Here is a 57,671-nt window from a genome sequence, read left to right as displayed (position 1 = left end):
AGGGGGCGGAACATCTTCGCCATGTCGGGCGGAGAAAAGCAGCTGCTGGCCTTTGCCTCGGTCTATGCCATGGGGCCGAAGCTCTACATTCTGGATGAGCCTACGGCCAATTTGGATCGGGAAACCATCGAAAGACTCCATGATCAAATCGCATACCTGAAAAGTCGGGGACACACCATTCTCATTGCGGAGCATCGGTTGTACTTTCTGGCGGATCTCATAGATCGGGCTGTCTATCTGCGGGACGGGATCGTGGAGCGGATCTGGAGCGGAGCAGAATTCCGGCGGCTGGCTGAGACAGAACGGATCGCTCTGGGCCTTCGCACACTCACGCCTACTCAGGTGACTCTGCCGCCCTCCCGCGCCGCGGGGGAACAGGATGGACTGTCTGTGGAGGGACTGTGCTGCCGGTACAAGCGGGAGCCGCCGGTATTTCAAAACCTTTCCTTCTCCGCCCGCCCGGGAGAGGTGCTGGCCGTCACGGGTGACAATGGCGTGGGAAAAAGCACCCTTTCCCGCTGCTTGTGCGGCCTGATGCGGGAGAGTGCCGGAACGATCCGCCTCAACGGCCGCATCCTTGGTGCGAAGCAGCGGCAGCGGATTGCCTACTGCGTCATGCAGGATGTGAACCATCAGCTCTTTTCCGACAGCGTATGGGGAGAGTGTCAGTTGGCTATGGAAGGACTCTCTGACCAGCGCATCCAGGAGGTGTTGGAGCGGCTCCATTTGCTTGCGTTCCGGGAAAAGCACCCTATGTCTCTCTCCGGCGGCCAGAAACAGCGTTTGGCGGTGGCTACCGCCATGCTGTCCCAAAAGCCGCTGCTGGTATTCGACGAGCCCACCAGTGGTCTGGACTATGCAAGAATGCAGGAAGTGGCCCGCTGCGCACGGGAACTGGCGGACGAGGGCCGGGTGGTTCTGGTGGTGACACATGACCGCGAATTTCTCCAGTGCGCCTGTGATCGAGTCCTGGAACTTTGAGAAAGGAGCTGAGCTGCAGTGGCATTTTTACAGGACAGCCAACCGGATCTGTGCCTCTTGGCCAAGAGTGGTGGGTGCAGCGTTTATCAGCTGCGAAATGAGAGCGGCGAGGGAACCATGACCGTCTATGAGGTGTTCCCCGGCGCTACCATCCTGTATAACGATTTCCACATGGCCTATTGCGACTCCTCTTTTGAAACCCGACAGGATCTCCTCTGCATCGACTATTGCCGGGAGGGCCGGATGGAATACGCTGTGGGTAACGATGCGTTCTCCTATGTGGAGGCAGGTGACCTGAAAGTGGATCGCCGTCTGAAGCACAAAGGATATTTTTCCCTCCCGTTGTCCCACTATCATGGCATCTCCATGTGCTTTGACCTGTCCATGGCACCCGTGGAACTGGCTCGTCTGGCGGGAGACTGTCCTTTGAATCTGGCCGCCATTCAGCGGAAATTCTGCCCGGATGCCCGGCCGCAGGTCATTCACGGAGCACCCTCGGTGGATCACATTTTTCAGGAGCTTTGTGCCGTACCGGAGCGGATCAAAATGCCCTACTTCCGGGTAAAGATTCTGGAGCTGCTGCTGTATCTCGACGCCCTGGAATTGGGAAGCGGAACGGAAAAACCGTATTTTTACCGTTCCCAGGTGGAAACGGTAAAGGCCATCCGCTCCTATCTGGTGGAGCATCTGGAGCAGCATATCACATTGGAGGCTCTGTCCAGACAGTACCAGATACCTTTGACCACCATGAAGGCTTGTTTCAAAAGTGTATATGGCAGTCCGGTGAACACCTATATGCGGGCACTGCGGATGGATCGGGCGGCTCTGCTGCTTCGGAAAGAACCGGAGGCCAGCGTTACAGAGATCGCCGGAGCGGTGGGCTATGACAGCTCCAGCAAATTTGCCGCGGCTTTTCGGGCGGTGAAGGGACAAACTCCGCTGGAATACCGGCGAGGCGGCGGGAATCCCGTTCTCTCTTTTCCTGACGAAACGGAGTGATGCCGGCCGGGCGGAGCGGCAAGCATGGGCAAGAACCGATACAATAGGGCATGGTGAGAGACATCTCACCATGCCAATTTTTTTTGAGAGGAGTGGTTTTGTGAAACAACGCAGCTGGCTGGCCATCCTGCTCTCCTTTGCCGGTCCCTGCCGGGGAAAGCTGGTCTTGTCTGTTATATGCGCAATTATCAGCGTGGTGGGGGGCTTTGTGCCGTATCTGGGGGTCTATGAGATCCTTCGCCTGTTTATCCATCAGTCGGCCTCCGGAACGGAGCTTCTCCGATGGGCTGGAGTGTGTCTGGCGGGATATACGGTCAAGGTGGCTTTTTACGCCTTTTCTACTATGCTGGCTCATGTGTCTGCCTACACCATTTTGGAGGGCCTGCGCCGTCAAGTGGCCCATAAGCTGATGCACGCCCCCTTGGGGAGTGTGCTGTCGAAGCCCGTCGGTTCCCTCAAAAGCACCATCGTGGATCGGATCGAGGACATTGAGCCGCCGCTGGCCCACATGATCCCAGAACTGAGCTCCAATGTGCTGCTGCCCATCGTGGTGGTGATTGCCCTCTTTGCCATGGACTGGCGAATGGGCCTTGCCTCCCTTGCCACGATTCCGGCCGCGCTGATCCCCATGGCGGCGGGCCTGCGGACCTACAACGAAAAGTATGCCGCCTACATGGCGGCCAATGCCCAGGTCAACAGCATCATCGTGGAGTATGTGGAGGGCATAGAGGTGGTAAAGGCTTTTAACCAAAGCGGCGCCTCCTATGAGAAATTCGTCCGGGCGGTGACCAGCTTCCGTGACTTCACGCTGGATTGGTTCCGCTGCACCTGGAAGTCCATGAACCTGTGCCTGTCCATCCTGCCTACCACGCTACTGGCCACTCTGCCGGTTGGGATCGCCTTGTATCAGACCGGCGTCTTGAACCCGGCCCGGCTGGCTCTGTGCTTGATGCTGGTGCTGGGTATCGTGTCCCCGCTGGTGCAGGCTGCAGCCTTTCTCAATTCCATGAAGAGCATGGAATTTGCCGTCCGGGACACTCGGCATCTGCTGGATCTGGAGGAACTGCCAGAGGCGTCCGAGCCCGCCCGCCTCTCCGGCAGCGGTATCACTTTGCGGGATGTGTCCTTCTCGTATAGCGGGAAAGAAGAGGACACTGTGCTGCGTCACATTGATCTGGAACTTCCCGCTGGAACCTTCACCGCTCTGGTGGGTCCCTCAGGTGGAGGCAAATCTACGGCAGCCCGGCTTATCGCTCGGTTCTGGGATGTGACGGATGGCTGCATTGCCATAGGCGGTGTGGATATTCGGAATCTCACACTGAAGCAGCTGGCGGATCAGGTCAGTTTCGTGACACAGGACAATTTCCTCTTTGACTGCTCTCTGAAAGAAAACATTCGATTGGGAAAGCCGGACGCCACGGAGGAGGAAGTTTGGGCGGCTGCCCGGGCCGCTCAGTGTGAGGAGTTTTTAGGACGGCTGGAGCATGGATGGGATACCCCAGCGGGTGAAGCGGGCAAGCAGCTCTCCGGTGGGGAGCGGCAGCGGATCGCCATCGCCCGCGCGATTCTGAAGGATGCCCCCATTGTAATTTTGGACGAGGCCACCGCCTTTACCGATCCAGAGAATGAGGACAAGATCCAGCGTTCCCTGATGGCGCTCTCCCGGGGGAAAACGCTGCTGGTTATTGCCCACCGGCTGAGCACGATTCAGAACGCCGACCAGATCGTGGTGCTGGAGAAGGGCCGTATTGTGGACAAAGGCACACAGCCGGAGCTGCTCAGCCGATGCCCGCTATATCAAAAGCTATGGCAGGCCCATGTGGGTGCCCAGAACTGGGCGGTTGGAAAGGAGGCTTGACGATGTTTCGGAGTATGAATCGGATTTTGCGTTGGACAAAGGGGTACCACAGACGGCTGTATCTCGGAAGCCTCTGTTCGTTTCTTGCCACCTGGGCCGCCGCCGGGCCGGTGATGCTGGCGGCCTGGGCCCTTGGGCTGGTCATCGAGAGTGCCCAGGAGGGGACGGCGCTGGACGCCAAGCTCCCCTGGCTGTGCCTGGGCGGGATCATCCTGCTGATCGTTCTGCGCTTCGTGTGTGCTTACTGGAAAAACCGGCTCCAGGAGAGTATCGGAACAGAGCGAGCGGCGCAGCAGCGACTGGAACTGGGTGACCTGCTCAAACGGGTTTCCTTGGGGTATTTCTCCAAGAATAACCTGGGCGACATTCTGGCTGCTCTGACTACGGAACTGAGTACCCTGGAGCTGCAAAGCATGAAGATGGTAGATGCGGTCATCAACGGCTATCTGCAGGTACTGGTCATCGTTTTGTGCATGGCGTTCTTCTGCTCGGAGGCGGCGCTGGTGGCAGTGGTGGGCGTGCTGCTGTCCGCCTTTGCCCTCCGCGGCATCGGGCGGCAGAGTGCCCGCACCGCTCCGGTGGGACATCGGGCCCAAGAGGCATTGTCCGGGGCGGCCATTGAGTACATCCATGGCCTTTCGGTGGTCAAATCCTTTGGCCAGGAGGGGGTTTCCTCCCAGCGTTTTTTTGAGGCATGCCGGGCCAATAAGGACATCCGTATCAAAAACGAGTTTGGCTTTGTGCCCTGGAACTGCCTGCACCTGTTTTCTCTGAAGGCCGCAGCTGTTGGCCTGGTGCTTACCGCCGGCTGGCAGACTATGAACGGAACCTTGGAGCTGCCGGTGCTCCTGATGGCTGCCATGTTCTCCTTCACGATCTTCGGCAGTGTGGAGTCCATCAACGACGCTGCCCATATCCTTTCTGTCACCGACTCGGTGCTGGACCGTCTGGAAGAGCTGGAGAGAACGGAGCTGCCGGATCAGGATGGGAAAGACATCTCTCTGGAGCGTTACGACATCTGCTTCGACCATGTCTCCTTCGGTTACGAGACACGGGAGGTGATCCACGATGTTTCCTTCCAACTGCCGCAAAACAGCGCCACCGCCATTGTAGGGCCGTCCGGCAGCGGGAAGAGCACCCTCTGCGCACTGCTGGCCCGGTTTTATGATGCGGATCAGGGACGCATCACCGTAGGAGGCCATGACATCCGGAAGATGACCTGCGACAGCCTTTTGCGCAACATTGCTATGGTATTTCAGAATGTGTATCTGTTCCACGACACCATCCGCAATAACATCCGTTTTGGCCGTCCGGATGCTGCCGAGGAGGATGTGATCGCCGCAGCTAAAGCGGCCCGTTGCCATGACTTTATCATGGCGCTGCCCCAAGGGTATGACACCATAGTGGGAGAGGGCGGTTCCAACCTTTCCGGCGGAGAAAAGCAGCGGATTTCCATTGCCCGGTGCCTGCTGAAGGATGCCCCCATCATCATTCTCGATGAGGCCACCGCCAGCGTGGACCCGGAGAATGAGCATGAGATCCAGGAGGCGCTCTCTGCTCTGGTGCGGGGAAAGACTATCATCACCATCGCCCACCGTCTGGCTACGATCCAGAATGCTGATCGGATTTTAGTGGTGGAGGATGGGCGCATTGCTCAGCAGGGTACCCATCAGGAGCTGATGAGCCAGGAGGGAACTTACCGGAACTTTATCGAGATCCGACAGCGGGCTGAGGGCTGGCGGATATAAAATAAGTACGAGGGGAGGTATATCTGCCTCCCCTCGTACTGTTTTGGAATGATTCTTTGGATTTTGGCTTTGTATCACTTTCGCTTTGCCATTTTCCTGTACTCCAGCGGGAGCAGGCCGGTGCTTCTTCGAAACAGTTCCGCAAACCGGCTGGATGTAGAATATCCTATCGTCTGAGCAATCTGACCAATTTGCAGATCGGTATGAGCCAGCAGATATTCCGCCTGACTCATGCGGCGCTGCTGCATATACTCTGTGATCGTGCAGCCATAGACTTTCTTGAAACTGCTTTTGAGCTTTGTCGTACCCATGCAGGCAATTTGTGCCAGGCGTTCTATGGGCACTTCACCAGCGTAATGATCACTCAGATAGGCCGCTACGGTTTGAATCCGTTCCAAATCCTGAGAAACCAGTTTGTGATCTGAAACTGAACGCTTTTTTTGATATTCAACCACCAGAGAGAGCGCCTCGGCTACCTTGCTCTCATAATAGAGTTTAGCTGCAATTCCGGTTCCACGGTAGCTCTGTAGTTCTGATAGAAGCCGGTACATTTCCGGGAAATCTGTTGTTTGGTCGATTTTCCGAAAAGCCTCGATGGGATTCCGATATTCTTCCGGATACTGTTTTTTCAAATAATCCTCATAATATGCGGGGGTGATCTCGATGCCTATGGATCGAACCGGTATATTTTTGTGGACGATTACTTGATATGGCTTGTATCCGCCCACATAGGTCTTGATACATCCGGCTGACAACCGGCGATACGGAGACAACTCTTCACCGGAGATGGAATCGTAACGGGTAATACTGAGACATTCCGGGAGATCAAATTCCAGCATAAAATCCTTATTGAAAGAGAAGTTGTGTATCTTGATGTCGAATAGATCCCTTTGTCCGTAGGTCCAATAGGAACCTTCGCCAACTTCCGGAGATAGCTTCCAGCAAAGCCCCAGAGAACCATATTGATTATTATCTGGTGCCGGCACAAAACCGTGCTTTTTCAGTAATGGCGCATAGTATTGCTCGATGATACCGGTCATTACAATAGATACGCCTCCCTTGTTTTGCAATGATTAGACGAATTTTTGAAATGATAAGACGAACCTCACTCCAAATGATTGAAAGCAGATTGTGCATGGTGTAATTATATATAACGGTTAGCCAACTCTAACCAAAGGATAGCATACCTATCCCATAAAGTCAACGCATTGCAAAATAGGAGGATCAACATGAGCAACCAAATCAATCCCGCAAAAAAGAGTCTCACTATCAAAGATCTTGTGACAACCGGCATTTTCAGCGCAATTTTCTTGGTGTTTACCCTAATCGGCGGTATTTTCTTTGCACCAAACCCAGTTTTGACGTTCTATATGCCAATGGGTGCAGCATTGCTGTGCGGCCCTGTATATCTTCTGATGATCGCCAAGGTTCAGAAGCGGTGGAGTGTCACCATTCTTGGCATCATTATGGGGATCATCTGGTTCGTTACCGGAATGCACTGGGCTTTTTCTTTAGGCTATATTGGAATGGGAATTATTGCCGATCTGGTAGCTGGTGCGGGACATTACCGCAACAAGGTGGTCAATCTGCTGTCCTATATGCTGATGTCGTTGGGCGGCGTTTACACCTATGTGGTGTTTTTTATTGATCCGCAAGGCTGGGCCAGTACAATGCTGGAAAACGGCACGGAACAGTCCTATATTGACACAATGAGCGCATCTGCGCCTTCCTGGCTGTTGGCTGTCATCATTATCGGAACGCTGGCGATTGCTGCGTTTAGTGGTTGGATTGGTGGAAAGCTGCTGAAAAAGCAGTTTGAAAAGGCTGGGATCACCGCATGATTGGCGGAGCGTTATTCAGGCGCAGACTGTGGCTGGACCCCAGAACGAAGATATTACTGCTCGTGCTGTGTATCCTTTCTGCCATGATGGCTCCATCCTTATTCTACGAACTGGGTCTTGTGGTGCTGATTGGACTGCTCGGCATTTGTTTTGGAAAGTGGAGGTATGCCTGGAAGGGAGTGCTGTTCTATGCGCTGATCGTTCTGCTCACCTTCTGGATTATGGATACCATGACCGGAACTTGGCGCACCATGTTTATCGCTTTTTTAGGGTTGTTCCATAAGGTCTACCCCTGCGGGATGCTGTCCGGCATTGTTATCTCCACTACAAAGGTCAGCGAATTCCTCTCGGCGATGAATCGCATCCATGCACCCCAAAAGCTGGTAATCCCCTTGGCGGTCATGCTGCGTTATATCCCTACCATTCAGGAGGATTGGCGGTTTATCAAGGATGCGATGCGGATGCGGGACGTCTCACCTTCGCTTAAGGGGCTCCTGACACATCCCGGAATAACGGTGGAGTGTATCTATGTTCCATTGATGATGGCGGCATCCAAAGCGGCGGATGAACTGTCCATCGCTTCCATCACCCGCGGCATTGAAAACCCAAAGCCTCGAACTTGTCTGGTGCAGATCCATATTGGGTTGATGGACATTGCGGCAGTCTTTTGCTTTGCAGGCGCGTTGGTTGTCGGGCTTTATGGAAAGGGGGTGCTGGGATGATTGAGTTAAAGCATGTGTCATTTACTTATCAAGGACAAAAAGGAGACGGGCTGCAAGACATCAACCTGACCATAGAGGACGGAGAATGTGTGCTGTTCTGTGGCCGGAGCGGCTGCGGGAAGACCACCATCACGAGGCTTGTAAACGGTTTGATCCCGCAATTCTACGCAGGAGAACTGGCGGGCAGCGTACTGGTGGATGGTCAGGAAGTCAGTGATCTTCCCATGCACCAGATTGCCGCAAAGGTTGGATCGGTGTTTCAAAACCCAAGGACACAGTTTTTCAATGTGGATACAGACAGCGAGATCGCTTTTGGTATTGAGAATCAAGCACTTCCAGTTTGCCAGCTGAGAGAACGCGTGGATCGTACATCGGCAGAACTGCACATTGAAAACCTCCGTAATCGCAACATCTTCGAGTTATCCGGTGGAGAAAAGCAAAAGATAGCGTTTGCTTCGGTCTATGCGATGAATCCTCAAATATATCTTTTGGATGAACCGTCCTCCAATTTGGATATGCGTTCCATTCAAGAATTGGGAGAACATCTCAGGCTGATCAAATCGCAGGGGAAAACCATATTGATTGCAGAACATAGGTTGTACTATTTGATGGATCTGGTGGACCGGATTGTGTATTTGGAACATGGGAAAATCACACAGGTCTTTACGCCGGAAGCATTTCGGCAGCTGTCGGAGGATACCCGAGAACAAATGGGCCTTCGAGCGATTGATTTGCATCGTGTTCTCCCACCGCGGGATCATTCCCTTGCGCCTGTTTCAGATCCTATCTTGGAACTTAACAATGTAGCCCTTCACTATAAGAAGAGAACCATTTTGCACGACATCAGCCTTACAGCAGTAAAGGGAGAGGTAATTGGCGTCGTTGGCCACAATGGGGCCGGAAAAACGACCTTTTCCCGTGCTTTGTGCGGGCTTCATAAGGCCTGTGATGGTCAATTCTTTTGGAACGGTCTGTCCATGGCTCACAAAGATCGCCTGCGGCATTCCTATATGGTCATGCAGGATGTGAACTACGAGCTTTTTGCGGATAGTGTGGAGTCAGAATGTACATTCGGTATCCGCAATCCGAAACAGACGCTCGTTGACGCAACACTGGAAGAGTTGGCCCTGGCCCCATTCAGAGACCGCCACCCCAATACCCTGTCCGGAGGTCAAAAGCAGCGGGTGGCGGTAGCGGTCAGCATGATTTGTGGGAAAGACCTGCTGGTGTTTGACGAACCGACCAGCGGGCTGGATTTTGACAGCATGACACAGGTTGCGGGTCTGATCCGGCGGCTGTCTGATATGGGAAAAGTCATCTTTATTGTCACACATGATTTTGAATTTGTCAGTCGTACCTGTTCCCGCATCCTCCACTTTGATGAAGGAGAAATGCCTGACGATGTGCCTGTTACCATGGACACTCTCCCTACATTGAGAGAATTGTTCTCCATTTCAGAAAGCAGGCCGGGACGGACAGAACACAGGAAAAGCCGATTCTGTTCTGCCGATTGCTGACGATTGAAAAAGCCGCATGGTGGAATGTTCCCCATGCGGCCTCTTGGGTTCTATTATTGAAGTCCCCTGGCGAGGTATTCCTCCAATACCTTGGAATACTGCTCTCCCAGAACGGCGGGATATTGGCAGTGAACATAGCCTTCCCGGACTGTAAAGGAAGCAGACGGATAGTGCTTTGAGACAACCCTGCGCGCGGTCTTGGCGCTGATGTCCTCACTGCCATACTCAAAAAACAGGTGAGCTTCCAACTCCTTTGGATAGTTGGGAAAGGTGCAGTCCGAACAGGCGGCAGCGATGGCTTGCAAAGTTTCCGGACGAATTTGTTCAAAGGTGTGCCCCATGATAAGGCCGAGCGTCTCCCCATAGATTTTTGTCATCCGCTGTGCAGACAAACCGGGATGTTGCTGTGCTTTCCGATGTTTTGACAGAAACATACGGGTCGCCATCATCCGTAGAAAAGCAGCATTGGAATGGAGGGGGCATCCCTCTAAGACTGCGGTGTGAACTTTGAATGTGGGCATGGCAATCAACTGCATCGCCACCACGGCACCGATGGATGCACCAAACACTAACTTCAGATCAATCCATCCCTGCGTTGTCAGCCAGCCGGCCAGCGTTGCTGCCTCTTGTTGGGCGCTTTGAAAGATCCCAGTATCTGTTCCATGGCCTGTCAGATCCGGCGCGATCACACAATGACTGTTCCGCAGTTCGCCCAGCAGAGGCAGCATACTTTTCCCGTCCAGAAGCATGGGGTGCAGAACAACGATTTTGGGATTAGATGGATCTCCAAAATACTGTATTTTCATAAAGAATCTTTCCTTTCCATATCGTTTACCTCCGTGAAGGAACTCCAGCATGCTCTGCGGTATTCCGCCGGGGAGCGTCCGGTGTTTCGCCGGAAGATCTCCGCGAAACGGCTGGGATTCTGATACCCAACAATGGCCGCCACCTGGCTCACCGGCAGGTCGGTTTCCCGCAGCAGCCGCCCAGCCTGCTCCGTGCGCTGCCCCTGAATGTACTGGGTAATCGTGCAGCCATACCGGACATGGAAGGCATCCTTCAGCTTGGAAATACTCATGCAGCCAATACGGCTGAGACGTTCCAGCGGCAGTTCATCCGCACAGTGGGCCGTGATGAAGGCTGCCACATCGGCCAGCCGTACCGCGTCCTCCCCGCTGACAGAACGGCGGTTCTTGCGCTTCAGGTGCCGCTCCACCACCAGCGCCACTGCTTCCGCCACCTTTCCATCGTAGAACAGACGGGCAGGAAGACCCTCACCTCGGTAGTCACGCACCTGTTTCAAGAGCTGCACCATTTCCGGGAAGTGCTCTGTCTGATCCAGCGTTTGAAAGGACTCCAGCAGGCTTTGATACTCCTCGGGAAACTGGCGGCGCAGATAATCCCGATAGTAAGCCGGGGTGATCTCCACGCCAATGGAAACGATGGGGATATGCCTGTGGATGAGCGCCCGGTATGGTTCCCGACCGCCGATAAAACTTTTGACACAGCCTGGAACAAGACGGCGACAGGGGGAGAACTCCTCCCCGGAAATGGATTCATACCAGGTGACACTGAGACTCTCCGGCCAATGGAACTCCAGCAGCTGATCCTCATGGAAAAAGAAATCATGGATCTTGATGGTATAGAGATTCTGCTGCCCGTAGGTCCAGAAAAAACCGCCGCCCTGCTGGGAGGTGTGCCGCCAGCACAGCCCCATGGAGCCGTAACGCCGGTTCTCCGGATCTGGAAGAAACCCGTGTTCCTCCATCGCCTGGCCATATTGTTGCTCCAAGTCTTTATTTGCCGCCATAATCTGTCACCACCTCGATCAGCCACATCTCCACCCCAATCAGCCGGAACCGCGCCCAAAGCCTTGCGATACCGCTGTTTTGCCGGTAGGATGGATGTTGGTTAGTATCTGCTAACTAAAATATCACTTCCCGGCGCTCTCGTCAAGCCGGGGGAAGGAGGAACAGACGATGAAAGAAAAACGGCCATCACCGGTGATGCGGCTGCTGCAGTGGGCCGGGCCGGAACGGAAATGGCTGATCCTGTCCGTTTTGTGTGCCTTTGGCAGCGGTATTCTGGTCATCACATCGTATATCGGCATTTACCGGCTGATGGATGCGGTGCTCTCCGGCGCCTGTACCAAAGCAGTTATCGCCGACTGCGCTTTGCTGGTCACGGCGGGCACCGTGGGGAGGCTGGTGCTGCTGGGTACTTCGGGTGTGCTGTCTCACAAGGGAGCCTATGGGGCGCTGTTTCGAGTGCGGTGCATGGTAACGGAGCATCTTGCCAAAGTGTCTCTTGGAGCCTTGGACGAGCGGAGCACAGGAGCGGTCAAGACCGTTCTCAATGAGGACATCGAGAAGTTGGAACTGTTTCTGGCCCACAACCTGCCGGAATTTGTGGCCTATCTCACAGGACCGGTTGTGATTTTCCTGTATCTGCTCTCCGTCAATGCCCCTCTGGCCCTGGTCTCCCTGATCCCGCTGCCCCTGGCCGGCATTGTGATGGCGGTCATCTTCCAAAGAATGAAGGGGGTCTTGTCCGATGTCAACCGCTCCCTGGTAGGCTTTAATTCCGTGATGATTGAGTACATCTCTGGTATGCGGCTGATCAAAGCGTATAACATGGGTAGCCGCTCCTTCCAGAAGTTTTCCCATGCCATTGAGGAGGAGAACCGGATCTGGAACTTGGTCACACACAAGACGGCTCCGCCCTATGCCGCCTTTCTGCTGCTGGTGGAGTGCGGAATGGTGCTGATGGTTCCAGTAGGCGGCCTGCTTTTCCTCCGGGGAAGCGTTACCGGCAGCGTATTTCTGCTTTTTGCCTATGTAGGCGGGATGTATCTCACCGAGATCCTGCCCCTGCAAAAACTGGCCACCACCTTTGCTCAGGCGCTTTCCGGCGTGAAAAAGGTGGAGGAGATCCTGGATCTTCCCACCTTTTCCGGCGGTGCGGCCTTTCCGGAGACCTGTGGCATTACTTTGGATCATGTCTCCTTTTCCTACGATGGAAAGACCGATGTGCTCAGGGATTGCTCCCTCACTGTGGCGCAGGGGGAAAAGGTTGCGCTGGTGGGGGTGTCCGGTGCAGGCAAAAGCACCGTGATCCAGCTGATGGCCCGCTCTTACGATGCGACCTAGGGAACGGTCCGCATCGGCGGCAGAGATGTGCGGGAGTTGGACTACGAAGACCTGCTGGACCATATCTCCCTGGTGTTCCAAAAGACCTTTCTGACCCGGGGCAGCGTGCTGGAAAACATCCGCATGAACTCGGGAGCAACACTGGAGCAGGTGCGCGAGGCTGCCAGGCTGGCGCAGATCGATGATTTCATCCAATCGCTGCCCCAGGGCTATGAAACCAAGGTGGGTACTTTCGGCTCCCGTTTCTCCGGTGGGGAGCGGCAGCGGATTGCCATCGCCCGGGCCATTTTGAAAAACGCCCCCATTCTGATCCTGGATGAAGCCACCTCAGCGGCTGATCCGGAAAACCAGGTGGAGATCGACCGGGCCATTGAAAACCTGTGCCGGGGCAAGACAGTTGTGATCGTGGCCCACCGGCTGGGTGCCATCAAGCTGTGCGACAAGGTGGCAGTAGTGGAGAACAACACCATTACCTGCTGTGGTACCCATGAAGAGGTGCTGGAGAAAAATGAATACTACCGCAGGGCTTGGGCGGATTACCGGGCTGCCCGTGCCATTGCCTATTCCGTGGAAGGGGGTGTGCAGCATGCGTGAGGCAAATGTGTTCCGTAAAAATCGGGCCTTCTATTCCGGTGTGATCCTCACGGTAGTGGAAGGGCTGCTGTCCGGGTGCAGCTACTTGTCCATTTATATGGTTCTGTCCGGGTTGTCTGAGGGCAGCCTGAGCGCACAGCGGCTCGGGCTGCTGACTGCGTTTCTTGCGGGCATCTTCCTGATTCGACTGGTCATTTACGCCGCCGGTTACACGCAGGTTCAGCTGGGCGGAGCTGCTGTTTCCAAAGGTCTGCGGCTTCGGCTGGGTGACAAACTCAAACAGATCCCTCTTTCCCGCTTCACCCAGGGACAGGTGGGAGAGTATGTGAATACCATGACCAGCGATGTGGGTAGCTACGAGAAGATCCTGACCCACTCCAGCGGCAACATCACCAAAAACGCTGTGCTGGCCGCCATGCTGGTAGGCTTTGTATGCAAGGTGTATCTGCCCGCGGGGCTGATTCTTTTCTTGGTGGTAGCGGGGCTGATCCCCAATCTGTGGCTGTCCTTCCGTGTTGTTGCCAAATACGGCGTGGCCAAGCATGAGGTCAGTGCCGAGACGGTCAGCAGCATCGTGGAGTACATCGACGGCATCCAGACCTTCCGTGCCTATCATATGGGTGGAGTCCAGAATCAGGCCACTACCGAGGCGATGCGGAGGTTCAGCCGGGTGTGTTATCTGTACGAGGCAAAGGGCATCCCTATTGGCTTCGGGTATAATATTCTCAGCTGGTGCAGTGTGCCGGCCATCATGGCGCTGGCAGCCGGTCCCTGGGCAGCCGGTACGCTGAACAATGTGGATTATCTCATGGTCTCCATGCTGCCCATTCTGCTGACCAAGCTTACCACTGCCATTTCCATCGATCTCTTTGAATGGAAGCACCTGATGGTCTCCAAGAACAACATCCTCCAGGTGATGGCGGAACCGGAGGAGAGAGGTTCCATGGCGCCCTTCCATCCTGCTGAGCAGAACATCACCTTCCGCTCGGTCTCCTTCTCCTATGTGCCGGGAGAGCCGGTGCTGAAGGAGCTGTCCTTTACGGCGCCGGCAGGAAAGCTCACCGCCATTGTAGGAGACTCCGGTTCCGGCAAATCCACCATTCTCAATCTGATCGCCAAATACTACGAACCGCAGAGCGGCGAGATCTCCATCGGAGGGCAGTCCATTGAGACCGTGGCGGCAGAACGGGTGCTGGAGCAGATCTCCATGGTGGATCAGCAGGTGTTCCTCTTTGACGATACAGTTCGGGAGAATATCCGCCATGCCCGCCCCTCGGCCACAGACCGTGAGGTGGAGGCCGCCTGCCGTGCGGCTGGATGTGACGGCTTTATACAGAAGCTGGAGCATGGCTATGACACCCCTATTGGGGAAAACGGAAACTTTCTCTCCGGCGGGGAGCGTCAGCGTCTGTCCATCGCCCGGGCTATTTTGAAAAACAGCCCCATCTTGCTGCTGGATGAGGCAACTGCCTCACTGGACATTGAAAACGAGCTGGCGGTCAAGCGGGCAATCCTGGGGCTTTTGTCAGAGCGGAAGACAGTAATCATGATCGCGCATACCCTGTCTATCGTCCGAAATGCGGATCAGATTATGGTGGTAGCAGACGGGAACATTGCAGAGTCCGGCACTCATGAGGAGCTCCTGGCCAGAGGCGGAAAATATGCCGCTATGTGGGCAGCTGAGCAAAGACTGTCCAATTAAGTGGAGATGCTTCCCCGGCACTGCCAACGATTCTTTCTCCTTCTATCCCAATAAAGAAATCAACCGGAGTGCAAATTGCTACCCAGTTGATTTCCTTGCCAGAATGTTCATGGCTGCAGACAGAGAAGCGGCCGCTGACAGAATATCCTTGTCAACGACCGCTTTTTGTCATAATTCAGAATTCTGGAATCACGCCATTATAGCGATCCGCCTTTTCCAGAAGCGGCCCTCTGGCGCCCATGGTGAAGGCAATGTCGCTGCTGCGGATGGATAAGAGCCGCATCCCTGGGGTAATGCGAAGAAAATCCATCATTGGCTTCGTCAGACGGATCAGCCCGTCTGCTGTCACAGAGAGCCAGCAGTAGGAGCGGCCCTTATAAGGAAGAAATGCACCTTCTTCGGCGGTATAGTCCCGCAGCTCGGGCAGAGCGGCCAGAATATGGCCCAGCTTGGATGGCAGGAGCAGCCCTTTTCTGGTCACGCAGAATCCACCGGTCACCTTGCTTCCGGTAAAGAGATAGACCTTGCCTTCGGCGGTGATCTGGTATTCCGCCATAGCCTGGATGGGAAACTGAACTTTGCCGGATTCTTGAATGTTGGATTTCCCAAAAACAAACTTTCCGCCTTTGTTCATCTGCGGCATCGGAACCACTCCTTTCTTATTGTGCACCTCTGGCACAGAGCAGTGCCAGAGGAAGATACATAAACAGCAGGGTCAGCCGCTGCCACAGCCCCTCCCATGCGATCACGGTGTGGGCAAACCGGGGCTTGTCTGCCATAACGAACAGCACAAAGAAAACCAACGCCAGGATAAAGCACGTCAGCGCACACAGAGCAAGGCTGGTCTGCCTGCCCTTGAAATAAAACAGTGCAACGACCAGCGGAGCGAAGGTCAGCGCCAGAAAACCCAACACCGACCCGAAACCGTGAATCTTTGCGGACAAAGTCTCCATCGCCTTGGTTTCTGACACAGGAAACAATCCTGACAAAATGCAGCCGCCCAGAGCGTAGATGATCAAGATTGCCGCCAGAGCCAGACTGAGACCGCCGGACCGGCCCCAAAGGAGGGGGCACAGCTGGGCGCAGGTCAGCAGAATGGCTGTCCCCAGGAAGAGCAGCCATAGAGTATAGACTGTGTGGAAGGGGGCGCTTCGGTTTCCCAGCACACTCATGACCTGCCGGGTGTGGCGGTAGCCCGGATAGGTGGGGGCCAGCAGAAAAGGAATAACCAGATCCAGCAGTAAAAACAGGGGCAGAAGGGAGTAAAAGGTATGTTTCATAGGCAGTTTTCCTAATTCCTCATTGCGCCTTGATGAAATGGAAGTCACAGCAGTCCGCTCCGCTGCCCAGCGTTCCGCTGCGCAGGAAGTTTATTTTGGGAGCCAGTCCGGAGAAGGAGATGTCATCACTTTCACAGAATACACAGCACAGCTCCGGGCACCCAAATTGTTTCGTAACATCCCAGTAGAGGCAGCGGTGCAAATTGAAATGGATCTCTTGGCAGTCACAGCGCACCCACTCTGTTTGCCATCCCTCTGGAGGAAAGTGGTTTTTCATGTGTCGTTTGACGCCCACCCGGAAAATGAGATAAGCAAAAGGAAGTGAACCTAATTTTTGCACTTCGGCTTTTTTATCTATGGCAGCTTTGTGTGCTGTTTCTCGTACCAACAACAATGCCTGATCTTCTTGAATACCATGTTTCAAAAGCGCTTTGTAATATGACATCAAAGGAAACAGCCTGCTCTGGATATGCTCCTCGATCACATGATTGCCCCGGTCATTCCCGTGCTGGCACAAATCCTGGTAAAGTTCCTCTGCCTGTTGGAGTAAGGTACAGCCTGTTTCCTGACCAAAGGCACGGATGCAATCGTCTTCCAAAAAGAAAAGAGCTGTGTTACTGGTCTGCATCCGTCTGTCCCTCCGAGATTTTTTTGAATACATCATAAGCGTGCTTCTCCAGCACATCTGCCTTTGTGACGGCAATGCCCCATTTCTCGTCGCCCAACACAATCAAAGTGTCTCCGGCTTTAATATCAAAGACCTGTCGAGCCTCCTTGGGGATAATGATCTGCCCACGCTCCCCAACCTTCACCGTTCCGAAAATATAGTGTCCCTTTGTGGTTTCCATGCGTATACCTCCCATGATACATACAAATATGAAATGCATACTTGTATGTATTTTAGCGTTATCAAGGAAAAATGTCAAGGGGCGGAAGTGTGCGGTGACTGGATTTTGGGAACAGGAACTCAAGCCTTCCGTTTTCAAAATAAGAGATACTCGCAGTTCCTTATGTTTTAGAACTGTGGGTATCTCAGAAAGGGCAAAGTATATGGATGTTAATTGTCATCAGCAATCGAAAGGTGTGCCCTGCGGCGATACTCCAGCGGCGGGCAGCCGAAGTGCCGAACAAAAACTGCGGCAAATTTGCTCTGATTTTCGTAGCCTACCTGTGCTGCGATCTCCGCCACTCGTAATTCACTGCTCTGCAGCAATTCTGCTGCCCGGCGCATCCTCACCTCCCGCAAAAATGTGGAGAGGTTTTCTCCAAACACACCGCGGAAGTAATTCTTGAGACTGGTTTCGGCCACCTGGAACCGCTCCGCCAGTTCCCGCGCTGTATAGTTCTGGCTCAGGTCTGCGCACAGAATGTTCCGTGTCTCCCTGGCGATGGCCACTTGGGAGCTGGTAAAATAGCGGACTGTGGGACTGGTTTCAAGAGGCTGGCGTTCTACCTTCCAAAGCAGCTGGGCGGAGAGAAGTTTCAGCAGTCCCACTTCCTCCGAATCTCGAAGCTGCCACAGGTCATCCAGCAATGTCTGTACACAGGCAGGCGTGGGTCCCAAATAGAGTCGGCGGGAGGTATGCAGGTGCTCCATGATCCCCTCTGGGCTTACTTCCCCCTCCTGAAACAGTGGATAAGGACGATGGGCCAACATATCCAGATCCAAAAACAACTCGACACCCTCATAGAGACCGCTGGGGTAGCGATACTCCTCCTGAGCCTGCTGGGTTCCTACGGCCATGTGTCCTTGAGAGAGGAAGGCAAACTGTCCATCCTCCAGCGCCACTTCACAGCGCCCCTTCCGGCAGAAGTTCAGCAGCAGGATGTTGGCTGCCTCGTTCTGCGCCAGAGGCCAGACCTGGGTATAGATCCGGTTGAAAGAAAGAACCGCACCATCCCATAGGGAGAACAGTCGCAGGCTTCCGTTCTCTGAACCACAGCGGGTCATCACCGTAGCCTTGCCGTTGGCTCGAACCTTCACATCGCTTGGGAAACGGCTGGCATCAAAAAGTTGCGACATATTGGACATGGGCAGTGCCTCCGTTACTTGATCTGGCTTTGATTGTACCGGACCGGCAACGAGCCGTCAATGATTGCTCAGAAACTAAGTGCTGTTTGGAGCCAAAACACCTGTATGGAGTTGGTAGCAGACAAGCAGTTATGCTATCCTGTCTTGTGGTTAGCGATACCTAACGATTACCGACAGGAGGAAATGAAATATGTCTCAATCATTGGAACAGGGAAAACGCAAACTGACTGCCAAAGACGCCATCACCGCCGGCGCACTGGGGGCGGTGTGCATTGCCATCCGCTTTCTTTTTATGCTGGTGGGCGGCGTCAGCCCCTATGTATGGTTTGCTACCCACTTTATTGATGCCATTCTGATCGGGCCGGTGTTCATGCTGATGGTGGCCAAGGTGCGGAAAAACGGCCCCTTCCTGCTCACCAGCCTGATTACCGGCTTGGTGCTGGTGGCCGCCACCTGGATGTTCCCCATCACGGGACTGGTGGGAGGAATTCTGTGTGAGCTGTGCCTGCGAGCTGGACAGTTCCGGAAGAAAGGCTGGCTGATGCTGGGCTTCTTCTGCTTCAATCTGGGCTTTATCGGGGACTTTCTGCCCCTCTGGTTTACCAAAGAAAGTTATTTGGAGTATGCCGCCCAGATGATGGACGCTGGCTATATGGCCACCATGGAGGGCCTGCTGACCTGGCCGGTGTTCGGGGTCATTGTACTGAGCATTCTGGTAGGTTCTGTTCTGGGCTCCTTGCTGGGTATGAAGCTCATGCGTAAGCATTTTGTCAAGGCCGGGCTGGCCCAATGAGGAAGAATATTCGCCCTTCTTTTCTTGATCCTCGAACCAAGATCCTGATCTGGCTGTTGGCCAATGTGGTGGTATTCACCTGGAGCCCTGCGGTTTTCCAGCTCAGTGTCATGGTAGCCTATTTGATTCTCTTTCTGGTAGAACGGAAAGGAACCATGCTGGCAGGGCTGCTGGCGACATATCTGGCTATCCTGGCGATACAGTACTGGCTGTTACCGCTGCTGCCCGGCTCTTTGGCTACGGTCTTTGCAACGGTAACCTACTTCATTCTGGTGTTCCCCTGCATTGCCGGCGGTGCCTATCTGATTGCCACCACCAGCGTCAGCCAGTTCATGGCTGCTTTGGAGAGGATGGGTGCTCCCCGGAGTTTTTCTATTACCCTTGCGGTGACTTTGCGCTTTCTGCCTGCACTTCGGCAGGATTTGCGTCATATCTGGGATGCAATGAATCTTCGAAATATCCGTGGCTTTGAGGAGAAACTGGAGTGCATTTATGTACCAATGCTTATGGGGGCAGCCCAGACAGCAGAAGAACTCAGCGAGTCCGCCACCGCTCGGGGCATCGAATTCCCAGGAAAGATGTCCTCCTGGCGGCCCATCGGATTTCACATCCAGGATGTGGTGGTCACACTACTGTTTTTGGCTCTCTGCGTGGGCGGAATCTGCTGCAAGGGGGTGCTGCCATGATTATCTTTGACCATGTGACCTATGCTTATGAGGGCAAGGAGACGCCAAGCCTTCGGGACTGCACCTTTTCTGTGAAACCGGGGGAACTTATCCTGCTCACCGGAGAGAGCGGCTGCGGCAAGACCACAATCATCAAGCTTGTCAATGGCCTGCTCCAGCATACTGGAGGTGGGACACTGGCGGGAACTGTTATGGTCGGCGGCCAGGATGTGGCACAGACCCCGCTGTGGGAACTGGCGCGGACGGTGGGTTCGGTGTTTCAGAACCCCAAGTCCCAGTTCTTCAATCTGGACACCACCAGCGAGGTGCTTTTTGGGCTGGAGAGTCGTGGAGCGTCCCATGATGAAATGGCACAGGCGCTGGAATCCGCTGTCCAAGTCTGCGGAGTGGGACCGCTGCTGGAGCGGAGCATTTTTGCTCTGTCCGGTGGAGAAAAACAGCGCATTGCCTGCGCCAGCGCCTGGGCCATGGGGCCGGAGCTGTTTGTACTGGACGAGCCTTCCTCCAATCTGGATGGGGAGGGTATCCGCCAGCTCCGGGAGATCCTGAAACAGTTGAAAAAGGGCGGAAAGACCGTGTTGATGGCAGAGCACCGCCTTTGGTACGCTGCGGATCTTGCTGATCGGGTGTTCTATCTGCGGAGCGGGCAGCTGGAACGGGAATATAACGGGAAAGATTTCCTCGCTCTGCCCGAGGAGGAACGCCGCTCCATGGGACTGCGGAGCATTGCGGAGGTACCGGTGTCCTCGCCTGAGCCAAGCCCAGCGGCTGGAGCAGACGGCTTGATGGTTCGGGAGTTGCGGGCGACCTATAACGGTGCGGCTGTATGGGAGGGCGTATCTTTCCATGCGCCCAGGGGACAAATTACCGCCATTACCGGCCAAAACGGGGCAGGCAAGACCACCCTGGCCCGGTGTCTGTGCGGTTTGATGAAGGAACAAAGCGGTACAATTTTTTGGGATGGAAAGCCTCTGAGCCGAACGGAAAGAAGGCGGAAGGCGTTCCTGATCATGCAGGATGTGAACCTCCAGCTTTTTGGAGACAGCGTGCTGGCAGAGATCCGGCTGGGAAATACGGCCACAGAGCAGGAGGCTTTGACAACCTTGGGCCGAATGGATCTGGCTCAGTATGCGGATACTCACCCCATGGCTCTATCCGGCGGGCAGAAGCAGAGGCTGGCCGTTGCAGATGGCTGTCTCAGCGGAAAGGAGCTGCTGATCTTTGATGAGCCTACCAGCGGACTTGACTATGGCCACATGCTGGAGGTGAGCCGACGCCTCCGGGAGTTGGCGGAGCAGGGACTATGTGTGGTGGTTATCACCCATGACGGAGAATTCCTGCGGGAGAGTGGGGCTTGGACGGCGGATTGGCTGCCAAATGACAAGCAGCGATGAAGTGTCCAGGAAATAGCCGCCTATATAACAGAAGGGGGACTGACTATGCCTTTGCACAAATCGGGTGAAGATTATCTGGAGGCCATCCTTGTTCTCCAAAAGAAAAAGGGCATGGTGAGGTCTGCGGATGTGGCTCGGCACATGGATGTGTCCAAGCCCAGCGTGTGCCATGCGGTGGCTACACTAAAAAGGGCGGCTTCCTACTCATGGATGGAGATCACTTCCTGCACCTGACTGATCTCGGCCGTGAGGTTGCCGAGGATACCTACGAAAAGCATCTCTTTTTTACAGAGATACTTGTGGCAGCTGGTGTCGATCCTGTTACTGCCGAACGGGATGCCTGCCGGATTGAGCATGTAGTCAGCAAGGAAACCTTTGAGCGACTGAAAGCAACTCGTAAACTGAGTGGGAAAGCGGTGATATCATCGGACGAGCCATGATTCTGGAGCTGCACGAAAGAGATACGGAAGTTTTGGAGCAGATCCTGTCTATCCTCAAAAACCACCCTGAGATAGAAAAATTCGAGATTGATGAGGAACCGATGGTGTCGCTCCCTGGTCTTGAGATCTTTCCAAGCAGACGAAAGGTCTTTCGGGATCGCCAGGAGATTCAGCTTACCGCAAAAGAATATCGGATTCTCCTGCTGCTGGCCACCAACAAAGGCCGTGTGCTGACCTACGCACAGATTTACGAACAGGTCTGGGGCGATTTCACTACAGGAAATGAAAACAATACGATAGGTTCTCATATCTGCAACCTGCGCGAGAAGCTGTATCGGGCTAATCCAGATGCCCCGTTCTACATTCGCTCCGTGCGGGAAGTCGGATACTGCCTGGATGTCGATGAACCGTAATTCTACCGCCATTTTCTTTCACATGGATGTCTTTTCTCTGTCATAAATCTCTGATAGAGTGGGACCTTCTGGGTGGTTCACAATGAACCGCCCCTGAGTCCAGCGAATGGGCGCAATTCCCCCTTGGCGGAAGATCTTGAAATTATTATTGATACAGCGAGTGGTTTGTACTGCATTGTGGTACAAACCACTCGCTCTTTTATTTCACGGTATAAAGATTGGAGGTGCTGCTCCCGTTTGCTCTTTGGCGGGAAGCCTTTTTCAGATATCCGTGCCGCTCCAGATCGTGCAGCGCCCGCTTGACCGTGGAGCGGGACAGCTTCATGTCCGAGGCAATGGTCTTAATGCCCAGCCAGCACTTTCCCTCGGCATCCGAGCGATCCCGCAGGTACATATAGACCGCCTTCGCTCTGGAGGGAAGCTCAGTGTCGGCGTAAATCGTTCCGAAGTAACTCATCGTTCCTCCTCTCCGAATGTCTTCATTTGCTTTCCTCTTTTTACAGCCCTCTCCTGAGCCGGAGCATGGGCGATGCCGCCCCGGCTGGATACCGCATAGCCGCGGCTTTCGTCCATCTCCTCCGGCTCACTGAGCTGCGGGAGATTCCGCTCCAGATCCACCCGGTTGGCATAGGCCACCGCTCGGCTGGCTCTCTCCGGCACCACATACGGCTCCCCGAAGGTAATGCCCCAGTTTAAGAAGAGTTGGAGCCGGGTCCGCATGGGATGAGTGCCGGTTTTCATGACGATAAAGCTACCCTTGGGAATGGATTTTAGCTCGTCGGGCGTCAGCAGGGCGCGCTCCATCATCTGCAGGCTCTGGCTGGGATCGTTCTTGCCACGGCTCACCGAGCCGGAGAGGACGGTGCGGCTGCCCAGGGCTTTGGACAGCACTTCGGCGGTCTGGCTGTTGGGTGCAAAGCCGCCGAAGATGGTGTCCTGGCAGTTGTCCTGAATGATCTCGCAGCCCTCTTTCCCGTAGTTTTTTTCGAGCTGCGCTAAGGACTGGATGATCGGCACGAGCGTTAACCGGCGAGAGCGTCCAGCGGAGAAAAGGGGCAGTATATCAAACGGGGCATGGTGCCGAATTCGTCACAGAAAAGCACCACCCGGTTTTTCAGCTTGCCGCCGTTCTCATCGGCCACAGCGAACAGCTCCCGGCTCAGGTTCTGGATCATGAGACCGGCCATGAAGTTCTTGGTTGTGTCTTCTTCCGGCAGGATCAGGAAGATGGCAGACTTCTCCGAAGCAAACTTCTCAGCGTCAATGGCGCTGTCGAAGCACAGGATCTGCTCCAGCTCGCTGTCCAGAAAGGCATTCAAGCGGGACAGCACGGTGGACATGACGGAGGCCATTGCCTGCTCGGCGCTGTTGAGGGCGGCACCGGCAAACCACCTCGTCTTGTGATCCGGCGGCAGTTTTGCCATCAGGAGCTGGAAGTGGCTCTTGCCCTTGACACGGCTGGGCTCCAGCAGATCCTGCACCAGCTTGAACACGGAGACGATATGGCGGCGCTCCTGGGGGTGGTCTTTATCGGGCGGCAGGAACTCGGCCAGCATCAGGATGACCGAGGTGAGAAGCCCTTCCGCCGCATCGTAGAAGAAAGCGTTCTGGCCGCGGTTGCTGTCATCGCCGTCCGGATTGACGATGGTCTTGGACAGGATTTTGGCGTATTTCTCGGCCTTGGCCCGGGCCGCGAGATTGTTCGGGTCATTCCGGGCAATGTCCATATACCGGTTGACCAGAGTCAGCAGATTGTTTCCGTCCGAGCGGGTGGGATTTCGCAGGTCGATCACGGCCACATTCTGATACCCATAGCAGTTCTTGGCAATGGCGCCGTAATTGCGGGCGAGGTCGCCCTTGCTGTCCAGCGCCAGCCAGCTCATGCCGCTGGCGCAGGCGTACTCCAGATTGGGATAGAGAAAATATGCGGTCTTGCCGATGCCGGAAGCGCCGATCATCAGGCAGTGGATGTCATCGCTGTCCACGAGGGCGGTTAGTTCGCCTTTCTTTCCCTTGCAGCCCAGCACCAGCCCCTGCTCCGTGGGCAGGTTCTGGCCGCTGCGCCATTTCTTCACCTCGAAGGGGACATGGGCATAGGTCTGCCGGATCTCTTTGGCTGTGGCCCATCTTGCGGTGCCGTGCTGGCCGTCGCCGACCGTTTTGGATTTGATCCCGCTCAGGGTGTAGTAGTGGGACAAGGCGGCCAGACAGCCGATGACCAGAAACATCAGCCCGCCGGCGGCTAACAAAATCAGGACTTGGTGTGGCATGGTTAACCCCTTTCAGGGCACACCACTTCCTGCTCAGTTCCATACTTCTGAATGCGCACATCACTCTTGTTACGGCCTACTTCGGGTGAACAGGAAGTGGTGTGCGTTGTTGTTATTTACTGCATGACTTGTGCGAAGGACGGTTCCTCAGCGGTCAGATCATCATTCCAATCCTTGTGTGCGGGAATGAGCCTTTCCACCGTGTACCTCTCTGCCAGCTGTTCCTTCATGCGCCGGCTGGCCAGGTGGCCAGCCTCGTCATTGTCGAGGCAGAGCAGAACCGTATTGATTTGCGGCTGCCGCTCCAGCAGCTTCAGCACCGGCTGAATAGAGGTGCCGCAGCAGGCCACATAGCTGTGGCTTTGCCAGTTCTCCGGATGGAGCGTGATGTAGGAAAGCATATCGATGGGAGCTTCGAACACATAGAGGCTCCTATCTGTGCCGATATGGTGGAAGCTGTGGCGGGGATCGCAGCCCTCCACATTGAGCCGGAAGGCTTTGCCGAAGCTGTTGGCGCTGCGCTTGTGGGCATGGCGGGGAATGCCATCTTCATCCGTACCCACGAAGACTGCGTTGTGGTAATCGGCATCTTCATACAGCAGCTTCTCTCTGGCAAAGTGCGCCACAACGCTCCGGTCGATATTCCGTTGCTTGACCAGATAGGCATAGACCCGGCGCATATTGGAATTGGCCGGCGGAAGGACAAAGGGTTTGGGCGGCTCCTCAACCCGTTCTTGGGCAGAGGGATAGACCGTTCCCATCTCACCCCCCAGAAGCATGGTCACCGCCTCTGGATAGCTGAGGTGATAAAACCGCTGCACGAAGCTGACAGCGTGACCACCCCGCTCCTCGGCATGATCGTACCACTCGTTGCCGCGGATGGTGACGCTATGGTCTCGGGCCAGCCGTTTCTCTCTGCCGGAGGTAAGGAGCTTTTCGCCGCGGCAGCGAAGAAACTCCTCCAGATCAACGGAGGCGGCTCGCTGCTTTTGTTCATCTGTGAAATGAATATAGGTCGACATAGGTTCCTCCTGTTACATGGTCTGCTGATAGGATACCTGCTCCTCATGATCATCCGCCTTGTGGCCTATGGCCATCCGCTTTTCCGTCAGCCGCTTGCGCCGTTTGGAATCGATGCGAATCCCTGCCGGGTTATGGGGCGGTGCAGAATTATCCCGGAAGATCCGGCTCATGTGGTGGAGCAGTTTGGTTGCCGCCAGCATCACGGACGGATCACGGAACTGGTCGAAGCGGTCGAGGAAGAATTGGGCGTACTCATTGCCCTGGGCGGCGGAGCGTGTGAACCGCTCTCTGGCCTGCTCCCGATCCTGCTCCACATCCCGGCCCAGGAGATACAGCTTTCCCAAGGTGTATTGGGCAAAGGGATTTCCCTGTCCGGCAGCAGTGGTCAGGTACTCCAGAGCCTTTGCCACATTCTTTGTCACAGACTCACCGGTGAGATAGAGTTTCCCCAGACAGTATTGGGCAAACTGGTTTCCATGCCCGGCGGCCCTGTCCAGCCAGCGCATGGCCTCCGCTGTGCGCTTCTGGGAAAGGAGCAGTTTTCCGAGAGCGTATTCTGAAAAGTCATTTCCGGCCTCTGCAGATAAGCGAAACCACTGCTCCGCTTTTTCGTGGTCCCGCATGGTGGAGAGATCATCCCGATAAAACTTGCCGATCTGATGCGCCGCCACCGTGTATCCTTCCGCCCAGAGCTGTTCCAGCACTCGGACGGCTTCGGCGTGTTCCTCGTCCAACGCATAGACATCCCGCAGGATCGCTTTGGCGGCACGATAGCGTCGAGCCTGTTCATATACGCTGTTGGATCGCTGCTCCTCATGTGCCGTCTCCGGCTCATCTTGCATCTTCTCATCTTCAAAAGTCAGGAGGCCGAGACGAATATTCTCGGCCTCCCGGATGATATCGTTTTTGATCCGGCGGAACTCTTTTTGCTGAGAGAGCGGGAGATGCTCCCGCGGTGTACGGCTGCCATAGCACTCGTTCAACTCATCCCGGATCTGATTCCAGGTCTCATAGCACTTCGCCACTTCCGGCTGCCGGGCCAGCTCATCTACGATGGCGTCCACCAACGCCTTCAGCGGCTTCTTCAGATAGCCATACTGCTTTTTCCCGGTGGTGGTTTCCAGGGCCTGCACCAGCTGGCGCATCTGCTTCTCGATGACGGGGTTGTCGCAGAGCTGAGGTCTCCTTTTGAAATTACCAACCAAACGATTGACTATGTGGCGGAACTTGCCGAGCTGGTGGGGAAACGATCGGTAGTATCTTTTCGGCCAATCCGACACTGTGACGAAGCAATCGGATTGGAACAATCCATGGAACGATTACTTTAGTTACATACGAAGCCCGGAATGCCTGTCTGCATCAGGCCTTCCGGGCTTCGTTTACATTAGCGGCGTCGATATCTCTCCGGGGTATAGATGCGGGCATCCATATAAATGACATGGTGCCGGTCACGATGCATTTTTGTTTTTCAAAGCGTATCCTTCAGCAGGCAGAGGGATAGGGGACTGCAGCGGCAAAGTGCTTCCTCCTGTGCGGAGCGGCCAGAGGGGATGCCGCCGTCCGGATTGGTTGCCGATGCAACTTTAATCCGGCAACCGCTCTGCCGGATTTTCCGACTGCCTGCAGAGTCAGATCCCGGGATGCAATTCGGGTGGATTGCTCAAACCACTCCGGTAGTTCAGCGTCAGGGGAAACCGGACTGAAACCGCAGAATGCAGAGTCAGGTCTGCTAAAGTAGGATTTACATAAGAGGACATTGCCTGAAACTCCCGCCCAAGGGATTCCGGCACACGCCCTCATCTGGAATTTCACGCAGCCTTGCCGTCACAGAGCCCTGCAAATCCGAAAGATAAAATCGGTATGCGCAAACGAAAATCAAATTCTGTAAAACGGGTATAAAAAGGTATGCACAAAATCCGCTGAATTTTTCGGATTGGGGATAAAACACGGGCAAAAATTCCGTTTTTTGTGCGAGAGCAATCCGAAAAAGCATCACGAAACCATGCGCTTTTGCAGAACGGATTACCCGGGCTGTACCAAATCGGACCGGTAGCGTTCCAACAGTGCCTCCTGGTATCCCGCCTGTTTCCGATGCAGGATTGCCTGTGCCACCGGCTGCAGGAAGGGGCACTGAACCTTTTCCAGCTGGCTGAGCCGGGAAGAGGATGAGACGGGCTTTGTGGACAGGGCGGTCTGGTAGTCCTGCAAGGTCATGTGCCAGAGGTGGAACCGGTCGCCATAGGTTTGCCACAACCGGTCGGCAATGGCCAGCCCCTCCGGATCAAAATCCCCTGCGTAGTAAAGGGAACACCCGGATGCAGCCAGCAGATCCAGCAGCTGCCAGGAAGCTTCCCGCAGCTGACCGGAGGTGCAGATCATGGGATGCAGGATCCCCGGCTGCCGGCACAGCGTGGAAAACACCATCTGGTTTTCCAGAAGATAAACGCGGCCGGTAGGGCTGAATGCCGCTCCGAGTGCAGAGATCTGGGAAGAGGTCAGCAAACAGAACTGTTCCTGCTGACGCAGCTGGGCACAGGCGGGATGCTCCCGGCCATCCGGCAGAGCCAGAATCAGACCGCGCTGGACCGTAAAGCAGGAGATGTCATCCAGCATCAGGCCACATTCCCGGTACAGCGCCAGCCTGTCACGAGAAAGCGAGGGAACAGGCCGGCCTTTCCAGTAAGCCAGCGCATGCAGCAGCAGATGTCCGGCGGGGTTCTGTCCATCCAGCGCATGGGGATCGGTGGAAACCGCATAGCTGCACAACGCCAGCTCCTCCGGTTCAGAGGCCGTTGCCAGTCGATCCAGTGCGCAGCAGACCCAGTGCAGCCAGCGCGCCGCGTCCTTATCAGTTTCAATGTGGGGTGCAAGCAGCTGAAAGCCATTGCTCTTGTCCTGTGCCATGGCACAAAGCCAGTTTCGGGTAACCGGCTGGTGAGGCTGGGCGTCCTCGGCGGCAAAAAATGCCTGTACGGCATCCTGCCGGACCGCTTTCTGGAGCGGATTGGAAAGCAGCGGCCGGCCGTCCAGCCGCAGCCAGAAGTCGGCCATATCTGTAACGGCGAATCGACTGGCACGCAGGGCTTTTTCAAAATCAGAAAGCTTGTAGCGCAGGCGCGGCGGAACAAACCGGCGGCCCAGAAGACCTTCGGCGGCCTGACATTCCGCGTCGGATGCATCCTTCAGCTGAATCACGCCGTCGGAATATCCCGCAAGGGATTTTTTGCGCAGCTGTTTCAGCTGACGTTCCCAGGCAGGGGAATTGGTGAAATATCGGCAAAGTGCTTCGTCCTTCATAGCTCCTCCATCCGGCGTGTATGGCCGTCCCAGTGATAGCGTACCACCGTGACCACGTCCGCGTCCTGCGGCCGCCAAAGCTCGGCAATGTTCAGGCTGGGAACCGACGCATAGCAGCCCCACAGCGCCTGCGAGTTCATGATATAGTTCAGCCCCAGCTGATGAACCAGAGCGAACATGCTCTCAATGTTGGTTTCGTCCACGCCGGCAAAGGCTTCATCCAGAGCCATGAGCTGGGGGGCATCCTCGCTGGCCGCAGCATATTGGGCGGACAATGCGGCGAACAGCGGCACATACATGGCCATGGCTTTTTCGCCGCCGCTGAAGCTGTTAAAAGCGGAATCCGTCAGTTCCCGTTTCGTGGGTGCCGGGTTGGCGGAATTGCCCTTCTGATAATAGAGCTGGAACTCGAACCAGTTGCGGAAATCCAGTGCCTGCCGCATCAGTTCGGAATAGGTGGCAGGCGCAGCACTCTGGCGGGACAGCTCCCGGGCCTTGGCGATTTTGGCGCGGAAATGACTGGTGATCTTATCCCGGTCTGCATCGCCCATCACAGCGGGATCTTTGCGCAGAAGATCGATGAGCTCGCGGGTGGCCAGCTCTTCCTGCTGATCGGCGGGTTTTCCCTTCCAGTTCAGGCTGAACCGCAGACCCATGGAAGTATTCAGCTGTTCCATAATTCCGCTCATGCGGCGGGTCCAGTCCTGACTGTTGTTGATGCGATGACTCAGCTTGGTGGTGATGGTCTGGTTCAGGATGGTCTCAAACAGACGCCGGTCCTCCATGGAAAGAATCTGCTGATCATCTTCAATGTGGCGTTCGATGTACTGGATGAAATCCAGAAGATCCATCCGCTGTCCGTTGGGATACAGGTCGATGCAGGCGCGGGTGCGCAGCAGGTTGTCTTCATTCTCGAACAGGGGGTTCAGGGTAATGCGATAGGAGTTCAACACGCTGGCATCACGAACATTCTTTTCAAGGGAGGTGCGCAGCCGGTCCAGTCCCAGATTCCGGTCGTTCTGCCGGATGGCATTCTTTGCGGTTTCCGCCTGCTTCCAGAGTTCGTTGTCATTGCGTCCCGGCTGACCCGGCCCATGGCAGAGCTCTTCCTCAAAAATCTGGCGCTTGCGTTCCTCGTCCAGCATGTCCCGCTGCAGCCGCTCCTTGCGCTGAGACAGATCCGGCAGATCGTGCTGCAGATCGTTCTGGCTCAGTGCAAGTTCCATTTTCGCACCCTCCAGGCGCTCGTGCACCTGTGCCAGCTCCTGGCGCAGTGACTCCAGCTTTTCGGCCAGAGCCCGGGTTTCCGGCTGGTTCAGGTACTCCTCCAATGCGTCAATCGAGACTTGTGTTTTGCGCAGATTCGCCTCGTGAAAACGGATTCGGTCGGTGCATTCCAAAAGTTCGTCATTCAGTTCATCCAGCTGCTGTTCCAGATCGTTCAAGCGGCCTTCGGTGAGTTCCAGCTTCCGTTTGTCGGCGGAAATATCCTGAAACAGGCTTCGGTACTCGTCACAGCAGCCTGCCATGGCTTCATAGGTATCGGCATTTCGTTCATACGGCAGGTCCTTGGTCAGCGGAAGCAGCTGGGCCCGGAGCGCGTTTGCCTGTTCCTGCTGATGCAAAAAACGCTGCCGTCGATCCTCATGGATGCGTTCCTTTTGCTCCATTTCAGCCCGCTGGGTGGATGCAAGCTGCAGACAGGCCGCCAGATCGGCGGTGGTGGGGCGCTGCTCGTATCCGTTTTGCAAAAGAGACAGATCCGTTTCCGCCCGATGAATCTGTTCCAGTGTGGCATGAATCTGCTGTTGCTGTTCCTCGACCTGCAAAGAAAGGGCGGCAATCTGGCGGCGGCGATTTTCCCGGCGGGTGGATGCACCGATATAACCGGCGGGCTGCAGTGCCACGCTGCGACCCTGAATAGCGCCCTGCCGGTAGCGTCCGTCGGAGGAAAAATAGACGGTGCCCTCGGGCAGAGAAGAGATCCGACTCAGAAGGTCGGCCACATTGGCCCAGGCAGGCGCTTCGGATGCAGGGTGCAGCGCAACGGGAGCGGTGGCCTTTGGGGCGTTTTCCAGATTCAGAAAATGGTCGGGGTGTTCCGCCAGAATCACGGCAGCATCCTCTTTGGCGGATTCCGGCAGCACCAGCGCATCCAGAAGGCCGGTTTCCATCAGCTGGGTTTCCAAAAGTGCCTGTTGCTCCGGTGAGAGCTGGTCATCAAAATCCACCAGTTCGTAAAAAGCGGCGTGAGGAATGCCGCGCTCCTTCAGCAGATCGCGGGTCTGCTGAACTGCTTTGGAGCGGGGAGGAGGAAGTTCTTCCTGCTGTTCCAGCTCTCTGCGTTTGGCCGCAAGGTCATTGAGTGCCGCCTGCTGTTGAGAAGAGAGCTGCTTGAGTCGATAAAATTCGCCCTGAAGGGGACGGGCGAGGGCTTCACGGGCTGTGCGCAGCAGTTCCTGGATGGCCTGTTCCTGACAAAGACCTTCATATCCGTTCACCAGCCGGAACAGCTCCCGCACCTCATCCCGGTTCAGCCGGAAGGGGAGAGCGGGAGTTTCCAGCTGGGCAAAGGCTGCACACAGGCTGTCGCGTTCCCGCACCACAAGCTGTTCTGCTGCTTCCATCTGACTGCGGGCATGCTGCAGCTCCAGATTGGCTGCATCCAGATCCCGCTCGTAGCCGTCCAGCAGCTCCAGAGCGGATTTGTGTTGCTGCAAAAGATTTGCGGCACTGCGCAGCCGCTTTGCATACTGTGCCAGCAAGGGTAACTGAACATTGAAATCAAAGGCCGACAGGGAAGAGGGGTGATGCGCCCAGCGCAGCTCCCCGTTCAGCAAATTCAGCTGCTGGAACTGCTGCTCTAAATTGTCCTGATGATCCTGAACCTCCTTCCGGGCCTGGCGCTGCTGAAGCTCCTTGCCGGAAAGCGTGGCCTGCTTTTGGCGTTCCTTCGCTTGTTCCTGCTCGATCTGAGTTTGATGCTGGCGCTTTTCCTCTTGCAGCTGTTCCAGTCGCTGAACACTGCTCTCCAGACGGCTGTCTGCCTGCAGAGTATTCAGTTGTCCGGTGAGTTCGCTCTCCCGCTGGGAAAAGTTTTTGACATCGGTCTGCGCCTGTTGAAGACGGCGTTGTGTCCGTAAGATGAAATCCTCCTTTTCCTGAACTTCCAGCTGCTGTTTTTGGACAAGATGGCGGGCAGTGAGATAGGCTTCTGCTTTTTTGCCCAGCACAAACTGATTGTAGCGGATGTATTCCTTGCGCAGCTGGCGGGCCGCCTGCAAGCTGCGCTGCAGCTCGTCCAGCTGAACCTGAATATTGTCCATCCGCTCCATGGAGTTGACCATCGGGGCAATATCGTCTTCACTGAGGGGCTGCAACGAGGAATTCAAAATTTCCCGCACCAGACGGGGCGAGAAATCCTTGCTCAGTTTTGGTTTTCGGATCTGGATCAGCAGCCGAAGAAGCCGCTCATACTGTTCCAGCTCGGCGCATCCAAACAACATGCGGTTGACCATCTCTTTGTAGTCGCTGCTTCGTTCTGCCCAGTTTTCGTTTGGCCCCAGCCGGTTGTGGACTTCCTGACGGCTCAGTGAGATATGCTGCGAACCTTTGGTTTCAAAAAGGGGGAAATCTTTCTCGCCGGTTCCGATCCGCCGTCCGTCGCTCAGGCAGAACCCCCAGAACTCCACGGGCTTATCCCGCCGGGCGCGCAGTCCCACCACAAGGGTGCGATAGAGCTGGGATTGCGGCTTCACAAATTCCAGATAGAGATACCCGGTGCTTTCCTCTTTCTCGTCGCCCAAAAGATAGTATTTCATATTGCGGTCCTTACTGCCGAAGGCATCCAGTCGATACGGACGAAGATCGCCATCCAGCATAAAGGGAATAAAGCTTTGGGTGGTGACGGATTTGCCCGCACCGTTTTCGCCACGAAGCAAAAGCCGCCCATCGCTGAAGGGAAATTCCTCCCAGTCATACAGCCAAAAATTGACAAACCCCAATTTGTTCATCTGCCAGCGTTCCTGCATACGAATATAAACCCTCCTATCACTGCTTTTTCGGATAAATTCCCTGCCAGAGACTGAACCCTGGATTGAATGCAATGATGTCCTGATCGACGAATGCAAACCCCCAGTAAGACAATTCCTCCAGCACATCCTGTGCCAGTGCGGAAAGCTCTTTTTCCGCAGCGGTTTTTCCCCACTGAGCCTGATGTTCCCTGCGAAGTGCGTCCAACTCATCAAAGAAAGCCTGATAGGTCAGATGAATCCGGTCGTCCGCAGTTCGGTCAAAAGTGCCGCAGGCGGTTTTTTCACTCAAACGCTCAAAAAGCAACAGAATGATGTCGCTGAGCATCTGATCCCGTGGAAAGCAGTCGCCGCAGGGGACTCCTTCTTCCGGAAGGAAAAAGGCTCCGTTGTGATAGACCTGCAGCGTTCCGCCGATGGTTTCGTCCAGATTGTGTTCCACCATACCGCGCTGATTTTTGATGTAGGCATATACCGGGTCTGCCGGGTCTGTCCAGTACACAGCGGGCGCCAGCGCCAGCTGGCGATATGCCCGATAGGTACGGAAAGTACCCCGGTCGGAATCCGGCCCGTCCACAGGAGGATTTTCAAAATCCGAAAGCGAAGTATAGCCGGAAATATCCCGGTGAAAATTCACACTGAAATAGCGGCAAAGGCCGGTATTCTCGTACAGCACTTCCTGCTCCTGGTGGGATGCAAAGGCGTTGCTTTCCCCCTCGCAGCTGTGCAGCAGACCAATTCGTTCCGAATATTGCAGTACGCGAACCAGAGAGGCGCGGCACTGATAACGCTCCCAGCTCAGTTCATGCCAATAAGGCTTTACATAAGCGCTCAGTGCCTGTGTGAGCTCAGACAGCAAAAAGCGCTGACCATCGTCCTTGTCCTCCAGCATCAGCAAAACACCGCACAAAAGGCAGTAGTCGCTGATTTCGGTCAAGTCGGAAATTCCGAATGCCGCATCAGCCTTGCCCGGTTCCTTGACCAGTCGGATCAATGTTTCGGTGCTGACAATTTCCCATCCGAACTGATCGCGCAGGGTGCGCCGCAGATCGGGGAGTTTGCGCCGAATCCGATAAAACAGTTCCCGGTCATCCTCTCTGCGAATCCAGAGCTGATTCAAAAGGGTGCGAAATTCATCCATGGGAGTGCACCTCCTCGAAAACAAGACAGTATGCGGGCATGGTCAGATTTCCGTCGGTGCAGGGAAGGACGCAGGTCTTTCCTTGTGGACAGGTTATGGTGTAAATCTGACCATATTCCGTTCGAGCACGTTTGCTGGCGTTGGCGTTTGCCTTCACGACCCAGGACAAAAGTGTTTGTCGGACCTGAGGAGAAATGGGCTCCTCGACGGATGCGAAATCCAGCCGGCCGTTCCGGATGAGACGCTGCAGCTGATTGTGCAGTTCTTGTTTCTGCTGCAGATAGGCCTGCCGCTGAGCGGTCTTTTCCAGTCCCTTGTCGGAGAAAAAGCTCTTTTCCCGGGGTGGGCGGCCTGGTCGCCGCCGGTTGCGCAGAGGGTAGAGAAAGGGCTGTGCATCCAGACAGGGGTCGGTTTCATAGATAGTTTCCGCGTTGATTCCCGTCAGGTGAACTGCCTGCTGTGCACCAAACACCATGCCGGAAAGGCGATGGGCATCCGCCAGTGTGGGACAGGCGGAAAAAAGCTCCAGAAATTTTTTGTATTCGTTTTTTCGGTTGGCGCCGCCGCTGTGAGCCTGCAGAATCAGCTCGGCATTCATCAGGATCCGCTGGATAATATCGTTGGCCAGATCCAGTACATGCTGGCTGTCGCTCTGGCTGCTTTCCGTCGGAACAAACCAGTGGTAAAAGCTGTTCCAGAACCCGTAAACCTGATCACGCAGCTGCTGGTCATAGTTGTCATCCCGCTGGATCAGACGTCCTTCGCCTTCGCGCTTCTGGGCTGCATACACCTGTTCCAGAATTTGTGCGATCCGTTCATCGGGAAGACACAGAAGAATCCGACGGATTTTCTCCGCATGGCGCTGCAGCTCCAGCACGAACTCCTGCAGATAGCGAATGACCTTGTCCTTATAGGGTAAAAATTCCGAGGTTTGCAGAATATGTTCCGCCTGCGAGGAATAGAAATCCCGCAGATAATCCTGATATCGATTGGTAAGTTGGCGGAAATCCTGCTGCAGCAGATCCCATGACTGACTGATCGCATCGCTGTTCTGGATGGAAAGCGCAGACATCCGATCCACGGTATCAAGAATTCGCTCAAACAGCTGAGAGGACAGCACAGCGGTGCGCAGGTTCAGGCTTTCCAGCGAAAGGGTCATCCGCTCGATTTCCGTGGCGGCTTGAGACATGGAATAGCTGAACTGTTTGTTTTTGTATTCAGCGATACTGCCGGGGCGATGAGGATCCTGGATGGGAACCAGATTCCGCCATTGGCACAAGGCACTGAGATCCTGTTCCAGCTCTTCTGCAGTGTATTGGGCGAAGTGGGAATCGGAGCGAAGTAAAGCCAGCAGCTGCTGCTTGTTCAAACGGATGTTTGCTTTCTGGGATTCCAGATAGAAGATCCGCATAATCGCGCGATATCTGGACGCGTTCGCCGCGGTGAGGTAGCTTGCTTCCGGAATATCGCTCAGTGTAATTGCTCGGAATTGCATGGTGTTCACCGTCCGTTCTGCAAAAATCAGGGCTGATTCTTTTTGATAACGGAGTAAAGGGCCCTATCAATAGTGTAATGGATGATATGTCCGATAAAAAGGAATTTCAAGCAATCGGAAGATTTTTGTCGGAAAGATAAAACGAGCGGCGAATGAATTGTGGAATACTTCCAAAAGCATCCAAGACATCCAAATCATGGGGCCGCGAAAAGAAAATACACTCGATTGCAATTTGGGAGAAGCGGCATGGAAAAACAGGCCGCAAAAGAGATTACAGGCGCATACCGGTTTTGCGGAAAAATCAGTTCGCGGAAAGGCCTGTTTTTGGAATGGGTTTCTGTGTTCTGTTTTTTGCCCAAACGGCATACCGGTTTTGGAGCCGTTTCGTTTGAAAGCGCATACGGATTATAAACGGCCACCCGGATACAAACCCGCTTGTTACAAGGGTTTGGAGAGAAAAATTTATACCGGAAAACAGCGAGAAGTGTATACCACAAACAGGGTGAAGAGAACGTGGGGTAATTCGGGCTGTTTGGAGCGGTGCGTCGGGAGGTAAAATTTATACCAGAAATGCCCGACGGCGAACCGTTTTGAAAGCAGTTGCAGCTGGGCGTTTTGGCGGTGGGCTTCTATCTGGAAAAGATCGATGGAACGGAAGAAATCATTCTGACCGGGTGATTCCTTTAAGACAAGAGTTCAGAGGGGTTCTATCAAACTCTCAAAAATAGCCTGTTGATTTGGGTGGCTGTGTGCTAGAATAGTATCCATAAAACAAGGCAGGGCAGTTTGAGAATTTACTGCCCGCAGGAAAAATCCGAAAAGAACACGGTGGTTCTTTTCAGGGAGGAGAAGCAAGATGAATAACGAAACAACTGCCGTTACCAGCCCCACGGAAATGAACAATGCACAAAGGCATAACGTGCCTTCCATCGAGCAGTGGCTGAAGGAGGCAAAGCAGCAGACCGATGCGGACCAGTGCGGGATGTACCTGTTTCACAATGGTGTGGTGCGGGGCACTGCCAAAGCACAGGTGCGCCATGGCGAGAACTCGCCGCGGGTGACGGGAATGCAGTTTTCCTTTGATCAGAAGAAGGTGGATGCAGCAGTGCAGCGCGTCAAAAAAATGCCGGGCATCTTCCATGTGCGGGCATGGCTGAACAGCGGAACGTTGCAGGTGGGCGACGACCTGATGCTGCTTCTGGTGGGCGGCGATATCCGTCCTCATGTGGTGGATGCACTGCAGGCCCTTCTGGATGAACTGAAATCCATCTGCGTGAAGGAACAGGAGCATTACGAATAAGAAGTTCTCTCCAAATCAAAGAAACGCGGCAGCAAGGCCTTTTTCGGAAGGCTTTGCTGCCGCGTTCTTTTACAGGGCTAACATTTGGTTTAAGAATGAAAAGTGAAGGCCCAGTTACCCCACCAGCTGAAGCAGCCAGTAGGTGATGGGAATGGTCACGATGGAACAGACTGTCGTAACGAAGATGCCGCCCATGGCGTAATCGCCTTCAGTGCCGGAGGCCTTTGCCATCATGACCAGAGAGGACATGGCAGGCATGGCTGCCAGCAGGGAAACCGTCAGGTGGATGCTCTCGTCAATGGGAAGCAGACTGGTCGCCAGATAGAAAAGAACCGAAAACGCGACCATCTTTACCAGCACGATCCCATAGAATTCCTTTACCCGCAGATAGCTCCGGATGTCCATGCAGGCAAATACGCCGCCCAGATAGATCATGGCCATGGGGGTGGCGGTGGCGCCGATCTTGCTCAGCGCGGTATTCAGAAGCTGCGGCAGGGGGATACCGGTTACCACCAGCAGCACTGAAGCGACAATGGCCACGGTGCAGGGGTTGATCATCTTTTTCAGCTGGAACGAGCTCTTTTCGCCGGACCCGGTCAGCTGAACACCCAGGGTCCAGAGAACCAGCTGATCCACGATGGTGAACACCGAGATGTATAGCATACCCTGCTCCGGGAAGATGCTGGAAACAATGGGGATGCCCATAAAACCCACATTGCCGAACATGCTCAGCGCCCGGTATACCTGAGCCCGGCTGCCCTGCAGATGAAACAGACGAGCCAAACCCTTGCCCAGGAAGAAGGTGCAGAAATAGAACACCACTGCCAGCCCCAGCACCGGCAGCGAGCGGATCAGAGCAGCCCGATCCACACCGCTTACCGTATTGATAAAGATCATGACCGGCAGACCCATCTTCAATACGAAGCGAGAAAGAGTTTCCAGCGTGGTGGCATTGAATACCTTTGTTTTGACCAGCAAAACGCCCACAATGATATAAATGACGAACAGACCAATCTGTTCAAGAATGATTGTAAGAATGTCCATGAATATGCTTCTCTGCCTTTGCGATTGAATTATTTCAAGCCCTTGTGCGGGCAGCAGTATTCCCACTGTTCCTCGCCGGTATTGCGAACACTCAGATCGCACACCACGTTCTGCGAGGGATCCGGATGCCCCTCCCACAGCTGGTAGAGTTGGGGCAGAAATTTGGGCCATCGGCTGGCCTCGTATTCCGCATGATCTGTGGTGCTGGGCGGCTGCAGTCTGGCGTGAGGATCTTTGGCAAGAATCTCTTTCACAAAATGAGGCGGTTCAGACACCGTGGTGCTTGCCACTGCGGCCGTGATATGGTTGCAGCCTCCCTCGCAATCCTGCCACATGTGCACGGTCATGTCCACAAATTCGTTTTTGTCATTGAACACGCCCTCCACGAGGACATGGCTCAGCGCATAGGTAAAGGGAAAATAATCCAGCCCCAGACGGTGGATCTCCACGCCTTCGCCGCCGAATACCGGGCTTCCTTTGCCCACCGATTCGGAAATCATGTGCACGGAGTTGCCGAACCCATACTCCCAGGGGGCTTTTACCCAGTTGAACCGTTTGTGGGAACCGGGGGCCCAGAGGTAATACCCCTTCTCCATGTTGGCCCAGAACCAGTCCAGCATCTTAGCGCTCACGCCGGGAAGAAAATGCTGCGTCTGGGACTGCAGCACCCACTCCTTCTCCTGCGCCATAGCGTTCAGCTCCAGCGGGGGATATTCCGGCTGGGGGCGGCTCAGCCTCTCATAGGGTAAAATGTCGATTTCGGTGTTTTCCCGGGCGGGCATATAGGTCTGCCCGGCGGTTGCCTGATAATCTGTCATAGTGCTTCCTTTCTTGTTACAGGTGATACCCGATATTGTCCAGCATACGATCGGTAAACCGGATCAGTTCCGCCTTTTCCTCCGCTGAAAGTCCGGCGCAGATGGTCTCGGTGATTGCTTCGTCTGCCTGTGCCAGTTCCAGATACAAATTCCGGGAACGCTCGGTGCAGCTGATCTTTTTATACCGGCGGTCGATGGTACTGGTGGTACAGGTCACAAAGCCTTTTTTCTCCAGCCGTTTGATCATCTCGGTCATGGTCGGATGGGTTACCTGCTCGGCTTGTTCAAGATCCCTCTGATTTACTTCCGATACACCGAACGCCTCCATGCGGCTCAGCTCGCCAAGGACCCGCAGCTGTACAGCCGTGAGCCCCAGCTGGTCCGCTTTTTTGTTGAGATGCTGCTTGAATGCCCGGTCAATGATGGCAAAGCGTCTGCCCAATGGGATGTATTCCGCCATATGCTCTCCTCCTAATAGGTAGTACACTACTTATTTTATCCCTGTTTTAGAAATTGTCAATGGGTGCGGCTGACGGGAAAATGAGGCAAAATACCGCATAGCATCAATGGCGTACGGGGTGCGGTTTCCGCAGAAAAAGGGCTATTGCTTCACGAAAGTGAAGCAATAGCCCTTGGCATATAAAATGGATGTGTATCGGAAGTTTCGCGATCAATATTTCGCTGCCTTTTATTGCGGCGCTTTGCCGGAGGAATGACGTACCATCAGGCGGGCATGCAGCAGCAGCGTGCTGATGGGTACATCTGCCAGCAGACTGGACAGCGCATAGAAGGCGCTTTTGCCCAGTTGGGTCCGGTCCTGGCGGATGGTGGTCATGGTGGGCTGGGTGTAAGCGCACAGAGGCAGGTCGTCGAAGCCGATGATGCTCAGATCTTCGGGAATCCGCAGGCCCATCTCCTGACAGTGGATCATCACCGTGTGGGCCAGCAGGTCGTGGCTGCATACAATGGCGGTCACCTTCTGCTCCAGCAGGGCAGGCAGGTGCTTTTGCAGGCACTCGGAAAAATAATAGTCGCTGCCCGCCAGGCTGTGGTCGTCCGGCAGGTTGTGCTTGCGCAGTGCATGGAAAAAGGCGCTGTAGCGCTGCTGGTTCACATAGGAACCCAGCCCACCGCTCAGATAACCGATCCGCCGGTGCCCCTGCTCCTTCAGATGAGCCACAGCCAGGTCCATGCCTTCGCTGTTGTCCACGCCCACATAGCAGGTGGAAGGGTTGGCCCGTATATAGTTATCCAGCAATACGGCAGGAGTATGGCTGGTTTGCAGCTGATGCAGCCAGGGATCCGCCAGCGAAAGACCAAGGAAAAAGGCTGCCACATAGTTATTCTGCAGCATGTATTCGTCGTAGGAAATGTTTTTCTGGATCTGCTCGTCCAGCGGTACCACGCATACCACAAAGCCTGCGGGTTCCGCCACCTTGCGAAAGCCGGTCACGATGTCATAGCCGAAGTCCGAAGGTTCCTCGCAGGTCATGTTTTCGATGAAAAGGCACAGCTGCTTTGCACCCCGTTTGCGCATGGAGCGGGAATAGCCCAGCTCCACTGCGGTTTCCAGAACGGCTTTTCGCAATGTTTCGCTCACGTCCGGTGCGCCGTTCAACGCCTTGGAAACCGTCCCTTTGGAAATGTTCAGTTTGTTGGCAATATCTTCGATTCTGGCCATGAAGCTCCTCGTTTTTTCAAAAAGAAGAAAAGATTCGTTTGTGTTGTATCCATTATAACGGTTTTTGGGCGGAAAATCAATGTGAAGGGCGATTTGTACAAGGAACAAGCCGACGAAAAAAGAAGTTTCGTAAAGTTTTGAAGCGCCGCTGTAGAAAGTGACGAAAGTAACGGGGGATCCTTGTGCATTAGGCAGAAAATGGCGGAATAACCCCAGAAACCTTGACGGCGAAGGGGGAAGGGGAGTATAGTGATTACGGCGAAACTTTACGAAACAAATTGAAGGAGGAACAAACAAATGCAGGGAAAATTAGCGCGGGCGGCAGCGGCGCTGTGTGCGGGGGCATTGCTTCTGACCGGCTGCGGCGGCACCGAAAACGCGCAGCAGACGAAAGAAAAGGTTCGGCTGATGGTGTGGTCCCCCTCAGAGGATCAGTCTCAGTCCAGCGGGCAGTGGCTGCAAACCTGCTGTGAGCGGTTTGCCGAGCTGCATCCGGAATGGGATATCACCTTTGTATACGGTGTGGCGGACGAAGCTTCGGCAGCCACCGCGGTGGCGCAGGATCCGGAAGCGAGCGCAGACGTGTTCCTGTACGCCAATGATACCCTGACCACTATGACCGATGCGAAGGCGCTGGCAAAGTTCGGCGGCAAGTACGCTGATGAGCTGAAGGCGACCAACAGCGAAACTCTGCTGGATTCCCTTACACTGGACGGCTACGTCTACGGGGTACCCTTCACTACCAACACCTGGTACATGTATTACGACAAACGGGTGTTCAGTGAGGAGGATGTGAAAAGCCTGGACACCATGCTGGAAAAGGGGGTTGTATCCTTCCCCTTCGTGAACTCCTGGTATCTGCCTGCCTTCTACTTCGGCAACGGCTGCACCCTCTTCGGTGACGGTACTCAGGAAGAGCTGGGCGCGGACTTCGGCGGAGAAAACGCCGTGGAAGTAACCGAATATCTGGTGGATCTGGCGGCAAATCCCAACTTCAAGATTGATCAGGACGGCAGCGGTCTTGCCGGCCTGCGGGACGGCAGCATCCACGCTATTTTCTCCGGTTCCTGGGATGCTGCCGCCGTGCGGGAGATTCTGGGCGAGAACATGGGTGTGGCGGCCCTGCCCACCTATACGCTGAATGGAGAGGAAAAGCAGGTGTATTCCTACGCCGGTTCCAAGGCCATCGGCGTGAACACCTCCACCGATTACATGGTGCAGGCGGTGGAGCTGGCCATGTATCTGGGCTCCGCCGAAGCGCAGCAGCTCCATTACGAGCTGCGCGGTGTGATTCCCTGCAACACCGAGCTGAATGAGGATCCGGCCATTGCGGCGGATGAAGTGGTCCGGGCCCAGAACGACACCTTCGACCGTACCTCCAAGCTGCAGCCCTTCGTGGCCCAGATGAACAACTGCTGGACGCCGGTGGAAAATATGGGCAAGGCGATCCGAAACGGTACGGTGACCAAGGAAAACGCCGCTGAACAGACCAAAGCGATGAATGATGCCATGAACAGCGACGGAATCTGAGAAAGGTGTGAGGTGTGACGATGAAACGGTTCAATTCCAAGCAGGTAGAAGGGTGCTCTCCCTACACCTGCGTCCAGGCCCTTCAGCAGGGCAGCACGGTGACCCGCCTGTCCGCGCTGGTGCTGGGCCTTGGCAACATGCTGAACGGGCAGCTCATCAAAGGCCTGCTGTTCCTGGCCGGGGAGCTGGCGTACTTATTCTTTATGATCCGCTATGGCTTCCACAATCTTGTGATGCTGGTGACTCTGGGCTCGGTGGAGCAGCAGGAGATCTGGGACGAAGCCAATCAGGTGTTTTTGTATACCAAAGGGGATCAGTCGGTGCTGCTGTTGTTGTATGGCGTGGCCACCATTCTGCTCACGGTAATTGCCTTCTGGGGCTGGCGCGGCGCGCTGCGCAGTGCCTACAAGGCGGAATGCCTGAAAAAGCAGGGCCGGCATGTGAACAGCTTCCGGGAGGATCTGGCCAGTCTGCTGGACGAAAACCTTTACCGGCTGCTGATGACCCCGCCCATGTTCTTCATCACGGCGCTCACCATCCTGCCGCTGGTCTTTATGATCTGCATGGCCTTTACCAACTACAGCCGCATCGACAACCATCTGGTGCTTTTTGATTGGGTGGGTCTGGAAAACTTTGCGGCCCTGTTCGACTCCAGCAGCGTGCTGGGCAGCACCTTCTGGTCGGTGCTGGTCTGGACGCTGGTCTGGGCAGTGTTTGCCACCTTCACCAACTATATTTTCGGCATGCTGCTGGCGCTGCTCATCAACCGGAAGGATACCCGGGCCAAGGGCTTCTGGCGGTTCTGCTTCGTGCTTTCCAGCGCGGTGCCCATGTTCGTATCGCTGCTGATCATGCGCACCATGCTCCAGCCCAACGGTGCAGTGAACGTGCTGCTGCGGAATCTGGGCATGATCGCCCCGGACGCCAGCCTGCCTTTCTTCACCGACCCTACCTGGGCCAGAGTGACTGTGATCGTGATCAACATCTGGGTGGGCGTGCCCTATACCCTGATGCAGCTCACCGGAATTCTGCAGAACATTCCCGGCGATTTGTACGAGGCCGCCAAGGTGGACGGCGCGGGCCCGGTGCATACCTTCTTCAGCATCACGCTGCCCTACATGCTGTATGTGACCACTCCCTACCTGATCGCAACCTTTACCGGCAACGTGAACAACTTCAACGTGATTTACCTCTTGTCCGGCGGCGACCCCATCACCAATCTGTCCTCCACGGCGGGCAGCACCGACCTGCTGGTGACCTGGCTGTACAAGCTGACCATCGACAAGCAGTATTACAACGTGGGTGCGGTCGTGGGCATTCTGACCTTTATCATCCTGTCGGTGGGCGCACTGCTTACCTACCGGCGCAGCAAGTCCTACAAAGAGGAAGGTGGATTTTAAGCGATGAAACGGTATAAAAGCGCAAAGGCCGCCCGGCGGCGCACCAATATCCTGGTCCATACATTGCTGGCCGCGCTGGCCGCCATCTGGGTATTCCCGGTGCTGTGGGTCATCATGACCAGCTTCCGGGGCGAGAAGGGGTCCTATGTGTCCACCTTCTTCCCCCAGACCCTGACGCTGGACAACTACACCCGTCTGTTCACCGACACGGCAGTGCTGAACTTCCCCCAGATGTTCATGAATACCCTGATCATTGCGGTATGCTCCTGCCTGCTGTCCAGCTTCTATGTGCTGTCGGTCTCCTATTGCCTGTCCCGTATGCGGTTCAAGATGCGCAAGCCCTACATGAATATGTCCATGGTGTTGGGGCTGTTCCCGGGCTTCATGTCCATGGTGGCGGTGTACTTTATTTTGAAGGCGGTGGGCCTGACCGAAGGCTCCCTGATCCGCCTGGCGCTGATTCTGTGCTACTCCGGCGGCGCGGCGCTGGCCTTCCAGATTGCCAAGGGCTTTTTCGACACCACCCCTTACGCGGTGGATGAGGCAGCTCTCATCGACGGCTGCACCCGCTGGCAGATCTTCACAAAGATCACCCTGCCCCTGAGCAAGCCGGTGATCGTGTACACGCTGCTCACCTCCTTCATCAGCCCCTGGGTGGATTTCATCTTTGCCAAGGTGATCTGCCGGGCCAACTCCGACCAGTACACCGTGGCCATCGGCCTGTGGAAGATGCTGGAGAAGGAATACATCGACAGCTGGTACACCAGCTTTGCAGCGGGCGCAGTGCTCATTTCGATTCCCATTGCGCTGCTGTTCCTGAAGCTACAGAAATATTATGTGGACGGTATGGCCGGTGCAGTCAAGGGCTGACGGCAGTTCGTGACCGGAAAGGAATGCAGAGGAATGGATTTTAACAGCAAAGCGTTTGCGCGCAGGTTCCACTACGAGGGCAATGATCTGGGCGCCCGGCTTACCGAAGCGGGCACCGAGTTCCGCCTTTGGGCTCCCACCGCCGAAACGGTGCAGCTGCGGCTGTTCCGGTCCGGCCATGAGAGAGAAGCCTTTGAGACGCTGGCCCTGGACCGGGGCGAAAAGGGCATGTGGTTTGCCTGCATCGACCGGCAGCTGCACGGCGTATATTACGATTATCTGGTTACGATGGAGGGAAACACCCGCCGTACCGCCGATCCCTATGCGCGGGCCTGCGGTCTGAACGGCCGGCGCAGCATGGTGGTGGATCTTGCTGCCACCGACCCGGAGGGCTGGCAGGAGGACAAAGCCCCTGCCCGCCAGCTGGAGGACATTGTCTATGAAGTGCATGTGCGGGAATTTTCCTGGGCGCAAAGCGGCGGTTTCCCGGAGCACTGGCGGGGCAAATACAAAGCCTTCTGCTGCGCGGACACCACCCTGTTCGACCGGGGCATCCAGCCCACCGGCCTTGCATATCTGCGGCAGCTGGGTGTGACCCATGTACAGCTGATGCCGGTGTACGATTACGGCTCGGTGGATGAAGCCCACCCGGACGACAGCTTCAACTGGGGCTATGATCCGGTAAACTACAACGTGCCGGAGGGTTCCTATTCCACCGACCCGACCCGGGGCGAGGTGCGCATCCGGGAATTGAAAGAGCTGGTGCAGTCGCTGCACCGGCAGGGCTTCCGGGTGATCATGGATGTGGTGTACAACCACACCTACCACCAGGACTCCTGGCTGGAACGCACGGTGCCCGGTTACTACTACCGCACCTGGACGGACGGCAGTTGGAGCAACGGCTCCGGATGCGGCAACGATGTGGCCAGCGAACGCTCCATGTGCGCAAAATACATTCTGGACTCGGTGCTCTACTGGGCCGAAGAATACCATATGGACGGCTTCCGCTTTGACCTGATGGGCCTTCTGGATACCGACCTGATGGAACGTATCCGCGCCGCGCTGGACGAGCGCTTCGGCCGGGGCGAAAAGCTGGTGTTCGGCGAGCCCTGGGCCGCCGGTCCCACCGCCCGGAAACGGGGCGTTCGGCTGGCAGACAAAAAGGCCCTTGCCGGGCTGGACCCGGAGATTGGCGCCTTCTGCGACGGCGTGCGCGACGCGGTGAAGGGCCCGGTGATGTATCGGGAGAAACCGGGCTTTGTGAATGGCGGTAGTGGTTTTGAGAAGAGAATCCTGCACAGCATCACCGCCTGGTGTGGGCAGGCGCGGAACTTCCGTGCGGCAGCGCCCTCCCAGGTCATCACCTATCTTTCCTCCCACGACGACATGACCCTGTGGGATAAGCTGGTGGTCACCATGGACCCGCAGCAGAACTTCGACGCTCCGGCCCCGCAGGTGATGCGGGCCAGCCAGTTGGCGGCGGCCATCTACATGACCTGTCAGGGGCGGCTGTTCCTGCTTTCCGGCGAGGAATTCGGCCGCACCAAGCAGGGGGAGGATAATACCCACAAAGCGCCCATCGAACTCAACCGGCTGGACTGGGAGCGGGCCTGGCAAAACCGGGAGCTGGTGGAATACTATCAGGGACTGATCGCCCTGCGCAAGCAGCTGCCCGCCTTGTGCGACAAGACCGAACAGGCCGGTAAGCGGCTGCTGCATTCCCAGGTGCCAGCAGCCCGCTGTGTGACGGCTCTGCTGGGAAACGGCGGACGCTGGAGCAAGCTTCTGCTGGCCTACAATGCTTCTTCCCGTCCGGTGGAGCTGGAACTGGAAGAGGGCGAGTGGGAGCTGCTGGCGGACGAGCGCAGCAGCTTCTGGTGGCAGGAGCACCCCGCCGTAACCGGCGCACAGGTGCAGCCCATGGCCGCGATGATCCTGGGCAAACGATAACAACAATTATTAGAGGGGAAACCAATGCGGTTTATATATGGAAAACAGGATTTTCGCAGTCAGGAACGCGGGCAGGAAAGCTGCTGGCTGGTGACCAACGGTCTGGGCGGATTTTCCTCCCAGACCATCACCGGCGCAGCCGCCCGCAATGACCATGCGGTGTTCATGGCCTGCACTCAGGCCCCCAATCATCGCTGGAATCTGATCCACCGGCTGGAGGAGGTTCTGGAAACCGAGGGCGGGGCGGAGCATCTGTCCAGCCAGCAGTTCCGGGGCCTGCCGGCGGAGAATGGCTGGAAGCATCTGTGCAGCATGGAGGTGGACGGCCTGCCCCACTGGTGGTATCAGCTGAACGGCGTGCAGATGGAAAAGGAGCTGGCGCTGGACTGGGAACGCAACACCCTTGCAGTGCACTACCGCATCGGCAACGAATCCGGCGCGGACTGCACGCTCACCGTCACCCCCTGGATGCAGTTTGTGCCCAAGGGCAAGGACCTGAGCGCCCGCCAGCGGTTTGTCTTCCAGGAGGGCACGGTGGAATCCGCCGGGCTGCGGCTGCACATCAAAACCAATGGACAGCTACAGGAAACACCCCTGCGCCGCCAGACACTCTGGTACGCCTACGACGCCTGCGACGGTCGCCGGGCCACCGGGCACACCGCATCAAATGTACAGATTTCCATTGCCGTCCCGGCGGGAGTGGAGAAAACGTTGGACATGGTGTTCTCGTTGGAGGATGCACGTTCCGCTGCCGGTACGGTGCTGCAAAATGCGAAAAAGCGGTTGCGGGCGCTGGAACAGCAGAGTGGATTCCGTCATCCGGCAGCCCGCCAGCTGGCGGTGAGCGCCGATGCCTTCATCACCCAGCGGGCCTCCACCGGGGCCAAAACGATTCTGGCGGGCTACCCCTTCTTTGAGGACTGGGGACGGGACACCATGATTGCCCTGCCCGGCTGTACGCTGGCCACCGGCCGGTATGAGGACGCAAAAAGCATCCTTACCACCTTTCTGGAGCATGAACGGGGCGGCCTGATGCCGAACCTCTTCCCGGAAGGGGGCAACGAGCCCATGTATAACACGGTGGACGCGGCGCTGCTGTTCATCAACTGCATTTGGCTCTACCGCTCTTACACCGGCGACGAGGCCTTTGTGCAACAGGCATGGCCGGTGATGAAGCGAATCGTGGAAGGCTACCAAAAGGGTACGGAATTCGGCATCCACATGGAGCCGGACGGCCTGATCGCCGCCGGGCAGGGGCTAGATCAGGTGACCTGGATGGATGTGCGCATCGGCGACATTCTGCCCACCCCCCGCCACGGCAAACCGGTGGAGATCAACGCCTACTGGTACAACGCGCTGCGGATTATGGAACGGCTGGCCCCCGAAATGGGTGAAGCCGGGCAGAGCTACGGCGAGCTGGCGGAAAAAGTACGGGAAAGCTTTGTGTGCCAGTTCTGGATGGAAGAGAAGGGGTATCTGAAGGATCTTGTGTCCGGCACAAAGGCCGACGAGCAGATCCGCTGCAACCAGATCTGGGCAGTATCCATGCCCTTTGCCATGCTGGAGCCCCGGCAGGAAAAGCTGGTGGTGCAAACGGTCCTTCAGCATCTGTACACGCCGGTGGGGCTGCGCACCCTTTCGCCGGAGGATGCGGAATTCCATCCCACCTACGGCGGGCTGCAGCAGCAGCGGGATCTGGCCTACCATCAGGGAACGGTGTGGCCCTTCCCACTGGGAGCCTGGTATCTGGCTTATTTAAAAGTGAACGGATATTCGGCACAGGCAAAACGGCAGGTAAAGCAGCAGTTGGCTGCACTGGAACCGGCGCTCAGAGAGGGGTGCGCCGGCCAGCTGCCAGAAATTTACGACGGGGAAAACCCCACTGCCTCCCGGGGCTGCTTTGCCCAGGCGTGGAGCGTGGGTGAGCTGTTGCGGGTGTACGAAGCCCTGGAACGCCCCCGGATGGAACACTGAGAGAAACGAGAGGGAAACGTATATGGAACAGAGACTGCAGAGCATTCTGAACAAGCACTACGGCAAAAATCTGGACACCGCCACCGATCAGGAAGTCTATACCGCCCTGATGCTCTACACCAAGGAGCAGCTGGCCGCCATGCCCCGCACCGAGGGCAAGCGCAAGCTGTACTATGTGTCGGCGGAATTTCTGATCGGCAAGCTGCTCAGCAACAACCTGATCAATCTGGGCCTGTTCGACGAGGCAAAAGAGCTGCTGGCCAAGCACGGCCATGAGCTCACCGCCGTTGAGGAAGCGGAGAACGAGCCCTCGCTGGGCAACGGTGGTCTGGGCCGTCTGGCTGCCTGCTTTCTGGATTCCATCGCCACGCTGAACCTGTGCGGCGACGGTGCGGGCCTGAACTACCACGACGGCCTGTTCTATCAGAAGCTGGAGAACAACAAGCAGAAGGAAGAAAAGAACCCCTGGATCACCCCGGAAAGCTGGCTCACCGATACCGGCGAGCGTTTTACCGTGCCCTTCGGCGGCTTTTCGCTGCGCTCGGTGATGTACGACGTGGGCGTGCCCGGCTACAACGGGCGGCGCAACAGCCTGCACCTGTTCGATGTGGAGACGGTGGACGAATCCATCATTGGGGATGGCATTTCCTTTGATAAGAGCGATATTGCCCGCAACCTGACCCTGTTCCTTTACCCGGACGACAGCGACGAGGCGGGCCGTCTGCTGCGGGTATACCAGCAGTACTTCCTGGTGAGCAGTACCGCTCAGCTGATCCTGAAAGAGACCCGGGAGCGGGGCGGCAGCATTGAAAATCTGCATGAGTATGTGGCGGTGCAGATCAACGATACCCACCCCACCATGATCATCCCCGAATTGATCCGTCTGCTCACCGCCGAGGGCATGAGCATGGACGACGCCATCCGGGAGGTAAGCCTGACCTGCGCCTACACCAACCACACCATTCTGGCCGAGGCGCTGGAAAAATGGCCCATGGACTTTATGCGTAAGGCAGTGCCTCAGCTGGTGCCCATCATCGAGGAGCTGGACAAACGGGCAAAGCAGGTGAGTGCCGATCCCCGGGTCGCCATTCTGGACGATCAGGACCGGGTACACATGGCCCACATCGACATCCACTACGGCTACAGCGTGAATGGCGTGGCTGCACTGCACACCGAGATTTTGAAGGAATCCGAGCTGCGGCCCTTCTACGAGCTGTACCCGGAAAAGTTCAACAACAAGACCAACGGCATCACCTTCCGCCGCTGGCTGCTCCACTGCAACCAGCCTTTGGCTGCCTTCATCGAGAGCCTGATCGGCCCTTGCTTCAAAAAGGATGCAGAGGAGCTGGAAAAGCTGCTGGCTTTCCAGAACGATGAAGAGGTGCTGCACCAGCTGCGCCGCATCAAGACCGAAAACAAGCAGGCGCTTGCCCGCTACCTCAAAGCCACCCAGGGCGTGGAGCTGAACGCCGATTCCATCTTCGATATTCAGGTCAAACGCCTGCACGAGTACAAGCGCCAGCAGATGAACGCTCTGTACGCCATCTACAAGTATCTGGAGATCAAGGCCGGCAAGCTTCCCGCCCGTCCCATCACCATGATCTTCGGCGCGAAGGCGGCCCCCGCCTACACCATCGCCAAGGACATCATCCACCTGATCCTCTGCCTTTCCCAGCTGATTGAAAACGACCCGCAGGTCAGCCCCTATCTGAAGGTGGTCATGGTGGAGAACTACAACGTGACCAAGGCGGAAAAGCTGATTCCTGCCTGCGATATCTCCGAGCAGATCAGTTTGGCCTCCAAGGAGGCCTCCGGCACCGGCAACATGAAGTTCATGCTTAACGGTGCGCTCACTCTGGGCACTCGGGACGGCGCGAACGTGGAGATCGCGGAGCTGGTGGGTGAGGAGAACATCTATTCCTTCGGCAAGAGCTCCGAGGAGGTCATTCGCCTGTACGACGAACAGGCCTATTCCTCCGCCGCCCTCTACGACGGCGACGAGGAAATCGCCCGTCTGGTAGACTTTATCATCGACAAAAAGCTGATCCGCATCGGCGATGTGGAAAGCCTGTGCCGCCTGTATAAGGAAATTGTAAGCAAGGACTGGTTCATGACCCTGCTGGACGTGAAGGAATACATCCGGAAGAAGGAAGCGATGCTGGCAGATTACGAGGACGAGCTGGCCTGGAGCCGCAAGACGCTGGTAAACATTGCCAAGGCGGGCTTCTTCTCCTCCGACCGCACCATCGCGGAGTACAATCAGGATATCTGGCATCTGTGAGGATGATTGAATGAAAGAAACAGGAATTCTGCTGGCGGTATCCTCTCTCCCATCCCGTACCGGGGTGGGGGAGCTGGGACGGCCGGCATATGAGTGGATTGACCTGCTGGCCGAGAATGGGGTGAGCATCTGGCAGATTCTGCCCCTGAACCCCACCGGCTACGGCAATTCCCCCTACCAGCCCTATTCCTCCTGTGCGGGGGATGAGCTCTATCTGAGCCTTGAGCTGCTGGCGCAGCAGGGTCTTTTGCCCGAAGTGCCGGAATTTGCCGGGGCCCGGCTCGGCCGGGTGGAGTATGAAACGGTGCGCGCCTGGAAGGAGCCGCTGCTGCGGGCTGCCTGCGCCGCCTTCCAGCCGAACGAGGAGTACAATGCCTTCGCCCGGCAGGATTGGGTGCAGAATTACAGCGTGTTCCGGGCCTTCAAAAAGGCAAACGAAAACCGCTGCTGGCTGGAATGGCCCCAGTGGCAGCGGGACTGGCCCCAAACCCGGCAGGGTGATCTGAGCGAATTTGCCGAAGAAATTGCCTATCACAGCTTTTTACAGTATCAGTTTTTGAACCAGTGGAAGGCCGTGCGGGAATATGCCCATCAGAAGGGTGTGCGCATTATGGGCGACGTGCCCTTCTATGTGGGTGTGGACTCGGTGGACGTCTGGGCCGGGCGGGAGAACTTCCTGCTGGACGAGGACGGCTGCCCCACCTTCATTGCCGGGGTGCCGCCGGACTATTTCAGCGCCACCGGCCAGCGGTGGGGCAACCCTATCTACAACTGGGAGAAAATGCAGCAGGATGGCTTTGCCTTCTGGGTGGAGCGCATCGGCTACAATCAGAAGCTGTTCGACATCATCCGCATCGACCACTTCCGGGCCTTTGATACCTACTGGAAAATTCCCTCCAGCTGCCCCACCGCCATTGAGGGCGAGTGGATCGAAGCGCCGGGCTATGCGGTGCTGGATACCCTGTATGAAAAGATTCCGGGTCTGGAGCTGGTGGCGGAGGATCTGGGCGATCTGCGCCCGGAGGTTCTGGAGCTGCGGGATCACTATCATCTGAAGGGAATGAAGGTGCTGGAATTCGTGCTGGATGCCTCCGGCCGCTATGTGCAGGATACCGGCTCGAACAAGGCTTGTCAGATTCACTACACCGGCACCCACGACAATGCCACTCTGAAGGAATGGTACGAAAGCCTGCCCGTTGCCCACCGTCGCAAGCTGCGCCGCTGGCTGAAGCGGCAGGGCTTCGGCACCGGCAGCGTGGTGGAGCGACTGAACCGCTGTGCGCTGGCAAGCCCGGCGGACTGGACCATCCTGCCTGCGCAGGATATAATGGAGCTGAACGCCAGCGCCCGCATGAATACCCCCGGCACCGTAGGCTCTCCCAACTGGGAGTGGCGTCTGGCTGATTTTGACCGGGTAGCCCGTGCGCTGCGTGCGCTGCGGCCCGCCATCTTACAGCGGAGGGAAACAAAATGAATTTCGCGGCGGTCTTTCACCGGGCTCAGGTCCCTTACAGCTATGCATTGAATCCGGACGAGCTGGCTCTGCGTTTGCAGACCGGCCCTGAGGTGGAGCGGGTCTTTCTGCACTGGGGCGATCCTTTTGAAGCGGGCATTCTGGGTGGTGCCGAGCGCTGGCAGGGCCAGCGACAGGAAATTGCCGGCCCGCTGCGGCTGGAGCACTGCCTGTGGTGGAGCGCAACCATTCGGCCGCCCTATAAGCGGTGCCGCTACTATTTTGAGCTGCACCAGGGCGGCGAGGTCTGGTTTTACGGGGAGGACGGCTTCTGCACACCGGAGCAAAACCGACGGGAGGACTGCCCGGCGGCGTTCCATCAGCCCTGGATAAACCCGGCGGATATCCCTGTCCCGCCCCAGTGGGTGCGGGATACGGTGTGGTATCAGATCTTCCCGGATCGCTTCTGCCGCAGCGGGGCCAGCAGCTGCCAGACCCCCTGGCGCACCGGCCCGGTGACCAACGAGGAGCGCTTCGGCGGCGATTTGCCCGGCATCTGCGAAAAGCTGGATTATCTGGCCGATCTGGGCGTGAACGGGCTGTATCTGAACCCCATCTTTGCGGCGGATTCGGTGCACAAATACGATACCCGGGATTACGAGACCGTGGACCCGGACTTCGGCACCAATGAGGACCTTGCCCGACTGGTGAAATCCGCTCATGAGCGGGGCATCCGGGTGATGCTGGACGCGGTGTTCAACCACTGCGGGGCCAGTTTCGGCCCCTGGCAGGACGTGCTGCAAAAGGGCCCGGCTTCCCGCTATTGGAACTGGTTCATGGTGAACCACTGGCCCGCTCCGGCCCCCGGCCGGGACACCCGGGACAGCCGCTATTACTCCTTCGCCTTTGCTTCCAATATGCCCAAGCTGAACACCAACGAGCCGGAAGTCATCGCGTATGTCTGCGGCCTGTGTGAGCACTGGGTGGGGGAATACGGGGTGGACGCCATCCGCTTCGATGTGGGCAACGAGGTGTCCCACCGGCTTTTGAAGGAGCTGCACCGGCGGCTGCGGGCCATCCGCCCGGATGTCTACCTGTTGGGGGAGATCTGGCACGATGCCTCCCCCTGGCTGGAGGGCGACGAGTACGACGCGGTGGTGAACTACCCGCTGCAGCAGGCAGTGAAGGGGTTCTTTGCCCATAAGGACAAAACTGCCCGTATGCTTGCCTGGGATCTGTACCGCTGCATGGGCATGTATCGCCGCCAGACCGGGCAGGTGATGTTTAATCTGCTGGATTCCCACGACACTGACCGTCTGTTCACCCGGGCGGGAAGTGAGGACGCTTTTTTTCAGCAGCTGACCATGTTGTTCACCCTGCCGGGCAGCCCCAGCATCTATTACGGCACAGAGATCGGCCTGCCCGGTGGGCACGACCCAGACTGCCGCCGCTGCATGCCCTGGAATCAGCTGAATGAGCCGGAAAACCGGCAGCGCATTCAGCAGCTGAAGGAGCTGATCCGGCTGCGGCGCACCCTGCCCGCGCTGCGGGAAAGTGGGCTTTCCTTTGTAGAAACCGAAGCGGAGGGCCGAATGGTGTGTTACCGGCGAGGCAAAGTGGAGGTGCTGCTGAATTGCGGTGAAACGCTCTGGCAGATTCCCGGAGCAGGAGAGATTCTGTTCTGCCGGGGCCTGCGGGAAAATCTTCTCGCTCCCGGCGGTGTCTGCATTCGCCGTATCGATGAATAAAACAGACAGGAGGAAAATCGATGGAAACGATCCGCGCGGTGGTGTTTGATCTGTATGGTACCCTGATCCGTATTCACACCGATGAGGAGGCTCTGGAGCGGGTCTGGAAACCGATGACCTTCTACTACGGCTACCACGGGGCAAAGTATAGCAGCCCCGACCAGTTGTGCAGGGCCTACCGGGCTGAGGTGCGCCGCCACCAACGTGCGGCGGATGCGCGCTTTGGCCCCGGCTGCGGCGAGGTGTCGCTGGAACAGGTGCTGGAAGCCTTGTTCCGCAAAAAAGGCGCACCCTGGGTGACCGGCGAGATGGTACGCGGCGCGGGCATGCTGCTGCGGGCCTGTTCCACCGATCAGGCCGAGCTGTACCCCGGCGCACAGCAGTTGCTGGATACCCTGCGCGGCGCAGGGAAAAAGGTGTTTCTTTTGTCCAACGCGCAGCGGCTCTTTACCTGGCCGGAGATGACCATGCTGGAGCTGTGCGGCTGATTTGACCGGATCTTCCTCTCCTCTGACTGGGGTGTAAAGAAGCCTTCGCCGGATTATTTCAATCTGGTGCTTCAGGAATGCGGATGTCCGCCCGATCAGGTGATGATGGTGGGCAACAGCGCCCATGATGATATCCAGCCCGCCCGGGCGCTGGGCATGCGCACCTGCTTTCTGAATACCGACGGCTTGAACGAAACACCGGAATGTGACCTTGTCTGCGAAGGCGCGGATTACGAAAAACTGTTGCAAATGATACTGCCCGGCGCTGCATCGGACGGCGCGCGGTAAGGAGGAATCACAATGCTGGATAAAACAAAAAAGGACTGGTGGAAATCCGCCGTTGCCTACCAGATCTATCCCAAGAGCTTCCAGGATACCACCGGAAGCGGTGTGGGCGATCTGCAGGGCATCATCAGGCGGCTGGACTACCTGCAAACGCTGGGCATCGACGTGATCTGGCTGTCGCCGGTATGCGCCTCCCCACAGGTGGACAACGGTTATGATATTTCGGATTATCGGGCCATTGATCCCATGTTCGGCGATCTTGCGGATATGCGCCAGCTGATTCAGGAGGGCAAAAAGCGGGGCATCGGCATCATGATGGATCTGGTGCTGAATCACAGCTCCGATCAGCACCACTGGTTTTTGCAGGCAAAGACCAGCCGGGAGAATCCCTACCATGACTATTACGTCTGGCGGGACGGCACCCCCGACCAGTTTCCGAACGACATGCAGGCGGTATTCGGCGGCCCGGCCTGGGAATGGGTGCCGGAGGTGGGGCAGTATTACTTCCATCAGTTCGCACCCCAGCAGCCGGACCTGAACTGGGAAAACCCGGCCCTGCGCCGCGAAATCTACGACATGATCCTGTGGTGGATGGAGCAGGGGGTGGAGGGCTTCCGGCTGGATGTGATTGACCAGATCGCCAAAGAACCGGACAATAAAATCACCAACAACGGCCCCCGGCTGCATGAGTTTTTGCGGGAGCTGAGCGCCGAAACCTTCCAGAAGGGCTGTCTTGTTACTGTGGGCGAAGCCTGGGGTGCGGATATCCCCCGGGCAAAGCTGTACAGTGCGCCGGATGGCAGCGAGCTTTCCATGGTATTCCAGTTTGAGCAGATGGTGCTGGATCAGCAGCCCGGCAAGGATAAATGGGATCTGGCGCCGCTGCCCTTTGTGAAGATGAAGCAGAGCTACGCCCGCTGGCAGCAGGGGCTGCACGGCTGTGGCTGGAACAGTCTGTTTCTGAATAACCACGACCTGCCCCGCATCGTTTCCCGCTGGGGTGACGACGGGGAATACCGGGTGCAGTCCGCAAAATTGCTGGCCACCATGCTGCATGGCATGCAGGGCACACCGTACATTTATCAGGGCGAAGAGCTGGGCATGACCAACATTCGCCTGCCGCTGGAGCAGTATCAGGATGTGGAGATCCACAACATGTACAAAAAGCGGCTGGCCGAGGGTTACCCGGAAGAAGAGATTCTGCGCTCCATCTACGCCAAAGGCCGGGATAACGCCCGCACCCCTATGCAGTGGAATGGTCAGGAGAATGCCGGCTTTACCACCGGCACGCCCTGGCTGCCGGTGAACCCCAACTACAAAACCATCAATGCAGAAGCCGCTCTGGCGGATCCGGATTCGGTATTCTGGTACTACAAAAAGCTGATTGCTCTGCGCAAGGAATATCCGGTGTTTGTGGAAGGCGATTTCACCCTTCTGGAGGAAGAGCATCCCAGCCTGTTCGTCTACCGGCGCAGCACCGAAAATGAGCAGATTCTGGTGGTGTGCAATTTCTCGGGAACGGATGTGTCCTGGAATCTGCCGGCCGATTGGAATACAGCCGAGATGCTGATCGGCAATTACCCCGACCGGATGCAGAGCGTTCTGCGCCCCTGGGAGGCAATGATCCTGTACCGCGTTTTGTAAAAAGAGCATCTCGGGATTGGAGAGGGTTCGGAAAAGTCGGCACTCGTTGTGCCGCCTTTTATTTTTGATTCGTTGAACCGACAACGCTGTTTGAGGCTTCTGTCGTTAAGTACATCCGAAATAGGGCCGAAGGGGGACGCGAAAAGCTTTTGCCGCTCCCTGTTATGGTGCTATAATAAGAAAAATAAAAAAGTGTACGGGCCGATAAAAAAGGGTGGAATGGCCCAAGCAGCGGGGAATAGAAAGGAGACTGTGGGAAATGACAGAACGGAAAAAGATGCAGGAAGGCCTGCTGTATGATGCAAATTACGATGAAGAATTACTGGAAGAACGCATACGCTGCAAGGATCTGTGCTTTGCATACAACCAGCTGCGGCCCTCGCTTGTCGATGAACAGGAAAAGATCATTCGCCAGTTGTTCGGCAAAACCGGCAAGCGGTTTTGCATTACCGCGCCCTTCTGGTGCGACTACGGGTGGAACATTGAGATTGGCGAGGATTTTTATACCAACCACAACTGCACCATTCTGGACGGGGCAAAGGTGACCTTCGGGGATCATGTGTTCATTGCACCAAACTGTGTTTTTTCCACCGCGGGGCATCCGCTGGACACAGAGCAGCGCAATCAGGGGCTGGAATATGCCTACCCCATCACGGTGGGGGACAATGTGTGGATCGGTGCGTCCGTGACGGTGCTGCCCGGCGTGACCATCGGCAGCAACACGGTAATCGGCGCGGGAAGCGTTGTCAACCGGGATATTCCGGATGGGGTGGTAGCCGTGGGCAATCCCTGCCGGGTGCTGCGGAAAATCACCGAAGAGGATAAGAAGAAATACTGGAAAGGGGAAAACAAATGAAGTTTGATGTAACCGCTTTGCAATGGACACGGCAGCCGGAGAACAGCGTGATTGCCCCGGACCGGATTGAAATCGTTACCAAACCGCATACCGATTTGTGGCAGAGAACCTACTACCATTTCCGGAACGACAACGCTCCGGTGCTGCAGATGTCCACTGCGGAGAAGTTCTTTTCCTTTGTGGTGAAGACGGAATTTTCCGAGAGCCACCATCGTTTTGACCAGTGTGGCGTGGTGCTGTATCTGGACAGTGAAAACTGGCTGAAGGGATCTATTGAATACGAAAACGAGAGCTTTCAGCACCTGGGCAGCGTTGTTACCAACCACGGCTATTCGGACTGGGCAACCACCGAGATTCCCGCCAGTGTAAAATCCATGTGGTATCGGCTGAGCCGCCGGGAAGATGATTTCTGTATCGAGTGTTCGGAGGACGGTGAGGTGTTCCACCAGATGCGCGTCTGCCATCTGCATGAAGCAAAGGGCGAAATCCGGTTTGGTGTATATGCCTGCAGCCCGGAGGATTCTTCCTTCCGTGCGGTTTTCACGAACATGGAGCTGACCGAATGCAAGTGGCTGGCTCACGATGGACAGGCTCCGGACGAAGAAACCTGAGAGTGAGCAAAACGGGAATCTACTTTTTAGGGTATGGCTGCTGCAGTGGCCGCAATTTATCTCGGATACACTCTCATCACACCCATACCGGCAGCTCGGCGAAGATCTTTAGCCCCTAGATTTCAGTGCTCGTTTTTTTGCTGCCTTTGTACAGCCTGCAATTTCATAAAAAAAGGCGCACTTTGTCTGAAAAGACAGAGTGCGCCTCAGCTTGTAGAAAAACCTGCTGTGACAATCTGATATGCTCCCTCTATGAGAGACAGTGAAATAAAACGCTGTCAATCATAGGGGGAGCATTGTTATGCAGTACAAACAGAAGTTGAGTGTAGAGC

45 protein-coding genes and 4 pseudogenes (1 of these 49 running past the window's edge) are annotated in these 57,671 nt (G+C 56.1%); 28 read left to right on the top strand and 21 right to left on the bottom strand.

Annotated elements, in window-relative coordinates; all coding sequences use genetic code 11:
• The 4 genes from EDD77_RS08320 to EDD77_RS08305 all read left to right on the top strand — a co-directional run.
• Nucleotides 1–981, top strand: the 3' portion of a protein-coding gene (locus EDD77_RS08320) for an ABC transporter ATP-binding protein (RefSeq protein WP_058964299.1). 402 nt of this gene lie to the left of the window's left edge; the window shows 981 of its 1,383 coding nt (coding positions 403–1,383); the start codon falls outside the window, past its left edge; its stop codon occupies nt 979–981.
• Nucleotides 982–999: 18 nt separating this feature from the next.
• Nucleotides 1,000–1,980 (top strand): helix-turn-helix domain-containing protein, encoded by a 981-nt coding sequence (locus EDD77_RS08315; RefSeq protein WP_058964298.1) that lies wholly within the window; start codon nt 1,000–1,002, stop codon nt 1,978–1,980.
• A 100-nt stretch (nt 1,981–2,080) separates the two neighbouring features.
• Nucleotides 2,081–3,838, top strand: coding sequence for an ABC transporter ATP-binding protein (locus EDD77_RS08310; protein ID WP_058964297.1), 1,758 nt, complete (start codon nt 2,081–2,083; stop codon nt 3,836–3,838).
• Nucleotides 3,839–3,840: 2 nt separating this feature from the next.
• Nucleotides 3,841–5,586 carry an ABC transporter ATP-binding protein gene (locus tag EDD77_RS08305; RefSeq protein ID WP_058964296.1) on the top strand — a complete coding sequence of 582 codons (1,746 nt, stop codon included), beginning with the start codon at nt 3,841–3,843 and terminating at the stop codon, nt 5,584–5,586.
• Nucleotides 5,587–5,660: 74 nt separating this feature from the next.
• On the opposite strand, the gene EDD77_RS08300 is transcribed toward EDD77_RS08305, so the two are convergent.
• On the bottom strand, nt 5,661–6,626 hold the full coding sequence (locus EDD77_RS08300; RefSeq protein ID WP_058964295.1) for an AraC family transcriptional regulator: 966 nt from the start codon (nt 6,624–6,626) through the stop codon (nt 5,661–5,663).
• Nucleotides 6,627–6,815: 189 nt separating this feature from the next.
• Here EDD77_RS08300 and EDD77_RS08295 point away from each other — a divergent pair, with 189 nt between their 5' ends.
• From EDD77_RS08295 to EDD77_RS08285, 3 genes are read left to right on the top strand one after another with little or no spacing between them, the layout of a single operon-like run.
• Nucleotides 6,816–7,427, top strand: coding sequence for an MptD family putative ECF transporter S component (locus EDD77_RS08295; RefSeq protein ID WP_058964294.1), 612 nt, complete (start codon nt 6,816–6,818; stop codon nt 7,425–7,427).
• Complete coding sequence (locus tag EDD77_RS08290; RefSeq protein WP_058964293.1) at nt 7,424–8,149, top strand: energy-coupling factor transporter transmembrane component T; 726 nt, start codon at nt 7,424–7,426, stop codon at nt 8,147–8,149. Before EDD77_RS08295 ends, EDD77_RS08290 begins: the two co-directional genes overlap by 4 nt.
• Nucleotides 8,146–9,666 carry an ABC transporter ATP-binding protein gene (locus EDD77_RS08285; protein ID WP_058964292.1) on the top strand — a complete coding sequence of 507 codons (1,521 nt, stop codon included), beginning with the start codon at nt 8,146–8,148 and terminating at the stop codon, nt 9,664–9,666. Before EDD77_RS08290 ends, EDD77_RS08285 begins: the two co-directional genes overlap by 4 nt.
• A 53-nt stretch (nt 9,667–9,719) precedes the next feature.
• Here the strand turns inward: EDD77_RS08285 and EDD77_RS08280 are convergent, their stop codons facing one another.
• Together EDD77_RS08280 and EDD77_RS08275 are read right to left on the bottom strand one after the other, a co-directional pair.
• A complete protein-coding gene (locus EDD77_RS08280) occupies nt 9,720–10,472 on the bottom strand; it encodes an alpha/beta fold hydrolase (protein WP_058964291.1) in 753 nt (250 codons plus the stop codon).
• Complete coding sequence (locus tag EDD77_RS08275; protein WP_058964290.1) at nt 10,469–11,476, bottom strand: helix-turn-helix domain-containing protein; 1,008 nt, start codon at nt 11,474–11,476, stop codon at nt 10,469–10,471. Before EDD77_RS08275 ends, EDD77_RS08280 begins: the two co-directional genes overlap by 4 nt.
• A gap of 169 nt (nt 11,477–11,645) precedes the next feature.
• On the opposite strand from EDD77_RS08275, the pseudogene EDD77_RS08270 reads away from it, so the two are divergent.
• Together EDD77_RS08270 and EDD77_RS08265 are read left to right on the top strand one after the other, a co-directional pair.
• Nucleotides 11,646–13,409: pseudogene (locus tag EDD77_RS08270) on the top strand (ABC transporter ATP-binding protein).
• The gene (locus EDD77_RS08265) at nt 13,402–15,111 is read left to right on the top strand and encodes an ABC transporter ATP-binding protein (RefSeq protein WP_058964289.1); all 1,710 of its coding nucleotides are present in this window, start codon (nt 13,402–13,404) and stop codon (nt 15,109–15,111) included. The pseudogene EDD77_RS08270 and the gene EDD77_RS08265 overlap by 8 nt, the downstream one beginning before the upstream one ends.
• Nucleotides 15,112–15,286: 175 nt before the next feature.
• Here the strand turns inward: EDD77_RS08265 and EDD77_RS08260 are convergent, their stop codons facing one another.
• From EDD77_RS08260 to EDD77_RS08240, 5 genes are all read right to left on the bottom strand, one after another.
• On the bottom strand, nt 15,287–15,754 hold the full coding sequence (locus EDD77_RS08260; RefSeq protein WP_058964288.1) for a hypothetical protein: 468 nt from the start codon (nt 15,752–15,754) through the stop codon (nt 15,287–15,289).
• Between the two features lie 16 nt (nt 15,755–15,770).
• Nucleotides 15,771–16,391 carry a DUF998 domain-containing protein gene (locus EDD77_RS08255; RefSeq protein WP_058964287.1) on the bottom strand — a complete coding sequence of 207 codons (621 nt, stop codon included), beginning with the start codon at nt 16,389–16,391 and terminating at the stop codon, nt 15,771–15,773.
• 19 nt (nt 16,392–16,410) lie between these two features.
• The gene (locus tag EDD77_RS08250) at nt 16,411–17,019 is read right to left on the bottom strand and encodes an L-2-amino-thiazoline-4-carboxylic acid hydrolase (protein WP_058964286.1); all 609 of its coding nucleotides are present in this window, start codon (nt 17,017–17,019) and stop codon (nt 16,411–16,413) included.
• Nucleotides 17,006–17,239, bottom strand: a complete 234-nt coding sequence (locus EDD77_RS08245) for an AbrB/MazE/SpoVT family DNA-binding domain-containing protein (RefSeq protein WP_058964285.1) — start codon at nt 17,237–17,239, stop codon at nt 17,006–17,008. The genes EDD77_RS08250 and EDD77_RS08245 overlap by 14 nt, the downstream gene beginning before the upstream one ends.
• A gap of 209 nt (nt 17,240–17,448) precedes the next feature.
• Nucleotides 17,449–18,423 carry a helix-turn-helix domain-containing protein gene (locus EDD77_RS08240; RefSeq protein WP_058964284.1) on the bottom strand — a complete coding sequence of 325 codons (975 nt, stop codon included), beginning with the start codon at nt 18,421–18,423 and terminating at the stop codon, nt 17,449–17,451.
• 190 nt (nt 18,424–18,613) lie between these two features.
• Between EDD77_RS08240 and EDD77_RS08235 the strand changes: the two genes are divergently transcribed.
• From EDD77_RS08235 to EDD77_RS08215, 5 genes and pseudogenes are all read left to right on the top strand, one after another.
• Nucleotides 18,614–19,216: an MptD family putative ECF transporter S component gene (locus EDD77_RS08235; protein WP_077138554.1), complete on the top strand. Its 603-nt coding sequence runs from the start codon at nt 18,614–18,616 to the stop codon at nt 19,214–19,216.
• Nucleotides 19,213–19,902: an energy-coupling factor transporter transmembrane component T gene (locus EDD77_RS08230; RefSeq protein WP_058964282.1), complete on the top strand. Its 690-nt coding sequence runs from the start codon at nt 19,213–19,215 to the stop codon at nt 19,900–19,902. Before EDD77_RS08235 ends, EDD77_RS08230 begins: the two co-directional genes overlap by 4 nt.
• Entirely contained in the window at nt 19,899–21,296 is a 1,398-nt protein-coding gene (locus EDD77_RS08225) for an ABC transporter ATP-binding protein (protein ID WP_058964281.1), read from the top strand. The genes EDD77_RS08230 and EDD77_RS08225 overlap by 4 nt, the downstream gene beginning before the upstream one ends.
• A gap of 45 nt (nt 21,297–21,341) precedes the next feature.
• Nucleotides 21,342–21,736: pseudogene (locus EDD77_RS08220) on the top strand (metal-dependent transcriptional regulator).
• Nucleotides 21,733–22,149 (top strand): winged helix-turn-helix domain-containing protein, encoded by a 417-nt coding sequence (locus tag EDD77_RS08215; protein ID WP_058964280.1) that lies wholly within the window; start codon nt 21,733–21,735, stop codon nt 22,147–22,149. The pseudogene EDD77_RS08220 and the gene EDD77_RS08215 overlap by 4 nt, the downstream one beginning before the upstream one ends.
• A gap of 199 nt (nt 22,150–22,348) precedes the next feature.
• Here the strand turns inward: EDD77_RS08215 and EDD77_RS08210 are convergent, their stop codons facing one another.
• The 9 genes and pseudogenes from EDD77_RS08210 to EDD77_RS08170 form a co-directional block, all read right to left on the bottom strand.
• Entirely contained in the window at nt 22,349–22,606 is a 258-nt protein-coding gene (locus EDD77_RS08210; RefSeq protein ID WP_058964279.1) for a helix-turn-helix domain-containing protein, read from the bottom strand.
• Nucleotides 22,603–24,419, bottom strand: a pseudogene (locus EDD77_RS08205) (type IV secretory system conjugative DNA transfer family protein). The gene EDD77_RS08210 and the pseudogene EDD77_RS08205 overlap by 4 nt, the downstream one beginning before the upstream one ends.
• A 116-nt stretch (nt 24,420–24,535) precedes the next feature.
• Nucleotides 24,536–25,441 (bottom strand): DUF3991 and toprim domain-containing protein, encoded by a 906-nt coding sequence (locus tag EDD77_RS08200; protein ID WP_058964278.1) that lies wholly within the window; start codon nt 25,439–25,441, stop codon nt 24,536–24,538.
• 12 nt (nt 25,442–25,453) lie between these two features.
• Nucleotides 25,454–26,722, bottom strand: coding sequence for a relaxase MobL (mobL, locus tag EDD77_RS08195; protein ID WP_278318318.1), 1,269 nt, complete (start codon nt 26,720–26,722; stop codon nt 25,454–25,456).
• A 188-nt stretch (nt 26,723–26,910) separates the two neighbouring features.
• Entirely contained in the window at nt 26,911–27,051 is a 141-nt protein-coding gene (locus EDD77_RS18805; RefSeq protein WP_373211289.1) for a poly(ADP-ribose) glycohydrolase domain-containing protein, read from the bottom strand.
• Nucleotides 27,052–27,464: 413 nt separating this feature from the next.
• Entirely contained in the window at nt 27,465–28,739 is a 1,275-nt protein-coding gene (locus tag EDD77_RS08185) for a TIGR02679 family protein (protein WP_058964276.1), read from the bottom strand.
• A complete protein-coding gene (locus EDD77_RS08180; protein WP_058964275.1) occupies nt 28,736–32,770 on the bottom strand; it encodes a TIGR02680 family protein in 4,035 nt (1,344 codons plus the stop codon). The genes EDD77_RS08185 and EDD77_RS08180 overlap by 4 nt, the downstream gene beginning before the upstream one ends.
• A gap of 19 nt (nt 32,771–32,789) precedes the next feature.
• Complete coding sequence (locus EDD77_RS08175; protein WP_058964274.1) at nt 32,790–33,911, bottom strand: TIGR02678 family protein; 1,122 nt, start codon at nt 33,909–33,911, stop codon at nt 32,790–32,792.
• The gene (locus tag EDD77_RS08170; RefSeq protein ID WP_077138561.1) at nt 33,904–35,406 is read right to left on the bottom strand and encodes a TIGR02677 family protein; all 1,503 of its coding nucleotides are present in this window, start codon (nt 35,404–35,406) and stop codon (nt 33,904–33,906) included. The genes EDD77_RS08175 and EDD77_RS08170 overlap by 8 nt, the downstream gene beginning before the upstream one ends.
• 246 nt (nt 35,407–35,652) lie before the next feature.
• On the opposite strand from EDD77_RS08170, the gene EDD77_RS18050 reads away from it, so the two are divergent.
• Both EDD77_RS18050 and EDD77_RS08165 read left to right on the top strand, forming a co-directional pair.
• A complete protein-coding gene (locus EDD77_RS18050; RefSeq protein WP_156417375.1) occupies nt 35,653–35,817 on the top strand; it encodes a hypothetical protein in 165 nt (54 codons plus the stop codon).
• A gap of 445 nt (nt 35,818–36,262) precedes the next feature.
• Nucleotides 36,263–36,706 carry a molybdenum cofactor biosynthesis protein MoaE gene (locus EDD77_RS08165; protein WP_394326281.1) on the top strand — a complete coding sequence of 148 codons (444 nt, stop codon included), beginning with the start codon at nt 36,263–36,265 and terminating at the stop codon, nt 36,704–36,706.
• 114 nt (nt 36,707–36,820) lie between these two features.
• Here the strand turns inward: EDD77_RS08165 and EDD77_RS08160 are convergent, their stop codons facing one another.
• The 4 genes from EDD77_RS08160 to EDD77_RS08145 all read right to left on the bottom strand — a co-directional run bounded on the left by EDD77_RS08160 (nt 36,821) and on the right by EDD77_RS08145 (nt 40,249).
• Nucleotides 36,821–37,750: an AEC family transporter gene (locus EDD77_RS08160; RefSeq protein WP_058964272.1), complete on the bottom strand. Its 930-nt coding sequence runs from the start codon at nt 37,748–37,750 to the stop codon at nt 36,821–36,823.
• Between the two features lie 29 nt (nt 37,751–37,779).
• Nucleotides 37,780–38,568: a DAPG hydrolase family protein gene (locus tag EDD77_RS08155; RefSeq protein WP_058964271.1), complete on the bottom strand. Its 789-nt coding sequence runs from the start codon at nt 38,566–38,568 to the stop codon at nt 37,780–37,782.
• A 16-nt stretch (nt 38,569–38,584) separates the two neighbouring features.
• Complete coding sequence (locus EDD77_RS08150; RefSeq protein ID WP_058964270.1) at nt 38,585–39,028, bottom strand: MarR family winged helix-turn-helix transcriptional regulator; 444 nt, start codon at nt 39,026–39,028, stop codon at nt 38,585–38,587.
• A gap of 228 nt (nt 39,029–39,256) precedes the next feature.
• Complete coding sequence (locus EDD77_RS08145) at nt 39,257–40,249, bottom strand: LacI family DNA-binding transcriptional regulator (protein ID WP_058964269.1); 993 nt, start codon at nt 40,247–40,249, stop codon at nt 39,257–39,259.
• 297 nt (nt 40,250–40,546) lie between these two features.
• On the opposite strand from EDD77_RS08145, the gene EDD77_RS08140 reads away from it, so the two are divergent.
• From EDD77_RS08140 to EDD77_RS08080, 12 genes and pseudogenes are all read left to right on the top strand, one after another.
• Nucleotides 40,547–41,779, top strand: a complete 1,233-nt coding sequence (locus EDD77_RS08140; protein WP_058964268.1) for an extracellular solute-binding protein — start codon at nt 40,547–40,549, stop codon at nt 41,777–41,779.
• Nucleotides 41,780–41,799: 20 nt separating this feature from the next.
• A complete protein-coding gene (locus EDD77_RS08135) occupies nt 41,800–43,179 on the top strand; it encodes a carbohydrate ABC transporter permease (RefSeq protein WP_058964267.1) in 1,380 nt (459 codons plus the stop codon).
• Nucleotides 43,180–43,182: 3 nt separating this feature from the next.
• Complete coding sequence (locus tag EDD77_RS08130; protein WP_058964266.1) at nt 43,183–44,049, top strand: sugar ABC transporter permease; 867 nt, start codon at nt 43,183–43,185, stop codon at nt 44,047–44,049.
• A 33-nt stretch (nt 44,050–44,082) separates the two neighbouring features.
• Nucleotides 44,083–45,999: a type I pullulanase gene (pulA, locus tag EDD77_RS08125; RefSeq protein ID WP_058964265.1), complete on the top strand. Its 1,917-nt coding sequence runs from the start codon at nt 44,083–44,085 to the stop codon at nt 45,997–45,999.
• Nucleotides 46,000–46,023: 24 nt separating this feature from the next.
• Entirely contained in the window at nt 46,024–47,973 is a 1,950-nt protein-coding gene (locus EDD77_RS08120) for an amylo-alpha-1,6-glucosidase (RefSeq protein WP_058964264.1), read from the top strand.
• A gap of 22 nt (nt 47,974–47,995) precedes the next feature.
• Nucleotides 47,996–50,254: a glycogen/starch/alpha-glucan phosphorylase gene (locus tag EDD77_RS08115; protein ID WP_058964263.1), complete on the top strand. Its 2,259-nt coding sequence runs from the start codon at nt 47,996–47,998 to the stop codon at nt 50,252–50,254.
• Nucleotides 50,255–50,264: 10 nt separating this feature from the next.
• Nucleotides 50,265–51,728, top strand: a complete 1,464-nt coding sequence (gene malQ, locus EDD77_RS08110) for a 4-alpha-glucanotransferase (RefSeq protein WP_058964262.1) — start codon at nt 50,265–50,267, stop codon at nt 51,726–51,728.
• On the top strand, nt 51,725–53,455 hold the full coding sequence (locus tag EDD77_RS08105; RefSeq protein WP_058964261.1) for a glycoside hydrolase family 13 protein: 1,731 nt from the start codon (nt 51,725–51,727) through the stop codon (nt 53,453–53,455). Before malQ ends, EDD77_RS08105 begins: the two co-directional genes overlap by 4 nt.
• 20 nt (nt 53,456–53,475) lie before the next feature.
• Nucleotides 53,476–54,231, top strand: a pseudogene (locus EDD77_RS18745) (HAD family hydrolase).
• A 12-nt stretch (nt 54,232–54,243) separates the two neighbouring features.
• Nucleotides 54,244–55,872, top strand: coding sequence for a glycoside hydrolase family 13 protein (locus tag EDD77_RS08090; protein WP_058964258.1), 1,629 nt, complete (start codon nt 54,244–54,246; stop codon nt 55,870–55,872).
• Between the two features lie 259 nt (nt 55,873–56,131).
• Nucleotides 56,132–56,728, top strand: coding sequence for a sugar O-acetyltransferase (locus tag EDD77_RS08085; protein ID WP_058964257.1), 597 nt, complete (start codon nt 56,132–56,134; stop codon nt 56,726–56,728).
• Nucleotides 56,725–57,339, top strand: a complete 615-nt coding sequence (locus EDD77_RS08080; RefSeq protein ID WP_058964256.1) for a DUF1349 domain-containing protein — start codon at nt 56,725–56,727, stop codon at nt 57,337–57,339. Before EDD77_RS08085 ends, EDD77_RS08080 begins: the two co-directional genes overlap by 4 nt.
• Nucleotides 57,340–57,671 lie beyond the last annotated feature (332 nt).

Origin of the sequence: Allofournierella massiliensis (assembly GCF_004345265.1) — a bacterium.
GTDB lineage: Bacteria > Bacillota > Clostridia > Oscillospirales > Ruminococcaceae > Allofournierella > Allofournierella massiliensis.
The sequence above is the reverse complement of the archived record's forward strand: the minus strand, read 5'-3'. Positions and strand labels throughout refer to the sequence as shown.

What these genes read in the sequence shown, in the direction of transcription:
- EDD77_RS08255 (WP_058964287.1), bottom strand. Translation starts at nt 16,391, where the DNA reads ATGAAACATACCTTTTACTCCCTTCTGCCCCTGTTTTTACTGCTGGAT.
- EDD77_RS08185 (WP_058964276.1), bottom strand. Translation starts at nt 28,739, where the DNA reads ATGAAGGACGAAGCACTTTGCCGATATTTCACCAATTCCCCTGCCTGG.
- EDD77_RS08235 (WP_077138554.1), top strand. Translation starts at nt 18,614, where the DNA reads ATGTCTCAATCATTGGAACAGGGAAAACGCAAACTGACTGCCAAAGAC.
- malQ (WP_058964262.1), top strand. Translation starts at nt 50,265, where the DNA reads ATGAAAGAAACAGGAATTCTGCTGGCGGTATCCTCTCTCCCATCCCGT.
- EDD77_RS08140 (WP_058964268.1), top strand. Translation starts at nt 40,547, where the DNA reads ATGCAGGGAAAATTAGCGCGGGCGGCAGCGGCGCTGTGTGCGGGGGCA.
- EDD77_RS08090 (WP_058964258.1), top strand. Translation starts at nt 54,244, where the DNA reads ATGCTGGATAAAACAAAAAAGGACTGGTGGAAATCCGCCGTTGCCTAC.
- EDD77_RS08300 (WP_058964295.1), bottom strand. Translation starts at nt 6,626, where the DNA reads ATGACCGGTATCATCGAGCAATACTATGCGCCATTACTGAAAAAGCAC.
- EDD77_RS08290 (WP_058964293.1), top strand. Translation starts at nt 7,424, where the DNA reads ATGATTGGCGGAGCGTTATTCAGGCGCAGACTGTGGCTGGACCCCAGA.
- EDD77_RS08260 (WP_058964288.1), bottom strand. Translation starts at nt 15,754, where the DNA reads ATGCCGCAGATGAACAAAGGCGGAAAGTTTGTTTTTGGGAAATCCAAC.
- EDD77_RS08240 (WP_058964284.1), bottom strand. Translation starts at nt 18,423, where the DNA reads ATGTCCAATATGTCGCAACTTTTTGATGCCAGCCGTTTCCCAAGCGAT.
- EDD77_RS08115 (WP_058964263.1), top strand. Translation starts at nt 47,996, where the DNA reads ATGGAACAGAGACTGCAGAGCATTCTGAACAAGCACTACGGCAAAAAT.
- EDD77_RS08130 (WP_058964266.1), top strand. Translation starts at nt 43,183, where the DNA reads ATGAAACGGTATAAAAGCGCAAAGGCCGCCCGGCGGCGCACCAATATC.
- EDD77_RS08280 (WP_058964291.1), bottom strand. Translation starts at nt 10,472, where the DNA reads ATGAAAATACAGTATTTTGGAGATCCATCTAATCCCAAAATCGTTGTT.
- EDD77_RS08155 (WP_058964271.1), bottom strand. Translation starts at nt 38,568, where the DNA reads ATGACAGATTATCAGGCAACCGCCGGGCAGACCTATATGCCCGCCCGG.
- EDD77_RS08230 (WP_058964282.1), top strand. Translation starts at nt 19,213, where the DNA reads ATGAGGAAGAATATTCGCCCTTCTTTTCTTGATCCTCGAACCAAGATC.
- EDD77_RS08245 (WP_058964285.1), bottom strand. Translation starts at nt 17,239, where the DNA reads ATGGAAACCACAAAGGGACACTATATTTTCGGAACGGTGAAGGTTGGG.
- EDD77_RS08175 (WP_058964274.1), bottom strand. Translation starts at nt 33,911, where the DNA reads ATGGATGAATTTCGCACCCTTTTGAATCAGCTCTGGATTCGCAGAGAG.
- EDD77_RS08285 (WP_058964292.1), top strand. Translation starts at nt 8,146, where the DNA reads ATGATTGAGTTAAAGCATGTGTCATTTACTTATCAAGGACAAAAAGGA.
- EDD77_RS08275 (WP_058964290.1), bottom strand. Translation starts at nt 11,476, where the DNA reads ATGGCGGCAAATAAAGACTTGGAGCAACAATATGGCCAGGCGATGGAG.
- EDD77_RS08180 (WP_058964275.1), bottom strand. Translation starts at nt 32,770, where the DNA reads ATGCAGGAACGCTGGCAGATGAACAAATTGGGGTTTGTCAATTTTTGG.
- EDD77_RS08200 (WP_058964278.1), bottom strand. Translation starts at nt 25,441, where the DNA reads ATGTCGACCTATATTCATTTCACAGATGAACAAAAGCAGCGAGCCGCC.
- EDD77_RS08085 (WP_058964257.1), top strand. Translation starts at nt 56,132, where the DNA reads ATGACAGAACGGAAAAAGATGCAGGAAGGCCTGCTGTATGATGCAAAT.
- EDD77_RS08145 (WP_058964269.1), bottom strand. Translation starts at nt 40,249, where the DNA reads ATGGCCAGAATCGAAGATATTGCCAACAAACTGAACATTTCCAAAGGG.
- EDD77_RS08120 (WP_058964264.1), top strand. Translation starts at nt 46,024, where the DNA reads ATGCGGTTTATATATGGAAAACAGGATTTTCGCAGTCAGGAACGCGGG.
- EDD77_RS08135 (WP_058964267.1), top strand. Translation starts at nt 41,800, where the DNA reads ATGAAACGGTTCAATTCCAAGCAGGTAGAAGGGTGCTCTCCCTACACC.
- EDD77_RS08105 (WP_058964261.1), top strand. Translation starts at nt 51,725, where the DNA reads ATGAATTTCGCGGCGGTCTTTCACCGGGCTCAGGTCCCTTACAGCTAT.
- EDD77_RS08225 (WP_058964281.1), top strand. Translation starts at nt 19,899, where the DNA reads ATGATTATCTTTGACCATGTGACCTATGCTTATGAGGGCAAGGAGACG.
- EDD77_RS18050 (WP_156417375.1), top strand. Translation starts at nt 35,653, where the DNA reads ATGGAAAAACAGGCCGCAAAAGAGATTACAGGCGCATACCGGTTTTGC.
- EDD77_RS08210 (WP_058964279.1), bottom strand. Translation starts at nt 22,606, where the DNA reads ATGAGTTACTTCGGAACGATTTACGCCGACACTGAGCTTCCCTCCAGA.
- EDD77_RS08150 (WP_058964270.1), bottom strand. Translation starts at nt 39,028, where the DNA reads ATGGCGGAATACATCCCATTGGGCAGACGCTTTGCCATCATTGACCGG.
- EDD77_RS08160 (WP_058964272.1), bottom strand. Translation starts at nt 37,750, where the DNA reads ATGGACATTCTTACAATCATTCTTGAACAGATTGGTCTGTTCGTCATT.
- EDD77_RS08215 (WP_058964280.1), top strand. Translation starts at nt 21,733, where the DNA reads ATGATTCTGGAGCTGCACGAAAGAGATACGGAAGTTTTGGAGCAGATC.
- pulA (WP_058964265.1), top strand. Translation starts at nt 44,083, where the DNA reads ATGGATTTTAACAGCAAAGCGTTTGCGCGCAGGTTCCACTACGAGGGC.
- EDD77_RS08305 (WP_058964296.1), top strand. Translation starts at nt 3,841, where the DNA reads ATGTTTCGGAGTATGAATCGGATTTTGCGTTGGACAAAGGGGTACCAC.
- EDD77_RS08170 (WP_077138561.1), bottom strand. Translation starts at nt 35,406, where the DNA reads ATGCAATTCCGAGCAATTACACTGAGCGATATTCCGGAAGCAAGCTAC.
- EDD77_RS08265 (WP_058964289.1), top strand. Translation starts at nt 13,402, where the DNA reads ATGCGTGAGGCAAATGTGTTCCGTAAAAATCGGGCCTTCTATTCCGGT.
- EDD77_RS08295 (WP_058964294.1), top strand. Translation starts at nt 6,816, where the DNA reads ATGAGCAACCAAATCAATCCCGCAAAAAAGAGTCTCACTATCAAAGAT.
- EDD77_RS08080 (WP_058964256.1), top strand. Translation starts at nt 56,725, where the DNA reads ATGAAGTTTGATGTAACCGCTTTGCAATGGACACGGCAGCCGGAGAAC.
- EDD77_RS08250 (WP_058964286.1), bottom strand. Translation starts at nt 17,019, where the DNA reads ATGCAGACCAGTAACACAGCTCTTTTCTTTTTGGAAGACGATTGCATC.
- EDD77_RS08165 (WP_394326281.1), top strand. Translation starts at nt 36,263, where the DNA reads ATGAATAACGAAACAACTGCCGTTACCAGCCCCACGGAAATGAACAAT.